The organism is Xanthomonas campestris pv. asclepiadis, assembly GCF_020784175.1.
Classification (GTDB): Bacteria; Pseudomonadota; Gammaproteobacteria; order Xanthomonadales; family Xanthomonadaceae; genus Xanthomonas; species Xanthomonas campestris_D.
On record NZ_JAJGQM010000032.1, the window covers coordinates 1 to 57,671 of the forward strand.

The following is a 57,671-nucleotide window of genomic DNA, read 5'->3' on the forward strand; positions in this document are numbered from 1 at the left end:
CTCCCGTGCCCGGCTTCCAGAACGGTCAGAACCCCCTCCAACAACACAGTTGCTACAAGGACGTACTTGCGGCGTGTTCCGCGATGGTGGGCGGGCAAGGGCCCTGCAGCCAAGCCGCAGATCAGCCGCTTTGCAACGGATCTATCCGCGCTGTCCAAGCACGTGCGATGACAGCGGGGGTAACAGACGGGAGCAGGGTCGGCTGTTGCGCACTCGACGGTTGTTGAAGGACGTCAAGTTGTACTTGCCACGCGTTGCTGGTGACACACACGGCAAAAGGCCAGGCAAATCTCACCACCCAGACATCACCCCGCTTCGCGCATCCGGGCGGTCAGGCCCTTGAGGAAGGCGCGCAGCAACTGGTCGCCGCAGGGGCGAAAATTCTTGTGGCCGGGCTGGCGGAACAGCGCGGACAGTTCCGGCTTGGATAGCGGGAAGCCGGCGCTGGCGAAGATGGCGTGCATGTCCACGTCTTTCAGCTCGAAGGCCACGCGCAGTTTCTTCAGCACCAGGTTGTTGCCGACGCGGGTTTCCAGCGGGCGCACCGGCTGGCTTTCGTCACGGCCGCGGAAACGCAGCACCAGGCCGTCGAGGAAGCGCGCCAGCATCGCGTCGGTGCAGGGCTCGAAGCCGGGCTCGTCCTCCTTCTTCAGCCAGGCCTGTACCTGCGGCTTGTCGAGCGCGAACTCCGGGTCGGCCAGGTGGGTGATCTCCACTACCTTGTCGTCGCTGAGGTCGAGCATGTAGCGGATGCTGCGCAGTACATCGTTGTGGATCATGACAATTCCGGGGCCCCGGCCTGTCGCCGGAAAGGCGTCATTCTACGGGGCCGATGCGCAACGCGGCGTATGCCCCGCCGGTCCGTTGCCGAAGCGGCTGCCGCTCAGCTGCCGCGATAGGTGGAATACCCGTACGGCGAGAGCAGCAGCGGCACGTGGTAATGGCCGTCGTTGGCGATGCCGAACGCGATCGGGATCTGCTCCAGGAAGGGCGGGTCCGGCAGTGCGGTGCCGGTAGCACGCCAATAGCCGGCCACCTCGAACTCCAGCCGGTAGCGGCCGGGTTGCAGCGTGAGCGCGGCCAGTTCGGGGCAACGCCCGTCCTGGTTGGTGACCCCGGCAAAGTGCAGGCCGGCGTCGGCGAACAGGCGCAAGGCGATGCCGGCGGCGGGGCGGCCGGTGGCCGTATCCAGCACATGGGTGGACAGCGTGCTCATGCCACCGCCTGGGTCGGTTGCGGCCATTGGCCGACGAATTCGGGCTGGTCGTAGGCCAGGTAGCTGTCGACGATGGCCTGGCGGTCGTCCAGGAACAGCTGGTCGGCCACCGCGCGGGCCAGCCGCGGCAGCGCGACCTTGAGCCCGGACAGCGCTGCCGCCGACGGGCCGTGGTTGATCAGCGCCGAATAGTTGAAGGCGAACACCCCGTGCAGCAGCGCGGCATCCTCGGGCGTGCGCGGCAGCAGTTCGAAGCCCGGACCCAGGTAGGGATGCGCATCCAGCACCGGATTGGCCTGGCCCGGCGGCGGCTGGTAGCGGTCGGCCCAGCAGGCGATGCGCCCGGACAGCGCGGCCAGTTCCGGGCGCAGCTGCGGATCGGTGACCAGGCCGGTGGCAACGGCGAGGAAGTCGAAGCGGTGCTCGCCCTGCGGCGTACGCACCACCACCTCGCCATCGCGCTCGGCCACCTCCAGCCACGGCGCGCCCAGATGCAGCGCGAAGCCCGCATGCGCGCAGGCGCGTTGAAAGGTGTCGTTGGTCGGCGGCTGGTTGTGCGCGAAGAAGCTGGCCATCATCCGGTACTTGTCCGCATCCGGCAGGCTCAAAAAGCGCGGAATGATGCCGGCCTGTTCCATGTGGCGGAACGGATTGATGCGCGGCAATGCGCTGCGGCGCACGAACACCTCGGCGCTGGCGACGCCTTGATCCAGCGCGAAACAGGCATTGTCGAACGCCGAGGCGCCGCCGCCCAGGATGCCCACGCGCTTGCCGGCCAGCGCGGCGAAGTCGATGTGGCCGGAGGTGTGCGCGTAGCGCTCTGCGGGCAGGGCGCGGCTGATCCAGTCCGGCACCATCCATTGGCCGCCGCCCTGGATGCCGGTGGCCAGGACCAGCTTGCGCGTGAGCAGCGGCGCGCCCATGGCCAAATGCAGGCGGTGGATGCCCGGCGCCACGTCCGGCTCCACACGCGCCAGTTGCGTGGCATTGCGCACCGGCAGGCGCAGCACCGCGCGGTACCAGCGCAGATAGTCCATCCAGCTGCCGCGCGGAATCTTGTCCAGCGCGTCCCAGCCGGCGCTGCCGTGCTGGGCTTCCCACCAGGCGCGGAAGGTCAGCGAGGGCACGCCCAGGTCGATCGAGGTGATCTGCTTGGGCGTGCGCAGGGTCTGCATGCGCGCATAGGTCACCCACGGGCCTTCCTGCCCCGCGGCGTTTTCATCGATGACCAGCACGTTGTGCACGCGCTCGCGTTGCAGTGCGAACGCCGCGCCCAGGCCGCTCTGGCCGGCGCCGACGATCACCACGTCATACACATGCCCGGCCGGATGCACGCGCGGCTGCGTCCATGCATCGCCACCGTGGGCCAGGCGTTGCAGATCGTGGTGGAGCTCGCGTTCGAGTTGGGCCAGGCTCATGGCAGTGCCTCCAGGCGCAGGGATACGATCTTGCCGATCTCGGCGAGGGCGGTGGACAGTTCTTCGCTGCGCGATGCATCCAGCCGGCGTTCCAGCGCGGCCAGGATGCCGGCCTTGTCGTGCAGCCGTACGCAGATCACGAACGGAAATCCGAACCGGTGGCGATAGGCCTGATTGAGCGCGTGGAAGCGCTTGAACTCGGCGTCGCTGAGCCGGTCCAATCCGGCCGAGGCCTGCTCGGCCGCCGACGCGGCGGTGAGCGTGCGGTCGATTGCCGCCTTGCCGGCCAGCTCCGGATGCGCGCGGATCAATGCAACCTGGTCCTCCTGCGACGCGTCGAGCACCACCTGCATCAGCCCGCGGTACACATCGGCGAACGGGCGCCGCCGTGCAGCGCGTTCGACCACCCACGGCGAATGCTCGAACAGCTCGCGGTAGCGCGCCACGAAGGCGGCATCGTCCAGCACGCTGTCGTCGATCACGCTCATGCATGCGTCCCCTGCAGCGAGACATGCGCGGCCACCACTTTCCAGCCGTCGGAAAACCGCACCCAGCTCTGGCTCTGGCGGCCGCGCGCGCTGCTGCCGGCACGGATGAATTCCGCATGTGTGGTGGCGAAGTCGTGACCGAAGCCGTGCACCTGCACCTGCACGAGCTGGCGTTGCGGCGAGCCGCCGCGTCCGATGCGAAAGGCGCGGATCGCCTCGATGCCGTACAGCACTTCGCCCACGCCGTAGCGCACCGTGCTGGGTGCGGTATGGAACAGCGAATCCATCGCGGCGATGTCGTCGTCCATCAGCGCCTGTTCGTAGGCGTGGAAGGCCGCGGTCACTTGCGCGATCACCTCGGGCAGGTCGATGTCGGCGGTGTCGATGCTCATGCCGGATGGACCTGCAGCCAATGCCGCGCGATATCGATGCGGCGCGCAATCCAGGCATCGCCGCTGGCCAGCACGTGATCGACAAACCGTGCCAGGGCCGCGGCACGCGCCGGCTTGCCGACGATGCGCCCGTGCAGGCCGATCGACAGCATGCGCCCGCCCTCGCTGCGCAGTTGCTCGAAGCCATCGCGCAGGTAACGGAAGAACGGCTCGCCATCGGCAAAGCCGTTGTAGGCGACGAACTTCATGTCGTTGGCGTCCAGTGTGTACGGCACGATCAACTGCGCGCGGCCGTGACGCGTGTCGTAATACGGCACATCGTCGGCATAGCTGTCGGCGTCGTAGACAAAGCCGCCTTCCTCGGCGACCAGCCGCGCGGTGTTGGGGCTGGTGCGGCCCTGGTACCAGCCCAGTGGGCGGCTGCCGGTGACACGAGTGTGCACGGCGATGGCCTGCGCGATATGCGCGCGCTCGGTGGCCTCATCCACATGCTGGTAGTCGATCCAGCGCAGGCCGTGGCTGGCGATTTCCCAGTCGGCAGCCTGCATTGCGGCCACCGCCTCGGGATTGGAGGCCAAGGCCTGCGCCACGCCGAACACGGTCACCGGCACGTTGCGTGTGGCGAACAGCCGATGCAGCCGCCAGAAGCCAGCACGGCTGCCGTATTCGTACAGGCTCTCCATCGCCATGGCGCGCGCGCCGGGCTGCGCTTGCGTGCCGACCATCTCCGACAAAAAGGCTTCCGAGCCGGCATCGCCGTTGAGCACGCAGTTTTCCGCGCCCTCTTCGTAGTTGATGACGAACTGCACCGCGATGCGCGCGCCACCAGGCCACTGCGCCGCAGGTGGGGTGGCGCCATAGCCGACCAGGTCGCGCGCGGTGTTCATGCATGCGGCTCCGCGTGCCAGGCCGCCAGTGCGGCCTCCACCGCCAGCCCCGGTGTGCAGGCGTAGCCTTCGGCGCGCAACACCGCTTCCAGCGCGGCCAGGGTGATCAGCACCTTGTGCTTCATCGCGTTGTAGCCCATTGCGCCGATGCGCCAGATCCTGCCCTGCAGCGGGCCGAACGCGGTGCCGATCTCGATTTCGAAATCCTCGCGCATGCGTCGGCGCACCGCATCGCTGTCGATGCCGGGTGGAATCACCACGCCGGTGACATTGCTCATGCGGTGCGCATCGTCGCCGAACACCTCCAGCCCCAACGCGCGGATGCCGGCGCTCACCGCACGCCCGGCGGCGGCGTGGCGGGCGAAGCGTGCATCCAGGCCCTCCTGCAGTGCCACGCGCGCACATTCGCGGGCACCGTACAACATGGTGGTGGCTTCGGTGTGGTGATTGAGGCGCTTGTCGGACCAGTAATCCATGATCATCGCCAGATCGAAATAATTGGAGGCGATGCGCGGCCCGCTGCCGTTGATGATGTCGGCGCGCACGATGCCGCGTTCGACATGGCGGCGCGCGAAGATCGCCTCGGCCGCGGCATTGGACACGGTGATCGGTGCCGAGCCGGACGGCCCGCCCAGGCATTTCTGCAGGCCGCCGGTGACCACGTCCACGTCCCAGCGATCACTGGCGATCTCCATGCCGCCGATGGTGGCGGTGGCATCCACGTAACTCAGCGCACCGGCCGCGCGGCACAGCGCGCCCAGGCCATCCAGCGTCTGGGCCATGGTGGTGGAGGTGTCGCCGTGCACGGTGGCGACCAGCTTGGGTGCCACGCGCTCGATCGCCTCGGCGATTGCAGCAAGCGGCACCACTTCGCCCCAGGGCGCATCCACGGTGTGCACGTCGGCACCTAGCCGGCCGAGGATCTCGGTGAGCAGCAGGCCGAAGCGGCCGAAGTTGATCACCAGCACGCGGTCGCCCGGGCTGACCAGCGACACCAGCGCCGCTTCGATACCGGCGCGCGCGGTGCCATCGACCAGAAAGGTCCAGCGATTCTCGGTGCCGAACAGCGGCCGGTAAAGCGCCATCACCTCGTTCATGTAGGTGGTCATTTCCGGATCGAACTGGCCGAGCAGATCGGCGGCCATCGCGCGCAGCACGCGCGGATGCGCATTGACCGGACCCGGGCCCATCAACAGCCGTTGCGGGGGATCGAGCTCGCCGAAGGTAGGCAGGTGACGCAGATCAGGTGACAAGGGGATCTCCCAGGTGTTCGATGAAGTGGCGCATGACCGCCAGTGCGATCTCGGCATCGGCCGGGGCCACGTGTTCGTCCGGATGATGGCTGATGCCGCCGGCGCAGCGCACGAACAGCATCGCGGTGGGGCAGAGCGCGGCCATCACCATCGCATCGTGGCCGGCGCCGGACACCAGCTGGCGTGGCGCGATGCCCTGTGCAGCGACTGCGTGTTGCAGACGGGTCATCAGCGCCGGTGCGCAGGGGCTGGCGGCCAAGGCCTGCAACGGGTCGATGGCGATGGCGATGCCGCGGCTGGCGCTAATCCGCGCGAGCGCCTGTTCGATCTCCAGCACTGCCGCATCGCGCGTTGCGTCGTCGCCGGCGCGCACGTCCAGCGTGCAGTCCACCCGGCCCGGCACCACATTGGTGGCGCCGGGTGCGACGTTGAGCTTGCCGACCGTGGCGACCAGATCGTCGCTGCCGGCGCGTGCAATCCCTTCGATCGCCAGCAGGGCCTCGGCAGCGGCGCTCAATGCATCGCGACGCAGGGCCATGGTGGTTGTGCCGGCCTGGCCGGCGCGGCCGTCGAAGCGCAGCGCAAAGCGCCGCTGCGCCGCGATCGCGGTGACAATGCCGACCGGCAGGCCTTCGGCTTCCAGCACCGGGCCCTGTTCGATATGGGTTTCCAGATAGGCCAGCACGCTGCCGGGCGCGCGTGCGGCCTGCTGGATCTGCGCGATATCCAGGTCCCACTCCGCCAGCGCTTTGGCCACGTCGATGCCGGCTGCATCGGTGACCGCCAGCGTGGCGGGGGCGAGCGTGCCGGCGACTGCACGGCTGCAGAACATCGAGGCAGGAAAGCGCGACCCTTCTTCGTCGCCGAAGGCGATCACCTCGATCGCGAACGGCAGGCGCCGCCCCTGTGCATGCAGCGCGGCAACGCACTCGATGCCGAGCAGGATGCCGAGCGGGCCGTCGTAACGCCCGGCATCGCGCACGCTGTCCAGATGGCTGCCGATCAGCAGCGCCGGTGCATCAGCGCGGTCGCCCTCGTAACGCCCGACCAGATTGGCCGCTGCATCCAGCCGCACCTGCATGCCGGCCTGGCGCATCCACTCGCCCACCTGTGCAACGGCGGCGCGGTGCGCCGGGCTGAGCCAGGCACGGAACAGCCCGGCGGGGGTGTCGCTGTAGGGCGAAACGCCCAGGGCATCGCAGCGGGCGACCGCGCGTGCGCCCGAGCAGGGGGCGGATGAGGTGCGTTGCGCGCTCAGCATGAGGTGCCGTGCGGATGGGTTGTTCTGCCGGCGCTGCCAGGACCGCGATGCGACAGGATCTGGTGCATGAGGCCTCCGCAGGCGGCGTGGAAAGGGGGAACACGCTCGTTGGTCCATTGCCCGGCGATTGCCGGTGACATCGTGGCGACAGGCGCGCGTGGCAGGCAGCGCCTGTCGATTCGACTATACGAACCGTCCCCGTCACCCCAAAGCGGTTTTTTTAGGGGTGCGCGTTGCAAAAAATGCGACAGGCAGCTTGTGCTGCGTTGTGTCCCTTCTCCCGCCGGGAGAAGGTGCCCGCAGGGTAGATGAGGGCGCTGCACAGGGCTGTCAGCCCTCGCAATGACAAACGCGTCGCCACGCGGCATCAGAAGTGACACATCGCCTGCTTGGCCACGTACCCTCACCCGAAACTTTGCGCAGCGCCCCGGTCCGCGCTGGCGGCGCGGTCGCACCACTGCAAGCACGCTCGTCGCGTGCAGGCGCTGCATCAGCGCCCCCAGCGGGAGAAGTGCAGTCCACGCCGTCCCCATGGCACCAGCTGCTACAGTTTCCCGTATTCCATGAAAGAGATTCACCAATGGCGCGCGACAACTTCAAGGACCTGTTGGCGCTGATCGCCATCGTTCGCGAGGGCAGCTTTACCCGTGCTGCCGCCAAGCTGGGGGTTTCGCAGTCGGCGCTGAGTCACACCATCCGCGGGCTGGAAGCGACACTGGGCTTGCGCCTGCTGACCCGCACCACCCGCAGCGTGGCGCCGACCGAAGCCGGCGAGCGGCTGATCCAGACGGTGGCGCCGCGCTTTGCGGAAATCGAGGAGGCGCTGGCTGCGCTCGGCGACATGCGCGACACCCCCGCAGGCACCGTGCGCATCACCGCCACCGACTACGCCGCGCGCGCAATCCTGTGGCCCAAGCTGTCCGGGCTGCTGCGCGACTACCCCGAGATCAAGGTCGAAATCGTGGTCGACAATGGCTTGACCGACATCGTCGCCGACCGTTACGACCTGGGCGTGCGGCTGGGCGATCAGGTCGAGAAGGACATGATCGCTGCGCGCATCGCACCGGACATGCGCATGGCCATCGTCGCCGCGCCGTCCTATCTCGCGCGCCGCCCCATCCCCAGGACGCCGCAGGATCTCACCGCGCACCGCTGCATCAACCTGCGCATGAAAACCGCCGGCGGCATTTACGCCTGGGAGCTGGAAAAGGACGGCCGCGAAGTCATCGTGCGCGTGGATGGCCAGTTGACCTTCAACGGCACCTACGAAGCGCTGGACGCGGCGGTGGACGGCTTCGGCATCGCATTCGTGCAGGAAGATCTGGCGCGCCCGCACATCAAGGCCGGGCGGCTGCGCTGGGTGATGAAGGACTGGTCGCCGACCTGGCCGGGCTTGCACGCGTTCTATCCCAGCCGCCGGCATTCCTCCTCCGCCTTCAACCTGGTGGTCGACGCGTTGCGTTACAAAGGCTGATGGATCTGCCGCGTTGTCGGCATCACCGGTGCGCGGATCAGCACACGTGCAGCGGCAGCGACCCATGGTTCCGAGGCGATCGCAGCATGGACACATGCCTGCGTTGTTCTCGTGCAAGCCGAAGTCAGTGTCGAACAAAGGCGCAGTACGCTGCACGATCGTGGTACAGACACGCGGTTGATGAGCGGGCTTCATAAGCCCGTGCCGATTCACCATCTTTATCGCCATCCGCTGCCTGCGTAAGCTGCAGCACATCCAGACACGCGCACGCCCGAGCCGCAGCATTCGTTGCTGCATTGTGCCCGTCGTGCGTCGCTGCGGTGGCAGGTCGATGCAGTGCATCGCTGCCCGCAGCGCATCCCTTCCGAACGCAAGGTTCGCATCGAGCGCGGCGTTAGCGCGCTTGCGGCGTGGCGTTCGTCTCGCATCCAACGTCGCACAAGGGCCACACATGCAAGCCAGTTCGCTCGCTACCGATCCATCTTCGCGCGCCGCACCTGTCGCAACACGCCGTTCCTGGAGCGCGGTCGGCTCGATGTCGCTCTGCGTTGCGCTGCTGATCGCTTCCGAGTTCATGCCGGTCAGCCTGCTCACGCCGATTGCCGCCGATCTGCACGCCAGTGCCGGCATGGCCGGCCAGGCGATTTCGATCTCCGGCCTGTTCGCCGTGGTCGCCAGCCTACTGATCGCACCGCTGTCGTCGCGCTTCAACCGGCGCCATGTGTTGCTCGCCCTGACCGGGGTAATGCTGGTGTCGCTGTTGTTGATCGCCAACGCGCACAGCTTCGGCATGTTGATGGTGGCGCGCGCGCTGCTCGGCATCACCATCGGCGGGTTCTGGGCGCTCTCCACCGCCACGGTGATGCGCATCATGCCCGAGCATGCAGTGCCAAAGGCCTTGGGCATCATATTTATCGGTAACGCGGTCGCTGCCGCATTCGCCGCGCCGTTGGGCAGCTATCTGGGCGCGACCGTCGGCTGGCGCGGGGTGTTCTGGGGCATGTTGCCGCTGGTTGCGCTGACCATCGTCTGGCAGTGGCGCAGCCTGCCGTCGATGCCCGCGCAGGGCGCCACCTCGCTGGGTGGCATCGCCACCTTGTTGAAGCGTCGCTATGTGGCGCGCGCCATGCTGGCAATAATGCTGGGGTTTGCCGGTGCATTCTCCGCGTTCACCTATTTCCGCCCGTTTCTGGAAACCATCGCGCAGGTCGATGTGTCGCAGCTGTCGTTGCTGCTGCTTGGCCTGGGTCTGGCCGGGTTCGTCGGGACCTATGCCGCCACCGCGCTGGTGCCGAAGCGCTTGTTCACCCTGCTCAGCGTGCTGCCGGTCGCGCTGGGTGTGGCGACCATCAGCATGCTGCTGGCCGGCCATGTGGTGTGGGCCGTGGCCGTGGCGATGATTGCCTGGGGCACGCTCAACTCGGCGATGCCGGTGGCGTGGTCCACCTGGTTGAGCCGCTGCGTCAAGGACGCACCGGAAAGCGGTGGTGGCCTGATGGTGGCCGCGATCCAGCTTTCCATCATGCTGGGTGGTGCCGCAGGCGGCGTGCTGCTGGATCATGTGTCGATCGGCGCCACCTTCGTCGGTGCCAGCGTGTTGCTGCTGGCAGCGTCACTGGTTGCAGGGCGGGGCGATCGTTTGCAGCCGTGAGTGCTGGCGCTTGCACGATGCAGCGCGCAGTGCGTGGAGGCCAGTTCGTGCCACGTAACGACGCGAGGGGCGGTAGCGGATTTTCTGGAGCGCATCACGAAGCCCACGAACGCGCGTGCCTTGCGCGGCAGTGAAGTTTGCCATCGGCCACAGCCCGCGGCCCACGCTTAAGGTGTCTGCGTCGGCGTTGCTGCGTGGTACTGCTGCCATTCGAGCAGCGCCGGTCTGATGCCGAGAGCCAAAGGAAGGCGTTGGCGAGCGCAACGTTGTCAGCAAGCGCAAGCACGTTTGGCTGCTGTGCAGCCGTGAGCGTGCTCCTGGCGTTATTTCCATCAGTCCAATGTGAGATGACAAGCACCTCACACCAAAACAGAGTTTGCCGGGCTCAATCCGCCGACAGCGATCCCAGGGTGAAGCCGGGCACGGCATTGACCTTGCCGCGCCAGAGCACACCACGGTTGCTGGGCAGGGGTTGGCCGCCGGGCGAGAAGCAACGCGAGTCGATCAGGTGAATGAACTGCGGCGGCCGGCTGCTTTGCGCATCTTCCTCGGTGTCGTAGATGCTGGCGTGGCTGGCAAACGCACGACGGATATCCTCTTTTTCCTCGGCGTCGCCGGGATAGGCGGCAGAGAATTCCTGCGCAAACGCCTCGAAGTACTGTTTTCCGCTGACCAGCTGGCCCGACACGATGATGCCTTCGACAAACAGCGTGATGCCGAACTGCACGTTCGAGGTGTTGACGGTGGCGACCAGCTTCTGCAGATACCAATCCACGCTCTGGCCGTCGAACGCCAGCTTGACGTCCTCCAGGTTCGGTTGGTTGTCGTCTTGCTCTGTCATGTGGCTCTCCTTGGTGGAAGGTCTGATGCGTGTGTCGAAATAAGCGCGGCGATGGACCTACTCATCGCCCCGCATGCCCAAGAAAGCAAGCGCGTCCTGTCCAGTGACCGGCGTGCTTGAGTCCGCCAGCGTCGCCTTGAAGAGCATGCACGGAGTCTATGACATGTTCGCCTTGTCGGCCTGTCCTGGCTGGCGTCCTGATCGCTAGCGCTCGCCGCTGCCATCGTGCAAGCCGAGGTTCTGACGCGATGGCTCGATTGGCTCTCAGCAACGTTCACCCGCTACCGACGCAGATGCAGGAAGCGCCAACACGCCCAACCATCACCACCCAGCCACCGCACCATCGGATCGCGGATCACTAGCGCCGCTGATCACGCCATCCAGCTCGCGCACCAACGCGCCGGCGTGTCCCATCACCGGGGTATAGGCGGGCAACAACTCCACCGCATGCCCGGCATCACGCAGTGCCTGCACCAGCGCCGGATCAAAGCGGTCTTCCAATTTTAGTGACGTGCTGTCTTCGCCCCAGGTGCGGCCGAGCAGCCAGCGCGGTGCCGTGATCGCTTGTTGTAGCGGCATACCGAAACGGGCGTAGCGGGAGAAGATCGCGGCCTGGGTTTGTGGCTGGCCTTCGCCGCCCATGGTGCCGTAGGCCATGACGCGGCCGTCGTCGAAGGTGGCCAGGGCAGGGTTCAGGGTGTGGAAGGGTTTGCGGCCCGGGGCGAGCGCGTTCCAGCCGTCGGCGGCGAGGCGGAAGCTGCAGCCACGGTTTTGCCAGGTGATGCCGGTGCGCGGCAGCACCAGGCCGGAGCCGAATTCGAAATAGGTGGACTGGATGCAGCTGACCGCGCGGCCGTGTGCGTCGATGGCGCCGAACCAGACGGTGTCGCCGGCCTGCGAGGGCTGCGGCCAGGGCAGTGCGCTGCGCATGTCGATGCGGGCGGCGAGCGCGTCGAGTGCGGCGCTGTCATCGAGTAGCGCCTGTGCGTCCAGCGTCATCCAGGCGGGGTCGCCGAGGTGCGCGTCGCGGATCAGGAAGGCCTGTTTGGTGGCTTCGATCAGGCCGTGCAGGTGCGCATAGCTATCGGGCTGATCGGCCTGCAGGCGATCGAACAAGGCAAGGATCAGCAGCGAAGCGAGGCCTTGCGTGGGCGGTGCGTGGTTGTAGAGGCGCGCGCCGTGGATGGCGGCCGAGAGCGGTACGCTGGGCTCGGCACGATGACTTGCGAGATCGTGCGCGCGGAGCGGGCTGCCGAGCGCCTGCAGGTCGGCGGCGATGTCCTCGGCCAATGCGCCGCGATAGAAACTGTCCAGGCCCTGGTCGGCCAGCCGTTGCAGGGTGTGTGCGAGCTGCGTCTGATACAGCAGTGCGCCTTCGTGCAGCGGCACGCCGTGCGGTTCGAAGATGCTGGCGTAGGCACCGGGTTGCACGCGCAGCTCGGCGCTCTTGCTGGCGGCGATGTGCGCACCGCCCAGCGTCACCGGCACGCCAGCACTGGCGTGGTGGATGGCGTCATGCAACAGGCGCTGCAGCGAGAGGCTGCCGCCTGCGTGCTGCAGGGCAAGCGCCCAGCCGGAGACGGTGCCGGCGACGGTATTGGCCGCGCCCGGGCCGCGCCAGGGGATGCTGGTGTGGCCGCGATAGAACTCCAGTGTTGCAGCCTGTGCGGCACGGCCGCAGGCATCGATGGCGTGCACGCGGCCGTCGGGGTCGTGGATCAGCCAGAAGCCGTCGCCACCGATACCGGTCATGTGCGGGTAGACCACGGCCAGGCAGGCCGCGGTGGCGACGGCCGCTTCGATGGCATTGCCGCCGTCGCGCAGCACATCGCGCCCGGCCTGCGCGGCAAGGTGATGCGGGGCCACGACCATGCCGCGGCGTGCGCGCAAGGTATGCAGCATCAGCGTGTCTCCGCTGGCGGGCTGAAGGCGAGCAGGCCGTCGCGTTCGAGGTGCGCGGCGAGCGCGAACAGGCGGTCTTCGCGGCCGGGTGCGGCAATCAGCTGCACGCCCAGCGGCAGGCGACCGGGGCGCGGCAACGGCGCGGCCAGCACCGGGCACGCGGCCAGGCCGAGCGGCTGGGTGAAGATCCCCAGGTTGGCGCGTGCGGACACCGGCAGGCCGTCGATCTGGATGGTGTCCTGGTCGATGCGCGGCGCCGCGCAGGGTGTGGCCGGCGCGATCAACACATCCACCTCGTCCCAGAGGCGTTGCATGGCGGTGCCAAACCACTGCGCGAAGCGGTGCGCATCGGCCACCGCGCTGGCGGGTAGTTGCAGGCCGGCGAGCAGGCGGTCGCGGGTGGCCGGGTCGAACTGCTCGGCCTGCGTGCTCAGGCCGGCGCGATGGCGGTGGCCGCCCTCGGCGGCGGTGAGCACGAAGGCGGCGGCGCGGGCGCGTTCTGCGTCGGGGAGTTCGATGAGGGCAGTGCTATTGCAGGCGGTGAGCAATGCGCCCAGGCCGGCGTCCAGCGCGGGATCCAGGTTGCGCTGGAACCAGCCGCCCAGGCGGGCGATGCGCAAGTTGCCGGCAGTGCAGTGGGTCAGTGGCTGCCCCAGCATCACTTCGTAGACGCGGCGCAGGTCGGCGATGGAGGTGGCGAACGGGCCCACCACATCCAGCGCATCGACGAAGCCGAACACGCCATCCAGCGGCAACGCGCCGTGCGTGGGACGCAGGCCGTACACACCGCACAGCGCGGCCGGCACGCGGATGGAGCCGTTGGTGTCCGAGCCCAGCGCGAACGGCACCAGCCCGGCGGCCACCGCGGCGGCCGAGCCGCCCGACGAGCCACCGGCCAGATGACGGTGATCGTGCGGGTTGGCGGTGGTGCCGTAGTGCGCGTTGACGGTGGCAAAGCCGTAGGCAAACTCGTCCATGTTGGCGGTGCCGACCAGCACCGCGCCGGCATCGCTCAGCCGTTGCACCACGGACGCATCGCGGCTGGCGGGAGCGCACTGCGCGCGCATGGCGGCGCCGGCGGTGGTGACCTGGCCGGCAACGTCGAACAGATCCTTGACTACAAACGGTACGCCGGCCAACGCACCGCCATCGCTGCCACCGGCCAGCGCGGCCTGCACGCGCGCAGCGTCGGCGGCAGCGCGTGCGGGCAGCAGGCGGGTGATCGCGCGCAGGCTGCCGTTGGCCTGATGGATGCGCGTCAGCGTCTGGGTGGCATGGCGCGCGGCCAGCGTAGGCTGGCTGCGGGTGGTGCTGACGATGGAGCCGATCAGCCCGCGCGGCGTGGTGGTGTCCGGTGCGGCGGGACGCGGCGCGTTGAAGCTGGCGAGCAGCTGCGCGTGGCCACGCAGCACCTCGGTATTGCGATCGATGCCGGCCTGCCACTGCGCTGGGAGTTGCATGGGGTCACCTGGTTGAGGGCTGGGATTCGGGATTTGGGATTCGGGATTGGGATGCCGCAGCCTCATCCGCGCCTCGGGTAGCTTCTCCCGAGGGGAGAATGGGGAGCGGCAGGCCGACTGCTGGTGGCTGCGGCGCGGTGAGGTGGTCTACCAGCAATTGTTCGAACGCTTCGATATCCACCGCGTGCACCACCGTCTGCGCCTGCTCGCCCAGTCCCGGTTGATAGCCTGGCGCCCATGACAGGATGTCGCCGTAGCCTGCATCGAACGCGGTGTTGGTATCGACGTAGAGCGTCTCGGTCCGCGTCGCCAGCTCGGGGCGCAGCCATACCGCGGTGGCCAGCTCGTCCCACAGCGGAAAGCCGGGTTCGCGGCGGCGCAATGCGCGGCCGATGCTGGTATCGGCCGCGCTCATGCGCGCCAGCAAGTCGGGCGTGAGCTCGGTTGCGGTCGATGGATCCACCGGCACCATGGTGATCTTGCGCCAAGGTGCGCGCATGACGATGCTGGCCGCTTCCGGATCCCAGCGGATATTGAATTCGCGGCGTGGCGAGTTGACGAACTCGCGTGCGAACTGTTGCGCGCTGATGCTGTTGCGTTGCTGCCGCGGGTTGAGGCTGCCGCCCATGTAGACCAGCTCGCGTGCCAGCGTGGCGAAGGCCGGATCCAGCGATTGCGCGAGTGCCAGGTTGGTCAACGGGCCTGTGGCAATGATGCTCACCTCGCCCGGATACTTGCGCACCATGCGCAGCATAAATAACGCGGCCGGCTCGTCGGACGCGCGCACCACGCTGGGATTGCCCAACGGCAGGTCGGGCACCACGTCGTGGGCGTGATAACGCGGCGCGCTTTGCACGGTGTCGCCATCCACCCAGTGCCTGGTCCAGGCACCTTTCCAGACCAGCTTGCCGTAGAGCGCTTCCCAACGCTCGGTGGCCAGTTCGCTGTTGAGCAGCGGATGCACCGGGCCGGGCAGCACCGGGATGTCGGGGCGACCGGCCAATTCCAGCAGGCGGCAGCTATGCGCCAGCACTTCGTCGCGCCAGATGTTGCCGCTGACCGCGCTGATGCCCAGCACCTCGACCTCGGGCGACTGCAACAGCAGCAGCTGCGCGGGTGTAAAGCCGTCGATGTCGTCTTCGAGAATGACGCGGCGTTTGAAGGAGACGGCGTGCGGATCGGTCATTGCGTTTTTGTCGTGGAAGGTTGAATGCATTGCAACGGCGATGGATCGAGGGCGTTTGTAGGAGCGTGCCTGCGCGCGACGGCGGGTTACCGGTAAAGCCCGTTCGCGCTCTGGCGCGCTCCTACCTGCAACAACGTGCGTTCGTACTGGGCCAGGTCGGTTTCCAGCTGCCATTGCAGCCGAGCCTTCTCGCTGCCCTGGCGAAACGTTCGACACGCAGCATCATCGGCTTCGCGCTGCAGTGCAGTGACACAGGCCTGTACGGCTGCACCGTCGGCATCCCACAAGCTGGCGCCCGGCAGGAAGCTGTAGGTGAGGCCGTTGCGCGCGAGCTGCTTGAGCGTGGGGTAATCGATACCTTGTTCCTGCATCGCGCGCTGATATTCGTGGGTCATGTCCGCGCGGGAGACGCCGGCATCGTCAGTGGACAGCACCACCGGCACACCGGCGCGCAGATACATCGCCAGCGGATGCGCGGCGCCTTTGACACCAAGGATCACATCGTTGCTGGTGAGGTTGATCTCTACCGCAACCTGTTGGTCGCGCATGCGCTGCAGCAGTCCATCGACGTCGTCTTCGTAGGGCAGGTCCACGCCGTGACCGATGCGGCGTGCACCGACATCCACCGCCTGGCGGATGTGCGAGCGCAGTTGCGCCGGCGGCACCAGGCCCAGGGCCAGCTCGCCGGCATGCAGGGACAGCGGCACGTCGGGATAGCGCGTGGCGAAGAAGCGGAACATCGCCATGTGGCGGGTGTAATCGGCCAGCGCCACCGGGTTGTCTTCGGGCGCGACGATGTTCAACGCCACCGCGCGGCTGCCGCCGGCGGCGATCAGCGCGTGCGCCAGCGCCATCTGCCCGAACACCATCGGCTGCGGCAACACGCGCAGCACATAAGGCACGTAGCGATACGTCACCCGGCAGCCGGGACGCGCAGTGGGCTGGTCGCAGTGCAGCACGCGCCGCACCTGGGCATCGGTGTCGGCAAGCGCGCCTTGTGCTGCCTGCACCAGTGGCGGCAAGGCATCCTGCAGCGCGCGCAGGTTGGCCGCGTCGTCGTCTCCGTTCCAGGGCAGGGACTGCATCCGTGTTGCCGCCTGGTCCATTTGCGGCGGGTTGGCAATGATTTCCACATACGGCACGCGGTCGCGCGCGGCCTGTTCCAGCACTGCGGCCACGGTGTCGGCAACGCGCGCGCGCACCACCGCGTCGAACTTGCCGAAGGTGTTGAAGAACTGATCGTGTCCGGTGGGCTGCGATGGGCTGGGCAGGAACTTGCGCATCGACAGGGCATTCACCAGCTGGCCATACAGCGCGGCATTGCGCGTGGCGAGGTCGCGTGCGGGCTCCTGGCCCTGGGCGCACGGCGGCGCGCGCAGGCTCAGGTCGTCCAGTTGCACGCAGGCGCCATCGTCGCTGGCCCACTGCAGGTAGTCCTCGGCATACACCGAGCCGGACAGATGATTGTGCAGGTCGCCGCCCTTGGGCATGGCTTGCAGCCACGCGCGCAATTGCGCAGGTTGCGCGGCCGCGTCGTGAAACAGCTGCGCCACCTGCTGCTCGCGTTGTTGCGCAGGCGCCTGCGCCGGGCGTGCGAGCGTCATGCCCGGTAACAAGGTGCACAAGCTGAGGATCAGACAGCGATAACGATGTGGCATGTGGTGAGCTCTGGGAATGAGACAGCACGTGGCGCTGCCGGTTGCGGTGCAGCTTGCCGCGCGACGCGGTGGGTGACCAGGGGGGGCAGGAGATGAAATAGCTGCGGTGACTCGCTCACTCCAAGGCATAGCGCAGCACGAACAGGCCGGCAATCGCCCAGGTGGCCGGATGCACGGCGCGCCAGCGGCCGCTGCCCAGCTTGAGTGCCGCATAGGTGATGAAGCCGAAGGCAAGGCCGGTGGCGATGGAATAGGTGAGCGGCATGGCCAGCATGCAGATCGCGGCCGGTAGCGCGTCGCCGACATCGTCCCACTGGATCTGCGTGCACTCGCGCAGCATCACCGATGCCAGGTAGATCAGCGCCGGTGCGGTGGCATACGCCGGCACCATCGCCGCCAATGGCGAGAACAGCAGCGCCAGCAGAAACAGCGCTGCCACCACCAGCGCGGTGAGCCCGGTACGCCCACCCACCTGTACACCGGCAGCGCTTTCCACGTATGCGGTGGTGCTGGAAGTGCCAAGCAGCGAGCCGGCCAGGATGGCGGTGCTGTCGGCGAGCAGGGCGCGGTCGAACTGGCGACGGTGCGCCTGTGTGTGCAACAGGCCGGCGCGCTGGGCCACGCCCATCAAGGTGCCGGTGGCATCGAACATTTCCACCAGCACGAACACCAGCACCACGTGCAGGACGGCGGTCAGTGCGCCGCTGCCGCCATGGCCTTGCAAGGCGCCGGCAATATCCAGCTGCAGCAGCGTAGGCGCCAGGCTCGGCGGCAGCGACAGCACGCCCTGATAGTGCACCAGACCCAGCGCCAGCGCAGCGACGGTGACCGCCAGGATGCCCAGCAACATCGCCCCGCGCACGCGGCGCACTTCCAGTACGCCGATCAGCAGCAGCCCAGCCAACGCAAGCAATGGCTCGGGCCGATGCAAGTCGCCCAGGGTCACCAGCGTCTGCGGATGCGCCACCACCAGCCCGGCTTTTTGCAAGCCGATCAACGCCAGGAACAGGCCGATGCCCGCTGCAATCGCACTGCGCAAGGTGGGTGGGATGCCATCCACCAGCCAGCGTCGCGCGCCGGTGACGCTGAGCAGCAGGAACACGCAGCCGGACACGAACACCAGCCCCAACGTCTGCTGCCAGCTGTAACCCAGCGTGCCCACCACAGAGAAAGCGAAAAACGCATTCAAGCCCATGCCCGGTGCCATGCCGATGGGATAGTTGGCCAGCACGCCCATCAGCAGCGAGCCAAGCGCGGCGGCCAGACAGGTCGCCACGAACACCGCGCCGTGGTCCATGCCGGTGGTGGCCAGGATGTCGGGGTTGACGAAGACGATGTAGGCCATCGTCAGGAAGGTGGTGGCACCGGCCAGGACCTCGGTACGCACGCTGCTGCCATTGTCGGACAGCGCAAATCCGGGCCAGCGCATCAGCGTGCGCCCCGGCACGGGCGGGCGAAGGCGATCACACAAACAACCATCGGCAGGCATCTCATCGGCACAGAGGGGCACGCGCGATTGAGGTGGACGCGCGCGGGCCAAATATCTTGCACTGTGCGACGGCGGTTGCCACGGACCCTTCGCACGGATTGCGCTGCAAGTGCAATGCGTGTTGCGCGGTGTAATGGCATAACCGCAGGCTTTGTCTGCATCTGCGCCGGCGGCGCCTTGTGCACCCATCGATCAAACCGTGAAAGAAGATGCGGGGCTCACGTCCGTCCACAGGTGTCGTGCGACGTTGGCCGCCGCTTCGCGCTGCAGCGTGACCGGCGTCAGCCACCTGCGCGCCCGCTGTCGTCCTGTCTGCGCAGGCGCACGACATACGGAGCGCTCAAAGATCCAGCACCAGGCGTGGCGAACGGCTGCGCGAGCAACACAGCGTGATCTGGGTATTGGCGGCGTGCTCGCTGTCGCTGAGCACACTGTCGCGGTGATCCGGCGTCCCGGCAATCACGCCGGTCAGGCAGGCGCCGCACATGCCTTGCTCGCAGGACAGCGGCACCTCAATGCCGGCGTCCAGCAGGGCACTGGCGATGCTGCAGCCGGCCGGCACCTGCACCACGCGGCCGCTGGCGGCCAGCTCCACTTCGAAGGCGCTGTCGGCATCGTGGGCGATGCCCGGCTCGGCGGCGGCGAAGTGTTCGCGGTGCAGTTGCTCGGACGTCCAGCCGTGCGCCCTGGCAAGCAGCGTGAAGTGGTCCATGAAGGCGGCCGGCCCGCACAGGTACAACTGGTCGCGCGCACGCGCCTGGCCCAATTCCTCGGGCACATGCACGCGCGGGCTCTCGCCGCCATCGCTCAGATGCACTTGCACCTGGCCATGCGCGAAGCCCTGCTGCAGCCGCTGCCCGAACGCCACGTCGGCGTGCCGGCGCGCGTAGTAGTGCAGCACGAAGGGTTCGCCGCGCGCTTCCAGCGCTTCGGCCATCGACAGCAGCGGGGTGATGCCGATGCCGGCGGCCAGCAGCACGTGGCGCTCGCCCGGATGCAGCGGAAACAGGTTGCGCGGTGTGGAGATGCGCAGGCGGTCGCCGGTGCTCAGCTGCTCGCACAGATGCCGCGAGCCGCCGCGCGAGGCGTCGGCCAGCTTCACGCACAGCAGGTAGTGGTCGCGCACATGCGGTGCGCTGGCGATCGAGTACTGGCGGATCATGCCGTCGGGCAGATGCAGGTCCACATGCGCGCCGGCCTCGAAGGCCGGCAACTCCGCGCCGACCGGCTCCAGCCGGATCGCGCGCTGGCGATGGCCCTGGTCGAAGACCTCGGCAACGCGGACCTCGTGCAACTGCATGGCGTGCTCCTTGGCGGTCAGCGCAGGAAGAAGTCGCTATAGCCCTGGCTGCGCAGGCCACGGCGGTAGGCGATGGAGCTGCGGTCAGCCGGGATATGCACTTCCAGCAGCGGGTCCAGCGGCAGGTATTCGGGGCGCTGCGCCTCGACCATGGCGCGGTCTTCCTCGAACACGCGCAGGTTGAAGGCGTGCACGTCCTCCACCGGCAGATGGGTGTCGAAGTTGCGCGCGATCGGCACCAGCAGGCGCGTCTTGTGCTTGGACACCGGGCTGGCCGCGTTCATGATCACCAGCCGCTTGCCCGGCACCGGGAAGTGGATGGTGAGGGTGGCGGTGAACGGCAGATGCACCTCGAAATGGCGCAGCCACTGGAAATCCGGGTCCACGTCCGGCAGCGGCATGTCCACCGAATAATTGGCCACCGAGCTCAGGTAGTCGGCATTGAAGCCGGTCGGCGTCTCGGTGGTGGTGTAGGCCGGCACCTCGCGCTTGTCCGGCTGGGCAAAGGTGGCGGTGTGCACGAAGGCGAAATGCGCCACGTCGATGAAGCCCTCCAGCTGGCGCGCGGCACTGCCGCCGATGTCAAAGGCCGGGCAGACGATCTGCTGGAAGCCATCCTCGTCCCAGCCGGGCATCGGCGGAATCTGCACCTCGGCCGCGCTGACGCCGGCCGGTTTGGCCAGGCACACCCAGATCAACCCGTAGCGCTCGGCCACCGCATAGGTGTGCAGGCGCATCTTGGCCGGGATGTTCTGGCTGGGACTGGCGGGGATATGGTTGCAGCGCCCGCCCGAGCCGAAGCGCAGCCCGTGGTAGGCGCAGACCACGCCGCCGCCATCGGCGGTACCCATGCTCAGCGGCACACCGCGGTGCGGGCAGACATCGCGCGCGGCCACCAGTTCCTCGCCCAGCCGGTACAGCACCAGCGGCTCGTCCAGCAGGGTGGCCTTGAACGGCGCCTGCCCGACCTCGCTGCTCAGCGCCACCGCGTGCCAGTGCTGGGCCAGGCGCTGCCAGTCGGCGGCCTCGAAGGTGCAGTGCAGTGGCAGGGCGGGGACGGCGACATCCATGGGTCCAGTCTCTGGCGTAGGGCGGGAGCGGTGCCGGATTGACTCTAGGAAGCCGGGGGTGTGTTATCAAACATCGATTTTCAGCCAAGCCATTGCAAAAAATGCAACGCCAACCGAGCCCCGCCGCATGCTGACCTTTTCCCGCTTCACCCGTTACTTCATCGAAGTGGCCCGCTGCGGCAGCATCCGCAAGGCCTCCGACGTGCTGCACGTGTCGGCCTCGGCGATCGACCGGCAGATCCTCAAGGCCGAGGAAGAGCTGGGCGCGCAGCTGTTCGAGCGCTTGCCCGGACGGCTGCGGCTGACCGCCGCCGGCGAGCTGCTGCTGGTGGACGTGCGCGGCTGGGAGAAGGCCTACGCCCGCACCCTGGAGCGCTTCGACGAGCTCAAGGGGCTGCGCCGCGGGCATGTGGAGATCGCCATGATCGACGCGCTCAGTGAGGGCGTGGTGCCGGAGGCGGTGGCGGCGCTGGTGCAGGAGTACCCCGGCATCACCTTCAACCTGTCCACCGCGCGCAACCAGCGGGTAATGGAAATGGTGACCTCGGCCGATGTGGACATCGGCCTGCTGCTGGACCCGGTGAGCAGCGTGGACCTGGAGGTGCGCGCCTTTGCCGACATCCCGTTGGGGATTGCGATGCCGGTCGGCCACCCGCTCAGCACCCGCACCGAGCTGCAGCTGAGCGAAACGCTGGAACACCGCCTGCTGCTGCCGGCGGCCCCGCTGATCGTCGGCGAGCATGCCAAGGTGCTGTACCAGCGCCAGCACATCGACGTGAAGCGGCTGACCCACTGCAACGATGTGCGCACCCTGCGCGGGTTGGTGCGTGCCGGTGCCGGCGTGGGCCTGATGTCGTGGCTGGACGCCGCGCCGGATGTGGCCGACGGCCGCCTGGCATTCGTGCCGTTCCGCCGCCACCTGACCAAGCCGATGACGCTGGCGCTGTGCGTGGCCCCGCAGCGCCAGCTGTCGCGATCGGCGCTGCTGACGATCCAGGCGCTGGCGGCGAAGATCGATGCGATGGTGGTGCCGGTGGTGGGTTGAACCCCTCTCTCTCCTGGAAGAAGGGAGCAAAGCCCCTCTCCTGCGGGAGAGGGGTGAGGGGACGGGGCGACGCCACATTGGGTGGTTGGTCATGCGACGCTCCGCTCGCACCCTCATCCGGCGCTGCGCGCCACCTTCTCCCGGCGGGAGAAGGGACGCGAAGCGCGAAGCGCACATAACTCCCACTCGTTACACTTGCCCGGCTCTCCCAACACGACACCGCAGCATGCAGTTGATCGATATCGGCGCCAACCTCACCCATGACTCCTTCGACCGCGACCGCGAGGCAGTGCTGCAACGGGCACGCGAGGCAGGCGTTGCGCAACTGGTGATCACCGGCGCCAGCCGCGAGCATTCGCCGCTGGCCTTGCAGCTGGCCCAGCAGCACCCCGGATTCCTCTACGCCACCGCCGGCGTGCACCCGCACCACGCAGTGGAATTCACCGCCGAATGCGAGGCCGAAATGCGCACGCTGCAGGCGCATCCGCAGGTGGTGGCGGTGGGCGAATGCGGGCTGGATTATTTTCGCGATTTCGCGCCGCGGCCGGCGCAGCACAAGGCGTTCGAGCGCCAGCTGCAATTGGCTGCCGACAACGGCAAGCCACTGTTCCTGCACCAACGCGAGGCGCACGACGATTTCCTGTCGATCATGCGCAGCTTCGATGGCCGCCTCGGCCCGGCCGTGGTGCATTGCTTCACCGGCACCCGCGAAGAGCTGTTCGCTTACCTGGACCGCGATTACTACATCGGCATCACCGGCTGGCTGTGCGATGAGCGCCGCGGTGCGCATCTGCGCGAGCTGGTGCGCAACATCCCGGCCAACCGGTTGATGATCGAAACCGATGCGCCGTACCTGCTGCCGCGCACGCTCAAGCCGATGCCCAAGGACCGCCGCAACGAGCCGAGGTTCCTGTCGCACATCGTGGAAGAACTCGCGCGCGATCGTGGCGAGGAGGTGGCGCTGACTGCGGCCAACAGCACGGCGGCCGCGCGGGCATTTTTCCGTCTGCCCGCGCCTGCAGCCGCTGCATGACGTGCGCGGCGTGGGCAATCACGCCGCCAGCAACTCCCAGCCCTGCGCATCGCGCAGGCGCAGCCCCGGTTGCGGTGCATCCACGCTGACCCGCACGCCGCTGGCCCAGGGCAGCTGCCGCTGTTGCGGAAACCAGCGCCGCGCCTGATCGACCACGATCAACAGGCCATCATCGTCGCCCAGCGCGGCAAAGCCCTCGACCGCCGGCGCAAATGGCCGCACGCCGAAGTGATTGGCGACGCTGCTGGTCACCACCGCGACATCGTTGCTGGGTAAGCCGATCTCGCTCACGCACAGCAACTCGTCGCCGTGGAATGCGCCGTCGCCGGTGACCACGTCCTGCACCGCTTGGCGCGCGATCAACTCCAGCACCGCGCCATCGGGGCCGGCGAAATACACCGAGCGCGATTGCCAGACGCCATCCAGTCGAAACTGACGGCGGCCGTGCGGATCGGCAAGCAGGTTGCTGCGCGCGCCGATCCACTGCGCAGCGGCGTCGAAGCGCGAAGGCGCCACGTTGAACGCCAGGTGCACACTGCCCACCGGCTGCTGCGCCTGTACGCATTCCAGCGTGCTCCAGCCGATGTGCACGGTATTGCCCTGCAGCGGAAGCTGCAGCACATCGCGATAAAAACGCCGGGTCAGTGCGGGGTCCAGGCAGGGCAGCAAGATATGACGTAGATGCATGGCACTCAGATCGATGGGAGAGGCCTGCATTGAACAATCTCAATCGCAGTTGAGGTCAAGCATTCGATGGGCCAGACATGACCACGCCCGGATTCCAAGCCGCAGCGATCAGAAAACGCTTTAATCGCTATGCACCTGGCCGATGCACGAGGCCTCGGCGCCCAATCCAGACGGGTGATCGAGCCCGATTGCGCAATGTGAAAGGTTCTCCGGCGACCGCTCCAAGCAAGATGGAGCGCAATGCCGATGGACGAAAATGCAGGGACGCAAAGGCTGTGGTGGGTTCGCTCGTGTAAACGCGTCTTCCACGGCGGGATGCGAGGGTCGCCGGAAATCATCTATTTTCCCCGACGTAATTGCGGAGAATTGAGATGGGAAATTCCATAAAGCGTGCCTCTTCAGCACGTAAAAACCCGCCACTGGAGATTCCTGGCGGCAGCTCGATCGTGTCCTCTAGTGCCGGCGGGAGCGTAGAGGCGGATCACCGGTTCGTAGCGTTGCGTCGGCCCCCCATATCTAGGCGATCCAGCCCGTCTACTGCACCCATACCCACGCCAGGAGAGCGGCTGGAGCGGATGCGGCAAAAGAAACATGAACGGCTGGGCGAGCTGAATGAGGACGCAACGTTGCTTATCAGTCACTGGGGGGAACTGCAAAATTCCTTGTTGCAGAGAGGAGATGCGGAGCTGGCACGTAAATTTGAAGAAAAGAAGCCACGCCTGGAGGAAATTCAAAGGGAGTTGATTCGCGCGATGGATCCCAACGTCACTGCCGATCCGAACCCTGAAAGATGGGAAGAGGAGCTGGAACTCTTGCAAATGCAGGCGGACACGCTTAAGAGGATGTTTAAAAATAAGGATCCCGGAGGCTTTGATTCGATACGTCCGGCTTTGCTTGGCTCGTTGAATTCAGATGAATCCCGTGTCCGAGGGTGAATCTGACCAGTCTGAAGGTGATCTGTTGCAGTTGACGTCAGGCACAGGCCAGGAGCCGTCACGTTTCTTCGAGCACGACGTTGATCCTCGCTCCCCAGGCTGACGCAAGGTGCGCCCCAGGACATCGCTCAAAGCAGTTCTGCCAGCGCCCACAGATGCCGCACCAGCGGTGCGGTGTCTAGTGCGCCGGGCGATACCGCCAGGGCCAGCCTGGCCAGCGGCATCTGGCCTTCGATCTCCAGATAGCGCACGCCGGGCAGTTGCAGCTGCGCGGTGGAGGCCGGCACCACCGACACACCCAATTCGGCGGCGACCAGGTTGACGATGGACGACATCTGCGGCGCCTCCTGGGTGATGCGCAGGGTCACCCCGGACTGCCGGCAGGCGGCGAGGATCTCGTCGTACAGGCTGGACCCAAAGCTGCGCGGGAACAGGATGAACGGCTCGCCCGCCAGCGCGGCCAGTGGCGCGCTGTTGCGGGCGGCCAGGCGATGCGCGGTGGGCACGGCGATCTTCATCGGTTCGTCGGCAAAGCGCAGCAGTTGCAGGTCGGGCGGCGTGCTCAGGCCGTAGCGCACGAAGGCCGCGTCCAGACGGCCATCGGCCAGGGCCAGCAGCAGTCCGGCGGTATTGGTTTCTTCCAGCAATAGCTCGACCTGCGGCCACTGCCGGCGAAAGTCGCGGATCAAATGCGGCACCACCGGATTGAACGCGGCCGAGGCGGTGAAGCCCAGGCGCAGCCGGCCGGATTCGCCACGCGCCACCCGCCGTGCGGTTTCTGCGGCGCGCTCCACGTCGGCGAGCACGCGGCGCACCTCGACCAGGAACGCCTCGCCGGCCGGCGTCAGCTCGGCGCCGCTGTGGGTGCGCCGGAACAGCGGCGTGCCCAGATCGCGCTCCAGCGCCTGGATCTGCTGGCTCAACGGCGGCTGGCCAATCCCCACCCGCGCTGCGGCCCGGGTGAAGTTGCCTTCTTCGGCGACGGCCAGGAAATAGCGCAAGTGGCGAAGTTCCATGCTATCTGTCCTGTATATGGCAGCTGCCAGAATCATATATTGGACAGGGGGTCCTAGCGGGCGAATACTCGCCGTCCCATGTCTCGATGCTGCTCCCGTGTCTTCTTCTGATCGCCACGCCGGCAGCTCGCCGGGTACCACCAGCCTTGCCGACGTGCCCGCTGCCGACGCGCCGGCCAGCGGCCGCATCCGCCTGGCCCTGTTCCTGGCCGGCTTTGCCACCTTCTCGCTGCTGTACAGCGTGCAGCCGGTGCTTCCGGAGTTTGCACGCGCTTTTGGCGTGGACGCGGCCACCGCCTCGCTGCCGTTGTCGCTGGCCACCGGCGCGCTGGCCCTGGCGATCTTCTGTGCCGGCGCAGTGTCGGAGAACCTGGGCCGGCGCGGGTTGATGTTCGTATCGATCGCACTGGCCGCAGTGCTCAACCTGGTCGCCGCCTTCCTGCCGCACTGGGGCGCGCTGGTGCTGGTGCGCACCTTGTCCGGTATCGCGCTGGGCGGGGTGCCGGCGGTGGCGATGGTGTATCTGGGCGAGGAACTGCCGGCCAACAAGATGGGCGCGGCCACCGGCCTGTATGTGGCCGGCAATGCCTTCGGCGGCATGAGCGGGCGCATTGTGATGAGCGTGCTGACCGATCACTACGACTGGCGCACCGCGCTGGCGGTGTTGAGCGTGTTCGACCTGCTGTGCGCGCTGGCGTTCTTCTGGTTGCTGCCGCCGTCGCGCAACTTCGTGCGCCGGCACGGCATCAACCTGCGCTTCCATCTGCGCGCCTGGGCCGGGCATCTGCGCGACCGCAACCTGCCGTTCCTGTTCGCGCTGCCGTTCCTGCTGATGGGCGTGTTCGTCTGCCTCTACAACTACGCCGGCTTCCGGCTGGGCGGGCCGGAATTCGGCCTGAGCCAGAGCCAGATCGGCATTATCTTCAGCGCCTATGTGTTCGGCATCGTCAGTTCGTCGGTGGCCGGCGCGGCGTCGGATCGTTTCGGGCGCGGCCCGGTGGTCAGCACCGGTATCGTGCTGTGCGTGCTTGGCGTGGCACTGACCCTGGCGCATGTGCTGGCGCTGGTGGTGGCCGGCATCGTGCTGCTGACGATCGGCTTCTTCATTGCGCATTCGGCGGCCAGCGCGTGGGTGAGCCGGCTCGGCGGTGCGCACCGCAGTCACGCCGCATCGCTGTATCTGCTGGCGTATTACGCCGGCTCCAGCGTGATCGGCGCGCTTGGCGGCTGGTTCTGGCAACACGGTGGCTGGGGCGCGCTGGTCGGCATGTGCCTGACCTCGCTGACGCTCGCCTTTGCGGCGGCCTACGTGCTGCGCCAGCGCGCCGATGACACGCGGCCGTACGGGCGCTTTGCGCCGCATCCTGCACGCGGCGAGTGACGCGGAGCGACCGGAGCGACCGGAGCGAGCATCCGGGAACGACCGAGGCCGATGTGGATGCCAGCTGCGCGTTGCATGGGCGTGTGCCCGGCATGCGGGTGGTTTGCCTGGCGCAATCGGGAATCGGGAATCGGGAGTGGTAAAAGCTGGCGCGCGCGGGCGCCGGTGGCAGCGCTTGTGGTGCGAGCCGCATCGGGGCGTGAGCTGTGATTGCCTTGGTGTGGGTGGCCGCGTCTGTGAAAAACAACCGCCGCGTGCGCGTCGATGCGCGGCTAGGGAGCGGGCTTGCGGCCTTTGCGCTGCGTTGCAGGAGAGGGCGCACGCTTCGTCTCCGCCGCCCCTTGCGCCAGGGTTTCCAGCAGGCGCGCACGTCGCCGCTCCAGGTCGGCCAGCTGGCGCTCGATCAGCTGCAGGCGTGCCCGATGCGCCTGTGCGGTTTCCGGGCACATCTGCGCGCCTTCCACCAGGCGCATGCAATCGGGGAAGCCGCGAATGTCGTCCAGACTGAAGCCGGTGGCGATCAGCCGCTGGATCTGCCGCACCTGCGCAACGCAGCCGGCGGGAAACACGCGGTAGCCGTTGGCGCTGCGCGAGGAGGTCAGCAGCCCATGCGCGTCGTAGTGACGAAGTGAGCGCACGCTGGCGCCGGTCTGCAGCGCCAGTGCACCAATGCTCAGCGATGGTTCGGACGATGTGGCCATGCGCCAAGCATACGTCGCACGCAAGGCTTGACCCTCACATTGGTGTCAGGCTCGAGGATGCTGGCTCCCATTGTCTGGAGCTCACTCCGATGCCTGTTCGCTTCCTTCCTGTCATTGGCATGTTGCCGATGCGCTACGTGTTGGCTTGCCTGCTGCTGTTCTCTTCAACCTTGGCTACGGCGGGCCCGGCGGCCATCCCTGCATCGCGCAGCTACACCGTCACCGCACCCGACGGCGTGGCCCTGGCGGTGCAGGAGCATGGCGCCAGCGATGGCCGGGCGATCGTGTTCGTGCACGGCCTGCTCGGTAGCCGCATCGATTGGGACGCGCAGCTGGCCGATCCGCGCCTGCAAGGCTATCGGTTGATCACCTACGACCTGCGCGGGCATGGGCTGTCCGGCAAACCGGCGGCAGCGTCCGCGTATCGGGATGGCATGCTTTGGGCCGACGACCTTGCCGCCGTGGTGAAGGCCGCCAACGCGCGCGATGCGGTGCTGGTGGGTTGGTCGCTGGGTGGTGCGGTGATCAGCAACTACCTCACCCGTTACGGCGACGAAGGGCTTGGCGGCGTGGTGTATGTCGATGGCGTGATCGAATTGCGCGCAGAGCAACTGGGCGCGCATCCGGCGATCTATCGCGATCTGGTCTCCGACGACCTGCGCACGCATCTGCAGGCGGTGCAGGACTTCCTGCGGCTGTGCTTTGCCACCCAGCCGCCGGCGCCGGTGTTTGAAACCTTGCTGGCCAACGCGTCGCTGGTCTCGTGGGACATGCAGCGGGCCGTGCAGGGCATGTCGATCGACGTTGCCGGCCTGCAACGCACACAGCTGCCGGTGCTGCTGATGTACGGCGCGCGCGATGCACTGGTGACCACCGGGCCGACGCTGGCGCGTGCACGGCAGCTGCAGCCGCGTGCGCAGACGGTGCTGTATCCCGACGCCGGGCATGCCCCATTTCTGGAAGACAGCCCGCGCTTCAATCAGGATCTGCTGCGCTTTGTCGAACAGGCCGCCAACGCCCACTGACGCGGCGTGATGGCACGCGCGATCCGCATGGCGCGCTGCTGTGCTGCCGACCCGCGCGGCGCCCGTTGCCGCTGCGCAGGTCGGCACGTCGATGGCGGCATACCCGTGTCGCCATCGGCGGTTACAGCGTGGGCGAGGTGCCGGCAGGTGCTGATCCGGTCGCCGGGTCGTACTGCGGATGGCCGGGGTCCATGCTGGGTGGCGTGGAGGTGCCGGGCCGCAGCGCGCTTTCGCGCCAGGCGCGCACCAGCAGGTCGCGCAGCATCGCCGCGCCATCGCCGGCGGTGCGATAGACCATCGCGCGGCCGTCGCTGCTGGACGCATCGTCGAAGGCGCCAGCCTTTTCCAGGCGATAGACCTGCTCGACACGGCCAGTGCCGACGTCGAGAAAGTCCAGGATCTGCTCGAACACATCGCCCTGCTGATGCGCCAGTGCCGGCATGCGGCTCAGCAGGTCCTGCGGGGTCAGCGCAATCTTGTCCACGTAATCGCTCTCGAACTTGCCGTGCACCTTCGGGTCGGTGCTGTAGCCGTGCGGGTTTGGCCCCTGCCAGCCGTCGTGGTGGATGCTGTCGTGCTGCGGCTGCGCGCCATCGCCGATGTAGTGCGCGAACCAGCTGACATAGAACGCGCAGGTACGTTCGAGCTCGCGGGTGTCCTGGCCCTTGGCGCGCAGCGTGCGGAGTTGCCGCATGGCCGCCACGATGCGTTGGTAGCCTTCGGTGGCCGCGTACGGCAAGGTGCCGGCCCAACGCACATTCATGCGCTGCGCCCGTTGCGGGTCGCTGTCGGCGATGCGCCGCTGTTCGTCGTATAGCGCCAGCACGAAGGCGTAACGAGAGCGCGGCGGGTGTTGCATGAAGGCGAACTGCTCGCGGAACCAGCCGTGGTTGGGGTCTTCTTCGATCTTGAGAAACGGCTCGCTCTCGCTGCGCCAGCCATCCGGCAGCGTGGCGCCGTCGGCAATCACCTGCGCGTATTGCCTGAGGAAGACCGGGCCGTCGTCGGGCAGGGCCTGCACGGCGGCGCTGTCGATGGCCGCGTGCGCACGGTGGCCCCAGGCGGCGGCATTGCCGGAACATGTCGCTGCCGCAAACAGCAGCGCACAGGCAAGAGGGGAGGGTGTCATGGCAGTCCTTGTGGCCTGCAGCGCGTACGCCACGCTGCAGGCGATGGATCGGGAAGTGGAGCGTTGGTAGCGAGGCTGCGACACCCGGACGTCGGTGCACTCAGAAGTGGTAAGTCACCACCAGCCGCGAGTTGCGCTCGTAGATCGGCCGGCCGTAGATCGGTTCGCGCGTGCCCTGGCCGGAGATGGTGTCGGTGCGCGGGTTGCCTTCGGTCAGCGCAAAGGTGTTGGTCAGGTTGTCGACCGACAGCTGCACATCCCACGGCCCGTTGCGCACCAGGATGTTGGCCGCCAGGGTGTCGTAGGCGGCCAGCTCGGTGGTGTTCTCCAGGTCGGCGTAGCGCTTGCCGACGTAGGCGTAGCGCAACGAGGTTTCCCAGTCGAACGCACCGGTGGTGAAGAACAGCGTCGGGCCCGCATTGCCGTACAGCTTCGGCTGGCGGTTGGGCATGTTGCCGTCCACATCGACCACCGCCACTGCTCCGTTGGCCACCACCTCGGTGAGGTCGGAGACCTTGGTGTCGTTGTAGGTCAGGTTGGCATCCAAACGCAGCCACTGCGCCGGCGTCCACACCGCCGCCAGTTCGATGCCCGGGTTGGTGACGCTGCCGCGGTAGTCCTTGGATTCGGCCGCGCCGGTCTGCGGATTCACCGCGCTGGTGCCGATGTTGTATGGGTCGTACTTGGTGTAGAAGGCGGTGGCGAACACGTCCAGTGTGTCGAAGTTGAGCTTGGTGCCGAGCTCGAACTGGTCGGCGGTGGGGATGTTGACGTTGCCTTCGTTGGCGCCCTCGCTGGGCGCGCGGTGCGCACGCGAGGCGCGGCCATAGATGCCGACCGTCGGGTTGATGTCGTAGTTGAAACCCGCGGTCCAGTTGGTCACGCCCACGTCCAGGGCGGTCTGCGCGCGGGCCCCGGTGAACAGGCGCGCGGCATCGTCGGCCAGGGTGTCGGCCATGCCCAGGTTGCCGGTGCTGCGCAGCATGCTCCAGGCGCGGTAACGGTAGCGCTCGTGACGCACGCCGCCTTCCAGGCGCAGCGCATCGGTCACCTGCCAGGTGTCGGCGATGTAGGGCGCCAGCATGCTGGTGTAGGCCTTGCCCTGGGTGCGGTCGGCGCCATAGATCACCACACCGTCCTTGGTCACGCCGCCGACCACGTTGCCGGCCGCGTCGTAGCCGAGCAGGTCGATCGTGCGCGGGTTCTGGCGCATTTCGAACAGATAGCTCTGGTAACGCGAATTATAGGAGCGCGCGTAATAGGCGCCGTACACGCCCAATGTGATGTCGTGGGTGTCGCTGCCCCAGTCGAAGCGGCGATGCAGGCGCAGGTCGTCGGCAAACGAATCGGCACGCACGTTCATGGCGCGGTACTGGCCCTGGATCACCAGGCCGTCGGTGCTGGCCGGATCGAAGCGGCTGCCATCGTCGGTGTAGACGTAGCCCAGCGAGCTCAGGCCGGGAAACGCAGTGCTGGCGGCGGCGCGGCGGCTGTTGGCATACGCGCTGGCGTCCTGCGGCGCATTGCTGGAGTACAGCGCGTCGAAGGTCATGTCCAGGCGATTGACGATGGCCTTGTTGGACAGGCTCCAGCCATTGTCGAAGGCCAGGTCCAGGTTCGCGCCCAGATGGTTGAATTTCATGTGGCGGCCATCGGACAGGTCGCGCAACTCGCGCTGCGGCGCGCCGTTGGCATCGCTGGACACGATGCTGGCGCGCTTCAGTTGCGCGGTGCTCAAGGTGCCAGTGAAGCGGTTGATCAACGGGTCCAGCGAACGTGTGGTGTCGCGCGGGTCGTACAGCGGGATCGGCATGTAGAACGCATTCTTGTCGTCCAGATGCTTGGCAGTGAAGGTGATCTTGCCGTGGTCCAGCGTGTGCGTGAGGTTCATGCGGAACTGCCCGCCCTCGTCGGCCGGAAAGTCCACGTCGCGGTAGCCGTCGTTGCGGCGCACGAAGCCGCCGGCAGCCAGATACCAGCCGTCGGCCAGCTTGCCCGACCAATAGCCATCGAGCCGGTACAGCCCGGTGTCGCCGACGGTGGTGCGCACTGCGCCTTCGGGCGTGTCGCCGCCCTGGCGGGTGACGAAGTTGACGATGGCCGCGGCATTGGAGGCGAAGATCGGCGAGGGCCCGCCACGTACGGTTTCCACCGATTCGACCATCAGGTCCGGGCGCACCAGGCCTTCGGTCTTGTAGAAATAGCCGTTGTTGTCCGGGTAAGGACTGATGCCGTCTTCCTGGATCACCGCAAACGAGCCTTCGTCGGGAATGCCACGGATGCGGTAGACGTTCTGCACTTCGCCGCCGGTGGATTCGGCATAGATGCCGGGCATGGAGCCGATCAGGCTGGCCAGGTTGAGCGGGGCCAGCTTGTCGATCTGCTCGGCGGTCAGCGCGGTGATCGCATACGAGGCGTCGAACTGGTTCTGGGCCTGGCCGGCGCCGGTGACGATCATCCGGTCCAGCGAGAAGATGCCGTCCTCGCCCTTGCGGGGGGCAGGTGTGGCGGGTGCGGCTTCCTGCGCGAGCGCGGGGGTGGCCAGGGTCAGTGCAAGCAGGACGGCGAGCGGACGACGCGACACGGCACGACGCACTCCGGAGCGCGTCCGGATGTGGGTGTAGGGCATGGCAGGAGTGGGGTCAGCGGGGGAGATGCCCACTGTCGCGGCGCCATGTTTCCGCAGCGTTGCGTGTGCGCCCGATCACGCTAACTGCGTGAGTCGGTGCCACGATTTGTGACGTGGCGCCTGTTTTCAAGCGGTTTCAACCGTACGTGGCAGAGGGTAAAGGCATCGAGCGGCCGGCGTCGGTGATCAGCGCCACCGGGGCGGAGCTGGACGAGGCGCTTCCTTGGAATCAGGAAGAAGGCCCCCAGACTATGTGCCATCCATCCGTGTGGACATTCGCATTCGTGAGCACCTCCTTGCCCCTGCCCGCACCGCGTAAAGCCCCGCAGCAAGCGCGTTCGCGCGCCACCGTGGAGGTCATTCGCCAGGCCAGCATTCAGGTGTTGGTGGCTGACGGACTGCAGGGCTGCACCACCACGCGGGTGGCTGAGCGGGCCGGCGTGTCGGTCGGCAGCGTGTACCAGTACTACCCGAACCGTCAGGCGATGTTGATCGCGTTGCTGCAGTGGCATCTGCAGGCGGTGATCGACGCGGTGGAGCGGGCCTGCGCGCAACAGCACGGGCGCACGCTTGCGCAGCAGTGCCAGGCGCTGGTGCATGCCTTCGTGCAGGCCAAGCTGCAGCATGTGGACGTCTCGCGCGCGCTGTACGCCATTGCCGAGCTGCATGGTGGCGCCACGTTGGGGTCGCAGGCGCGCAAGCGCTCGCAGCAGGCGTTTGCCGCTGCGCTGGCCACCGCCGCGGATGTGCGCTTCGACGATTGCGAGGCGGTGGCCGAGATCGGCATGGCGGCCATCACCGGGCCGGTGAAGAGCCTGCTCGAGGAGGGTGCGCCTGCGGTGCGGATTGCGCCGCTGCAGGCGCAACTGGTGGTGTTGCTGCACAGTTACCTCATGGCCACCGGAGTTGCGCGATGACGGCGGTAGCAGTTCAGGACAGCAACGTACTGCAGGACTTCATCGAACGTCATCGGCGCCTGTTCGTGCTCACCGGCGCCGGTTGCAGCACCGATTCGGGCATTCCCGATTACCGCGATCTGCAAGGCGGCTGGAAGCGTCCGCAACCGGTGACGTTCCAGGCCTTCATGGGCGAGCTGTCCACGCGGCAGCGCTATTGGGCACGCAGTCTGGTCGGCTGGCCGCGCTTCGGGCTGGCGCAACCCAATGCCACCCATCACGCACTGGCCGCACTGGAAGCGCGCGGCCAGCTGGAACTGCTGCTGACGCAAAATGTCGACCGCCTGCACCAGGCGGCCGGCAGCCACGCGGTGATCGACCTGCATGGCCGGCTCGATGTGGTGCGCTGCATGGGTTGCGAGCGGCGCATGCCCCGTACCGAATTCCAGCTGCTGCTCGAGCACGCTAATCCCGGCTGGGCCGACCTGGACGCGGCGCAGGCACCCGATGGCGATGCGGACCTGGACGATGTGGCCTTCGACAGTTTTGTGGTGCCGCCGTGCCCGGTGTGTGGCGGCGTGCTGAAGCCGGATGTTGTGTTCTTTGGCGAGAACGTGCCGCGCGAGCGTGTGGAGCGTGCGTTTGCGCATCTGCAGGCGGCCGATGCGGTGCTGGTGGTGGGCTCGTCGCTGATGGTGTATTCGGGCTTTCGTTTCGTGCAGACCGCTGCACGCAACGGCCTGCCGATCGCCGCGCTCAACTTCGGGCGCACCCGCGCGGACGAGCTGCTCAGCCTGAAGGTCGAACAGTCGTGCGCGCAGGCGCTGGCGTTCCTGCACACCCCGTTCGATCCGCTGCGTGCACGCAGCGTCAACGACGCCAGTGCGCGCTCGGCATGACGCAGTGATCCATCGCAGCGGTTGTGCCCACGCGCGTGGCGCAGTGCAATGGGCATCCCCGTGTCATCTGTGGATGTCCTCTTGAGCCAGTTGTTCTCTCCCATCCGCTTCGGTCCGCTTGCGCTTGCCAACCGAATCGTCATCGCCCCGATGTGCCAGTACTCCGCGCAGGACGGCCGCGCCAGCGACTGGCACCGCATCCATCTGGGCACCTTGTCGCAATCCGGTGCCGGCCTGCTGATTCTGGAAGCGGCCGCGGTGCAGCCGCAGGGGCGCATCTCGTACGCCGACCTTGGCCTGTACGACGATGCCACCGAGCAGGCGTTGGACGAGGTGCTGCAATCGGTACGGCGCTGGTCGCCGATGCCGATCGGCATTCAACTGGCACATGCCGGGCGCAAGGCCTCCACCGATCTGCCGTGGAAGGGTGGCGAGGCGATCGCACCGGATCACGCGCATGGCTGGCAGACCGTGTCCGCATCGGCGCTGGCATTCCGTGACGGTCAGCCGCTGCCGCAGGCATTGGACGATGCCGGCATCGATGCGGTGGTGCACGCATTTGTCGATGCGGCGCGGCGCGCCGAACGCCTGGGCCTGGCGCTGATCAAGCTGCATGCCGCGCATGGCTATCTGATGCATCAGTTCCTGTCGCCGCTGAGCAATCAGCGCAGCGATGCATATGGCGGTTCGCTGGAAAACCGCATGCGGCTGACGCTGCGCATCTTCGACGCAGTGCGCGCGGCGGTGTCGGACAAGCTCGCCATCGGCGTGCGCATCTCGGCCACCGATTGGGTGGAGGGCGGCTGGGATCTCGAGCAGAGCATCGCCTTGTCCAAGGCGCTGGATGCGCGCGGTGCGCACTACATCCATGTCTCCAGCGGCGGGCTGGATCCGCGCCAGCAGATTCCGGTGCAGGCGGGCTACCAGATTCCGTTTGCGCAGCAGATCAAGGCGCAGGTCAGCACGCCGGTGATCGGTGTGGGCCTGATCACCGAGCCGGCGCAGGCCGAGGCGATCCTGCAGGACGGCCAGGCCGATGCGATCGCGCTGGCGCGCGGCATCCTGTACGACCCGCGCTGGCCGTGGCATGCCGCTGCCGCACTCGGCGCGTCGGTTACGCCCTCGCCGCAATACCTGCGCTGCGAGCCGCGTGAGGCGCGCGGCGTGTTCGCCAGCTGATTTACGCTGGGAGTGGTAAAGAAGCAGAGCGGGCCGGTGTCTGGATTGCCGCTCTTGACGCAAGATCGAATAAGGAAAACAGATGCCGATAGGATTTCTGGGCTTGGGCACGATGGGCCTGCCGATGGCGCACAACCTGCTGCGCGGCGGGTTCGAGTTGAGTGTGTGGAACCGGTCGCCCGAGCGCGCGCAATCGCTGCGCGAGGCCGGCGCCACGGTGGTGGATGCACCGCGCGACGCCGCACACGGCCCGCTGCTGTTTTCGATGCTGGCCGACGACAACGCGGTGCGTGCGACCGTGCTGGAGCAAGGTGTGCTGGACGCGCTGCCGGCTGGCAGCGTGCACGTCAACATGGCCACCATCTCGGTGGCATTGGCACACGAGCTGACCGCCCTGCATGCCGAGCGCGGCGTAGCCTATGTGGCCGCACCGGTACTCGGCCGCGTCGATGTGGCCGAAGCCGGCAAGCTCAACATTCTGGTCGCCGGCGACGAGGCGGCGCTGGCGCGCGTGCAGCCGATGTTCGATGTGCTCGGCCAGCGCACCTGGGAGATCGGCCGCACCCCCGAGCAGGCCAATGCGGTCAAGCTGGCGGCCAACTTCTGCCTGGCCAGTGCGATCGGCGCCATGGCCGAGGCCAGCGCGCTGGCACGCGGCCATGGCGTGGACGCCACCCAGTTCCTGGGCATGCTCACCAGCACCTTGTTCGCCGCACCCGCGTACCAGGGCTACGGCCGCCTGATCATGCAGCGCGAATACCTGCCCGCCGGCTTCACCGCCACGCTGGGCCGCAAGGATGTGGATCTGGCGATCCAGGCCGGCGCCGACAAGCAGGTGCCGATGCCGCTGGGTGAGTTGCTGCGCGCCGGCCTGGACGAGGCGATCGCGCATGGCGACGGCGACGCAGACTGGGCCGTGCTGGCAGAGGTGTCGGCGCGGCGGGCAGGGCAGGCCTGATTGCCGCATCCGCAAAGCGGAGCTAGCCCCCTCTCCTGGCGGGGCGAGAAGGCGCGGCTTGCGCATCACTGGCGCGTGTGCCTTGGAGCGCCCGCGCTCCAGCGCGGAGCAGGGGGTTGGGGTGAGGGTACGAGGCGAAGCCCACGTGCAGCAGATTGCGCTCACCGTCAGCAATATCTGCTGCCCACTTTCAGGCCGCTTCGCTTCCAGGCAGGAGAGCCCGCGTCTTGCTCACCTCAACATGCAGCAGACCTTCTAAAATGCCGGCTCGTGACAGCCGCCGCTCCAGGGAGGATGCGATGCGACACCTGCATATCACGCTCGGTTCGACCGAGCGCACACCGCGCTCACTGACCTGCGCCGGTGGTAGACGATGACCGCCGTACCGGTCGTCGACCAGGGCCCGGTGGGCCCGGACCATCCCGAGCATCCGGACCACTATCTGTTCGCGCAGATCCGCGAAGCGGTGGCCGTGCTCGATGCCGAGTTGAGCAAACCCACCGACGAGGCCAGCGTCCGCATGGCTGCGCGTCTGCTACCGCTGGCCAAGCAGCATGGCTTCGACCAGGTGGATTACGTGGTGCTCAGCCAGCACCTCGGCGAGGTGGGCGAGAACGTGTTTCTGGTGCGTGGCGAACTCGCCGACCCCGCGCATTTGCGTGCGCACATCACCACCCAGGAAGCGATGGAGACCTCGGTGGAGGCATCGATGGCGCAACTGGATGACATCAACCGGCGACTGATGCTGCGCCTGCCGCCGCGCTGAGTCGCGCTGGAAAGTTACGGGCGCAAGCACTGCGCCCGCAGCCGGGCGCATTGGCTATCATTGTGCCGATGCGCTCCGACTACATCCTCACCCTGTCCTGCCCCGACCGCACCGGCATCGTCTATCGCGTAACCGGCCTGCTGTTCGACCTGGCCTGCAACATCCTCGACGCACAGCAGTTCGGCGACGACGAGAGTGGCCGCTTCTTCCTGCGCGTGCACTTCGACAAGCCACCGGGCACCGAGATTGCGGGGCTGGAACGCCGCTTTGCGCAGCTTGCCGATGAATTCCAGATGGACTGGCAGCTGCACGATGCGCGCCGTCGCGCGCGGTTGCTGGTGCTGGTGAGCAAGCAGGGGCATTGCCTCAACGATCTGCTGTTCCGCATGCATAGCCGGCAATTGCCGGTGGATATTGCGGCGGTGGTGTCCAACCACGCCGACTTCGCGCCGCTGGCCGCCTCCTATGGCATCGCCTTCCACCATCTGCCGGTGAGCGCCGACACGCGCGCTGCGCAGGAAGCGCAGCTGCTTGCCCTCATCGAAGCGTTGCAGATCGATCTGGTGGTGCTGGCGCGCTACATGCAGATTCTTTCGCCCGAGTTGTGCCGCGCATTGGCAGGGCGGGCGATCAATATCCATCACAGCTTCCTGCCCAGCTTCAAGGGCGCGCAGCCGTATCACCAGGCGCACGCACGCGGCGTCAAGATCATCGGTGCCACCGCGCATTACGTCACCGAAGATCTGGACGAAGGCCCGATCATCGAACAGGACGTGGCGCGCGTGGATCACGCGATGACGCCGCGCGATCTGGTGCGGCTGGGCAGCGATACCGAATCGCTGGTGCTTGCGCGTGCGGTGCGTCGCCATGTCGAGCACCGCATCGTGCTCAATGGCCATCGCACGGTGGTGTTTCGCTAGCGCACCGTTGCGCATGGCCCTGGGACGCTTGCAGCACGCATGGTGGCGCGGCGCCCAGGCCATGTCCGGCCAGCGAGCGCGCCGGCCTGGCGCAACCGTCGCACTCTCCTCGCCGCTTCCTTCTGGAATTGTTTGCATGTCGCTTGTCCCCGGCTCCAGCGCTCGCGCGCAACAGCACGCCACCCGCGCGGCATTCTTCATTCCCGGCTTTGCTGCCGCGGTCTGGGCGGTGCTGGTGCCATTCGCCAAGGCCAGAACCGGCGTGGACGATGGCGCGCTCGGCCTGATCCTGTTGTGCCTGGGGGCAGGCTCGTTTCTGGCGATGCCGCTGGCCGGTGCCTTGTCGGCGCGCTTCGGCTTCCGTGCGGTCATGGCGGTGACGGCGGCGCTGATCTGCATCAGCTTGCCGCTGCTGGCGGCTGTCGCCAATCCGTGGGTGCTGGGCGCGGTGCTGTTCGTATTCGGCGCCGGCGTGGGCGCGATGGATTGCGCGATGAACATGCAGGCGGTGGTGGTCGAGCGTGATGCCGGGCGCGCGATGATGTCCGGATTCCATGCGTTCTTCAGCATCGGCGGCTTTGTCGGTGCCGGCGCGATGACCTTGCTGCTGTCGGCGCAGGTCTCCCCGCCGAGCGCGGCGGTTGCCGGGGTGATCGCCATGCTGCTTGTCGTCGCGCTGGCGGTGCGCCACTGGCGGACCGAGCGTGTGGCGCAGCAGGGGCCGTTGCTCGCCTTGCCCAGGGGCATCGTGCTGTTTATCGGCATTCTGGCGTTTGTGGTGTTCCTTGCCGAAGGCACCATTTTGGACTGGAGCTCGGTGTTCCTGGCCGATGTGCACCAGGTCGCCCCGAGCACCGCCGGCGTGGGCTATGTGGTGTTTGCATTGACCATGACGGTCACGCGCCTGCTGGGCGATGCGGTGGTGGAGCGCCTGGGGCGCATCCGCTCGATCGTGGTGGGCGCGCTGCTGGCCGGCGCGGGCTTTTGCGTGCTCACGCTGGTGAGCCCATGGCAGGCCTCGCTGGCCGGTTACGTGCTGGTCGGCCTGGGTTGCGCCAATATCGTGCCGGCCCTGTTCTCGTTGGCCGGCAACCAGACGCGCATGCCGGAGAGCATCGCCATCACCTCGGTCACCACGCTGGGCTACGCCGGCATCCTGGCCGGGCCGGCCTTGATCGGCTTTGCCGCGCATGGCATCGGACTGGTCGGCGCCTTGCTCGGTGTTGCGGTGCTGATGGTGGGCGTGGCGGTGTCGACGCGCTGGTTGAAGGTGTGAGTGTTGTCGGTCACCCGCCTGGAGTCGGTGGGCTGTCGGTCATGCGTCGCGCGCGGGCACGCTCCTACGAGGGGTGGGGCGGGGATCAGGCGTCGGCTGGCAGGTACTCGAAGCGGTAGCCCACGCCGTACACCGAGCGCACCCATTCTTCGCCGCCCACCTCGGCCAGCTTGCGGCGCAGGTTCTTGATGTGGCTGTCCACGGTGCGGTCGGTGACGATGCGGTGGTCCACATACACGTGGTCCATCAACTGTTCGCGCGAGTAGACACGCCCCGGTGCTGCGCACAGCGTACGCAGCAGGCGGAACTCGACCTGGGTCAGGTCCAGGTCGCGCCCGGCCACGCTGGCGCGGCAGGCGGCTGCATCGATCAGCAATCCATGCGTGGGCACGGCGTTGGGGTCGTGCCGGTGCCGACGCAGCACCGCACGCACCCGTGCAATCACCTCGCGCGGGCTGAACGGCTTGCAGATGTAGTCGTCGGCACCGATCTCCAGCCCGAGCAGGCGGTCGATCTCCTCGGCGCGCGCGGTCACCATGATCACCGGCACCGCGCCGAGGCTGCGCAGCTCGCGGCAGACGTCCAGGCCATCGCGATTGGGCAGCATCAGGTCCAGCAAGACCAGATCCGGCGACTGCGCGCGAAACGCGGCGATCGCCTGCGCGCCGTCGGCCACCCAATGATGCGAGTAGCCGGCCGCGTGCAGATACTCGCCCAGCACCGCAGCCAGGCGCGGTTCGTCTTCGACGATCAGCACGTGCGCGTTCGGTGCTGCGGTGGTGGCGGTGTCGTCCATCAGGCCTCCAGGGCCGGCAGCCGCAGCGTCACGCGCAGGCCGCCCAGCGGCGATGGTGTGGCGACGATCTCGCCGTCGTGCGCGCCGACGATATTGCGGCAGATCGCCAGGCCCAGTCCGCTGCCGCCGCTGGCGCGATTGCGCGAACCTTCCACGCGATAGAAGCGCTCGAACAGGCGATCGAGCTTGTCTACCGGTACGCCGGGCGCGCTGTCTTCGATCACGATCTCCACCAGGTGCGCGCGCCGTGTGCACTGCACCCGCAGCTGGCCGCCGGCATCGGTGTAGCGCAAGGCGTTTTCCAGCAGGTTGGACAGCAGCTGCTGCAGGCGACGCTCATCGCCGTCGACGTGTAACGGCGCCTGGATGCCGTGGGCCCGCAGCGTGAGCCCGGCAGCGGCAATACGCGTATGCATGCCGGCCAGTGTGGACTGCAGCACCACACTCAGATCGATCGGTGCGCGCCGGTAGGCCAGCGCGCCGACATCGGTGAGCGACAGATCGTAGAGATCCTCGATCAGCTTGCCGAGCTGGCCGACCTCCTGATGCAACGAGGTCAGCGATTCCCGCGTCATCGGCCGGATACCATCCTGCAGCGCTTCCAGCTCGGCGCGCAGCACCGCCAGTGGCGTGCGCAACTCGTGCGAGACATCGGCCATGAAATCACGACGCGCGCGTTCGTTGTTGTCCAGTGCCTGCGCCAGCTGGTTGAAGTCGCGCGCGAGCTGGTCGAGTTCATCGCGCATGCGCGCCTCCAGTCGCGTGCCGTAGTCGCCGGCCGCCAGGCGATGGGTTGCCGCGGTCAGGCTGCGCACGCGCCGCAGCAAGGTGCGCGACAGCAGCCAGCCGAACAGCGCGGCCACCACGATGGACGCCGCGCCGACGGTCCACCACAGACGTTGCTGGGCCTGGTAGAAGCGCGCGTCGTTGGCGGTCAGCACCTTCTCGAAGGGCAGCATGCCCATCCAGCCCACCGTCTGCCCGTTTACCACCACCGGGCGCAGCGTGTCGGTGCGGCTGACGTCGGGGTTGCCGATAATCACCCGGTAGTCGCGATCCAGCAGCGCGAAACGAAACACCGCGCCGGTCTGATCGGAGATCGGTGGTGCGCGTGGCGGCAGGTTCTGCGGCAGCTCCGGGCGCATCAGCACGAACCAGGCGTCGGGATTGTCGCGGATGAAGTTCCAGTCGCCGTGCTTGGCGTAGTCGGCCTGCACGCGCGGCAATACGTCCAGCATCCGCTCGATGCCCTGTTCGCTGAGATAGTCGAGAAACTGCTTTCTGAGCAACAACTGCCCGGCCAGGCCATTGATCAGCAGCACTGCAATGCAGGCGCTGAGGATGGCGAGGAAGAGTTTGGCGGTGATTCCGAGTTTCATCGAGGCTGGGACAACCTTGTTGCGAATGAGGCCAGGCACGCGCGCTTGCTGTGTTCACTGGGTAGTACAGCGCTGGCGACTGCAGGTGCGGATGCAGCGCCTGTCTTGCACAACCGTATTGGGACTTCATTAAACCGCGAAAGCAAGCGCCTGCTGTCTGTCGATGCAAATCTTCAAATTTGCTCCATATTCGCCGCGTAGCGTGCGCATCCTCCGATCACTCCCGAGTGCGCCGTATGCGTTGCGTTGCTTCCTCCCGTTCTGCCGTGGTGCCGCGTCAGTGGCTGCTGGCCGCGATGATTACCGTCGCGCTGGCGGCGTGTTCGCCTGCGCAAGCGCCGCAGCAGCGGCAAGTGGAAGTGGGCGTGCAACGCGTGGACGTGCAGCGCCTGGCAATGGACCAGACGCTGCCCGGACGCACCGTGGCCTACCAAAGTGCGCAGGTGCGCCCGCAAGTGGGCGGCATCCTGCGCAAGCGGCTGTTTACCGAAGGCGAGCAGGTGCAGGCCGGGCAGGTGTTGTACCAGATCGAACCGGCGCCGTTCCAGGCCGCCTACGCCTCCGCGCAAGGCGAGCTGGCGCAGGCCGAAGCGGCGATGCTGTCGGCCAGGCCCAAGGCGCAGCGGTATCAGACGCTGGTCAAGCTCGATGCGGTCAGCCAGCAGGACGGCGATGACGCCACCGCCACCTTGCGCCAGAACGAGGCCGCAGTGACAGCAGCCAGGGCGGCGTTGCAGACCGCAAAGCTCAATCTGGATTTCACCCGCATCACCGCGCCGATCAGCGGCCGCATCGGCACCTCGAGTTTTACCCCAGGCGCGCTGGTCACTGCAGACCGGACCGACGTGCTGACCACCATCAATCAGCTCGATCCGATCTATGTGGATGTCAGCCAATCCAGTGCGCAGTTGCTGCAGTTGCGGCGCAAGCTCGATGCCGGCCAGCTCAAGGCGGTCGATGGCAAGGCCGAGGTCAAGCTGTTGCTGGAAGACGGCAGCGCCTACGCGCGTACCGGCACGCTGGAGGTGGTGGACACCGCGGTGGATGCCACCACCGGCACGGTGAAGCTGCGCGCGGTGATTCCGAACCCCGACCATCTGCTGCTGCCCGGCATGTACGTCAAGGCGGTGCTGTCGATGGCGGTCAACGAGCAGGCGATCCTGGTGCCGCAACAGGCCGTCACCCGCAACAGCAAGGGCGAGGCAGTGGCGATGGTGGTCAGCGCCGACGGCAAGGTGGCGCAGCGCGTGCTCAAGACCGGCAATGCGGTGGGCGACCGCTGGGTGGTCAGCGAAGGCCTGTCTGCCGGCGAGAGCGTGATCGTGCAGGGCCTGCAGAAGATCCAGGTCGGCATGCCGGTAAAGACGCGCGAGGTGAGCGCCACCACAGCTACCCCAGCGGCAGCACCGAATGCAGCTGCTGCAGTCGCACCGAGCGCACCCGCCGCCGCTGCGCGTACGGCCACGCCGACGCCTGCAGCGCCGGCCAGCACCACGCCCAAGGCCGACTGAGGAACTCCCATGGCTCGTTTCTTCATCGACCGCCCCATCTTCGCCTGGGTCATCGCCATCGTCATCACGCTGGCCGGCGCGATCTCGATCCTCTCGCTGCCGCTGGAGCAGTACCCGGACATCGCACCGCCCTCGGTCACGGTCAGCGCGACCTACACCGGCGCCTCCGCAGAGACCGTGCAGAACTCGGTCACGCAGATCCTCGAACAGCAGATGACAGGCCTGGACAATCTGCTCTACATGTCCTCCAGCAGCAGCTCGGCGGGCACTGCGCAACTCACGCTGACCTTCGACTCCGGCACCGACCCGGATACCGCGCAGGTACAGGTGCAGAACAAGGTGTCGCAGGGCGAGGCGCTGCTGCCCGACGAGGTCAAGACCAACGGCATCACGGTGACCAAGTCGGCCAGCGGCAGCATGTTCATGGTGCTGGCCTTCACTTCCGAAGACGGCAGCATGGACAGCACCGACATCGGCGACTACATGGTGTCCTCGCTGCAGGACCCGATCAGCCGCCTCAACGGCATCGGCAGCGTCAACGTGTTCGGTGCCGAATACGCGATGCGGGTATGGCTGGATCCGGAAAAACTGCACACCTACGCATTGATGCCCTCGGATGTCAGCACCGCGATCGCCGCGCAGAATGCCGATGTCTCGTCCGGTGCGCTGGGTGCCTTGCCGGCACTGCAAGGCCAGCAATTGAATGCTACGGTGACCTCGCGCAGCAAGCTGCGCACCCCGGCGCAGTTCGAGAACATCGTGCTCAAGTCCGATGCCGGCGGCGCCACGGTGTACCTGCGCGATGTCGCGCGGGTGGAGCTGGGCTCGGAATCCTACGGCTCCAGTTCCAAGTTCAACGGCAAGGCCGCCTCGGGCATGGGCCTGCAGCTGGCGACCGGCGCCAATGCGCTGGACGCGGCCAAACTGGTGGAGGCCAAGCTCGACGCGCTCAAGCCGTACTTCCCGGCCGGCCTGAAGTACGAAGTTGCCTACGACACCACGCCGTTTGTGCGCATCTCCATCGAGGAAGTGGTCAAGACCCTGATCGAAGCGATCGTGCTGGTGGTGGTGGTGATGTACCTGTTCCTGCAGAACTGGCGTGCCACGCTGGTGCCGGTGATCGCGGTGCCGGTGGTGCTGATGGGCACCTTCGGGGTGTTGTCGCTGCTGGGCTTTTCGATCAACACGCTGACCATGTTCGCCATGGTGCTGGCGATCGGCCTGCTGGTGGACGATGCCATCGTGGTGGTGGAAAACGTCGAGCGCCTGATGGCCGAGCAAGGCATGTCGCCGCGCGAGGCCACGCATACCTCGATGGGCCAGATCACCGGTGCGCTGGTCGGCATCGCGCTGGTGCTCACGGCGGTGTTCCTGCCGATGGCCTTCTTCGGCGGTGCCACCGGCGAGATCTATCGGCAGTTCTCGGTGACCATTGCCGCAGCGATGATCCTGTCGCTGGTGGTCGCACTGACGCTGAGTCCGGCGCTGTGCGCCACCTTGCTCAAGCCCATCGACAAGGGCGGCCATGTCTCGCGCAAGGGCATGCTGGGCAGGTTCTTCACCTGGTTCAACACGCGCTTCGATCGCGGCACCGAGCGCTATGGGCGTGGCGTGGAGCGCATCGTCGGCCATCGCAAGCTCGGCTCGCTGATCTATGTGGTGCTGCTGGTGGTGCTGGGCCTGCTGTTCTGGCGTCTGCCCAGCGCGTTCCTGCCCGAGGAAGACCAGGGCATGCTGATGGTGATGTTCAGCGCGCCGGCCGGTGCCACCCAGCAACGCACCCAGCAGTCGATCGACCAGGCCACCGCGTTCATCCTCAAGCAGCCGGAAGTGCAGGGCATCATGACCATCTCCGGTTTCAGCCTGGCCGGCAGCAGCCAGAACTCGGGCATGGGCTTTATCCGCCTGAAGGATTGGGCCGACCGCGAGGGCTCGGCGCAGGAGGTGGCCCAGCGCATCACCGGCGCGATGATGATGACGCTGCCGGATGCGCAGGTGTTTGCGTTGACGCCGCCGGCAATCAACGGCTTGGGCACCAGCTCCGGTTTCACCCTGCAGTTGCAGGATGCCGCCGGTAACGGCCACGAGGCGCTGGTGGAAGCGCGCAAGCAGTTGCTGCAGCTGGCCAACCGCAATCAGAGCCTGAGTGCGGTGCGCTTCAACGGCCTGGACGATGCGCCGACCTACCGTGTGCAGATCGACGATGCCAAGGCCGGCGCGTTGGGCGTGGCCGCAGCCGACATCAACACCACGCTCTCCACGGTGATGGGCGGGCGTTACGTCAACGACTTCCTCAACAACAACCGGGTCAAGCGCGTGTACGTGCAGGGCGAGGCGTCCGCGCGCATGCTGCCCGGCGATATCGACCGCTGGTACGTGCGCAACAGCGACGCCGCGATGGTGCCGTTCTCGGCATTCGCCAGCAGCGCCTGGGCCTATGCGCCGCAGGTGCTGACCCGCTTTAACGGCAGCGAATCGATGGAGATCACCGGCAGCGCCGCGCCCGGCATCAGCTCGGGCGATGCGATGACCGCAGTCGCCAGCGAAGTCGATGGCATGGGCAAGGGCGTGGGTTACGCCTGGTCGGGCATGTCGTATCAGGAACAGGCCGCCGGCACCCAGACCTGGATGTTGTATGCGGTGTCGCTGGTGTTCGTGTTCCTGTGCCTGGCGGCGTTGTATGAAAGCTGGTCGATCCCGATCTCGGTGATGCTGGCGGTACCGGTGGGCATCGTCGGCGCGTTGCTGGCGACCTGGATGCGCGATCTGTCCAACGACATCTACTTCCAGGTCGGCCTGCTGGCGACAATGGGGTTGGCCGCCAAGAACGGCATCCTGATCGTTGAGTTCGCCAAGGAGCTGGAAGAAAAAGGCCAGCCCTTGATCGAAGCCACCTTGCATGCTGCACGCATGCGGCTGCGCCCGATCCTGATGACCTCGCTGGCCTTCATGCTCGGCGTGCTGCCGATGGTGATCAGCAGCGGCGCCGGCTCCGGTGGACGCCATTCGCTGGGCACCGGCGTGCTCGGCGGCACGCTGGCCTCCACCGTGCTGGGCATCTTCTTCGTGCCGTTGTTCTACGTGATCGTGCGCAGCCTGTTTCCCGGCAAGGCGGCCGATCACTCCACCGTCGTTTCCACCTCCGAGGTGACTCCATGATGCGCACGACATCCCTCAGTCTGGCGGTGGCCTGTGCCATCGCATTGAGCGGCTGCGTCAGCATGGCGCCGCGTTATGCGCGCCCGGACGCACCGGTGCCCGGCGTGGTCGGCGACACCGGCAACCACGGCGACAGTGCCGATGGCCACACCGCCAACGCGGCCGAGCTGGATTGGCGGCAGGTGCTGGTCGATGCACGCCTGCAACAGGTGGTCGCACTGGCGCTGGACAACAACCGCGACCTGCGCGTGGCCGTGCTCAATATCGAGCAGGCACGCGCGCAGTACCGCATCCAGCGGGCGGACCTGTTTCCCGCAGTGGATGCCACCGTCTCGCACACGGCGCAACGTGCTGCGGCCGCGACCAGTTTCACCGGTGCGCCGCAGATCATCCGCAGCGCCACCGGGCAGGTGGGGATCAGCAGCTGGGAGCTGGACCTGTTCGGGCGCATCCGCAGCCTCAAGAACGAAGCGCTGGAGACCTATCTGGCCAGCGAGCAGACCCAGCGCAGCACCCGCCTGAGCCTGGTGGCCGAGGTGGCCAGCGACTGGCTCACCGTGGCCGCCGATCAGCAGCGGCTGGCACTTGCCCAGCAGACCCTGGAGAGCCAGCGCAAGACGCTGCGCCTGACTGAATTGCAGCACGACAACGGCGTGGTCTCCGGGCTGGATCTGGCGCAGATCCAGACCAGCGTGGAAAGCGCGCGCGCCGATGTCGCCAGCTTCACTACCCAGCTGGCGCAGTCGCGCAATGCGCTGAACCTGGTCGTGGGCACGTCGGTACCGGCGGCGTTGTTGCCGACTGCCGATGCAATCGAGAGCGGCGTGGCATTGGCACCGTTGCCGGCGCAGCTGGAATCGCGCGTGCTGTTGCAGCGCCCGGACGTATTGTCGGCCGAGCACACGCTCAAGGCCGCCAACGCCGACATCGGTGCAGCGCGTGCGGCGTTCTTCCCCACCATCTCGCTGACCGGCAATGTCGGGCGCGGCAGCGATGCCTTATCCAGCCTGTTCGATGGCGACCACACCTGGTCGTTCACGCCTAGCGTGAGCCTGCCGATCTTCCGCGCCGGCGCCTTGAAGGCCGAACTGGATGTGGCCAAGCTGCAGAAGGACATCACCATCGCCCAATACGAACTGGCGATCCAGACCGCCTTCAGCGAAGTGGCCGACGCGCTGGCCGAGCGCACCCAGCTGGATGAACGCATGGACGCACAACGCGCCCTGGTGGATGCGGCACAACGCGGCTTCACCCTGTCGGATGCGCGCTACCGCAATGGCGTGGACAGTTATCTGGTGGCGCTGGACGCGCAGCGCTCGCTCTACAGCGCACAACAGACCTTGATCAGCCTGCGGCTGACCGAAGCAAGCAACCGGGTGACCTTGTACAAGGTGCTCGGCGGTGGCGCAGATGCGCAGTCACAACCGCTTGCGCAACAGTAGCCCTGCATGGATGCGCGAGCGCAAGCGCATCCGTCAGATCCACAATGGCAGTGACAGTGCCAGGATCAAAAGGAGCTGACCAGATCGCACCTCATTGCGCAGCGCGTAGCGTGCGACTCGCAATCATGCACCGACCATCTCGACCGGTCCTTGCCCGCCCACCGTCGCGGGACCTTGAGCGGCATGGATGCCGCGCCAGGGCCTACAAGGACGTACTTGCGGCGTGTCCTGCGATGGTGGGTGGGCAAGGGCCCCGCTGCAAACCCGCAAATCGTCCGCTCTAAAAAACCGATTCACCGACAGCGTTCAATCACCTTTCAAGGCAACCAAAGCCCCTCTCTCCTCTGGAGAGGGGTCGGGGAGAGGGTACGGAGCGAAGCCACACGAGAGTGAGAGTTGAGAGGCTTTTCCCGTACCCTCATCCGCCCCTGCGGGGCACCTTCTCCCGGCGGGAGAAGGGGTCAAGCTCCCGTTGGGACCTCGTTACCTTCAAGGGAGGAGGAATCAAATTCTGTGAACGTAGGAGTTGTGCCAGCCGCCAACACGCTACGTGTTCCCACGCATGTTGCGATGGCCGACGCAGACGCCGGCCATCGCATTGCACATTGCTAAAACCGCATCACTTCGCCGCGTTGGCGTTCATCACTGCATTGCGGCTTGCATCCAGATACTGCGCCGGGTCACGCATGCCGGTGGTATGGCATTGCCCGGTGGTGTGACCGCGGTTCACGCCGCCTGGCAGCTGCGCGTTGACCTGCTCCACGGTGCCGTCTTCCGGATCGTTCAACACCAGGTCCGAAGCGGCGTTGCAGTAGTCGTTGGTGTACCAGTTGGTCTTGGCGAACGAGGTCGTGTAGTAGTTGACCTTGGCGCGCGCATCGGCAGGAATACCGGCCAGCCAGGCCTTGGCGCCGTCGTAGGTCATGTCCGTGTTGGTGCCGCAGCCCACCCCGAACCACGAGCCCACCGCCGCCAGAATGCCGGACAGATTGGTGCCCTGGTACGGCGTGCCGACCGACTGCATCACCCGCCCCCCTGTGGCGTTATCCAGCCCGCTCCAGTAGTAGGTGTACAGATGCAGCGCGGCCATGCCGCCCTGGCTGTGCGCCACCGTCGCGAACGAGGACCACTGACTGGCAAACTGCGCCAGCCGCTGTGCGAACTGGTCGTTGCTGCGGTTCTGTTTGGCATCGATGAACGAGGACGCGTTGGTGAACTGCGCCTGCGGCCAAACGCCGTTGGAGCAATAACCATGCACCAGCACCAGTTGCGACCCCGCGGCCTGCGGTTGCGCCATCGCAGTGGCACGGGCCAGCGTCGTCGGACGCGGCCCCATGCGCATGCTTTCGTCGATCGCGGCGGCAGACCGCGCGATGCTGGCACGGCGCAACGCGGGCAGCTGCAACGGCAGCGTGTCAGCCTGCACCAGCGGGATGTAATGGTCCGGGTCTTCGATGCGCAGCCCGCGCAGCGTAAACGGCGCACGCGCGCCGGCACGCGCGATCCAGCGTTCGTCCAGGCTCAGCGGCAGCTGGCCTTGCTGCGGCGTCAGCATGCCGCCGATCCATGCCACCGGCACGTCCTTGCCCTTGGCATCGGTGCCCCAGACCTGGCCGAACACGCGGTAATGCGACGGTGCCTTGCCGCGCGCGGCGATCGGCAAGGCAATGCTGAGCCGGGTGCCGTCGGCAGCGCGTGCGCTGAGTGCGTTGCCGAGCAGGCGCAGGGAGGTATCCAGCACCGGCAACACATGCTCGCTGGTGCGCACGAACGGCTGCCCGGCCTGGTCGCGACCGCGCACGATCACCTGTGCGATCCAGGTGCCTTCGGCTGTCGGTTGGAACGTGCCGCCATACACACCGTCGCCGGCAGCACCATCGTCGTGTTGCCCGTCATCGGCCATCGACAGCGTGCTTATACCGCCTTGCGGATCGATCACACGCAGGCTCGCTGTGTCGATCTGTCCGGCCTGTGCGGCAAGCAGGGTGGAGCCGCGCGCATCGTTGCCGCTGAGCAGTGCGTTGAGCGTCAGCGTCTGGCCGACCTGCTGCCGACGATGGCGCGGATACGACGCCAGCTGCGTGCGCGCGTCGCCTTCCATCAATACATAACCGCGTTGCGCCACCGGCGCTGCCGATTGCAGTGCCAGCGACCACGCGCCGTTCTGTGCGGACTCCACCGCGTAGCGCATGCCGCTGGTGCCGCTGTCTGCGGTGCCCAGCAGCGTGCGCTGCGCCTGCAGTTGCGGTGCAACGGCAGCCGCACGCGCGCCGGCAGCGCGGGGCGCAGTCACCGCCGCCTCCCAGGGCTGATCGCCGGCCAGCACCATGAAACGCAGGTGGCCGTTTTCCACCGGCAGCGTGCCTTGCCAGCGTGCGGAGTTGCCGGCCGGCGTCAACTCCACCGGCAGCAAGGCGCTCTTGGACAGAATCGCCGACTCGGCCGGATCGGGTGCGCGCATCTGCGCGAACTCCTCCGGTGGGCCAGCCAGTTGTTTGGGCTGCAGCTCGGCCGCGGCAAGCGGCATGGAGACCAGCGACAGGGTGCACAGCAATGACAACAGCGACGGCTTCGGCATGGCGACATCTCTCCTTGAACGTTGCAGAAGCGATGCCGCCGCGCATGGCAACGGCATCGGATGCAGCGCCCCCTCGCCGCGATTCGCCGATGGTTATACCGCGCGCGTGTGGCAGGTCTGCTGTGCGCTGCAGCACCTCACGCGCAGCAAACAAAACGCCACAACTAAAAAGTACAGACTGTGATGGGGGTCGTGGACAGATCGATGTCCCGCGCCTCTGTGCCCAACAAAATCAGAGGTCTGCGTTGGATGTTCAGCGCCGCACTCGGCGCGTCTCAGTCCGCCTTGTGGCGCGCCGAGCGGTATTGCTCCACCCAAGCGACAGTCTTTGCAATGCCGCCGAAGGGATAGAAGTGCAGGCTGACGTCTCCATACGCGTCAGTGAGGCCAGCGGCGAGACGATCCACAAAACGATCCGGCCCGGCAGTCCCCAACAGCGTGCCGAGCGAGATGCCGTACTTGGACAGCATCGACGCGCATGCACCGACACCGCAGCTTGCGGCATAGCGTGCGAGTACCGCCACGCCGGCAGGACCGGGAACGCCCACACGCACGGGATATGCAATGCCGTGCGCGCGCAGCGCCTGCAGCCACGTCAGCACGAGGTCGGCATCGAACGCGAACTGGGTGACGATCAGCGGCGCCATGCCGCGCTCGGTGATGCTGCGACACTTGCGCTGCAGCACCTCCCATCGATCGGCTGCAGGCATGCTTGGATGCCCTTCCGGATGCCCCGCCACGCCGATGACCTTGATGCCGGAGCGCTCAAAAACCCCGGTATCGATCAGCGACACGCTGTCCGAAAACGGCCCGATCGGTGACGGTGGATCGCCCGCGATCACCAGGCAGCGCTCGACGCCGGCGTCATCGACGGCGCGGCTGACGAATGCGTGCAGCGCGTCGAGCGAGGCGACGCGGCGCGCGGACAGATGCGGCATGGGCTGAAAGCCGAGGTTGCGCACCCTCCGTGCCGCGGCCAGTCGCGCGGTGTCGTCCTGGTTGGGCAGGTAAGGGATGGCAATGGTTGAGCCACGCATGATCCCAGGCGCCGCTGCGGTCAGCCCGGCAATGTCCTTGGCGCTGACCTCCAGCGAATAGGCCGCGGTGATGGTGTTGGCGCGGCTGGGCGTATCCGGAGCAATCAAAGGTCTTGCCGTCCTGTTGTGGTGATTGGCTGCGCCGCTGCGTCAGCCCTGATCGAGCGGGGAGGGAGCCAGGGAGCACACGGAAATCCCGGCGGCGCCACATGACCTGCGGGCACTCAATCGTCCTGTTCCGCATCGCCGTAGAATTTCACGCCCAGTTGAATGCGACTGCGCCCGCTTTCGGCGCGGTGCCGATTGGTGTCGCGCAGCGAGTAGACGCAGCCGCAGTATTCCTGCTGGTAGAAGTTCTCGCGCTTGCTGATCTCGACCATGCGCGAGGAACCACCGCCCTTGCGCCAGTTGTACTCCCAATACATCAGGCCGGGATACTTGGCCGCAGCGCGAACGCCGCAGTCGTTGATCTGCTGCATGTTCTTCCAGCGCGAGATGCCCAGGGAACTGGTGATCACCGGGAACCCATGCTCGTGGGCATACAGCGCGGTGCGTTCAAAGCGCATGTCGAAGCACATGGTGCAACGGATGCCGCGCTCCGGTTCGTTCTCCATCCCGCGTGCGCGCTCGAACCAGTTGTCCCGATCGTAGTCGGCATCGACGAAGGGCACGCCGCACTGCTCGGCAAAGCGAATGTTCTCGTCCTTGCGCAGCTCGTATTCCTTGCGCGGATGAATGTTGGGGTTGTAGAAGAAGATGGTGTAGTCGACGCCGGACGCCAGCATGGCCTCCATCACCTCGCCGGAGCATGGCGCGCAGCAGGAATGCAGCAAGACCTTGTCGTGGCCGGCAGGTAGTGGGAGTGGCGTGCGCGTTGCGGTGGTATCCATCAGTGGGCTCCGGATGTCGTGGCGGTGCCATTGGCAGGCTGGCGCGCCAGTTCGATGAAGGCGCGCAGGTAGTCGACGGCGATATCCGCCTCGCGTGCGCCCAGAAAGATCTGCTTGGGGATGCCGCGCGCCCCCAGCCGCACCGGCACCACGTCCATCCTGGACGCATATTCCTCCACCAGCCAGCGTGGCATGGCGGCCACGCCGCGGCCACTGGCGACCATCTGCATCATGATGTCGGTGGTCTCGATGGCCTTGTGGCGCCTGGGCGTGACCCCGGCCGGCAGCAGGAACTGGCTGTAGATGTCCAGGCGCTCCAGGTCCACCGGATAGCTGATCAGCACTTCCCGGGTCAGCTGCTGTGGCTTGACGTAGGCCGCCGACGCCAGTGCATGGCTCCTCGCCACGACCAGCACCTGCTCGTAGTCGAACACCGGCTCGAACCGCAGCCCGGGCTTGTACAGCGGGTCGGGCGTGACCAGCAGATCGATCTCGTAGCCGAACAGCGCGCCGATGCCGCCGAACTGGAACTTCTGCTTGACGTCCACATCCACGTCCGGCCAGGTGGCCAGATAGGGCGCCACCAGCTTGAGCAGCCATTGGTAGCAGGGATGGCACTCCATGCCGATGCGCAGCGCGCCGCGTTCGCCCTGCGCGAACTGCCCCAGGCGCTCTTCGGCCAGGTCCAGTTGCGGCAGCACCCGGTTGGCCACCGCCAGCAGGTATTGGCCGGCCTGGGTCAGGCGCAGGTTGCGTCCCTCGCGCAGCCACACGTCGGTGCCCAGCTGCTGCTCCAGCTTCTTCATGCTGTGGCTCAGCGCCGACTGGGTCAGGTTCAGCACGCCGGCGGCGGCGGTCAGCGAGCCTTGCTGCTCGACCTGCTGGACGATGGTGAGATGGATGCGCTCAAGCATTCAGATGATCCGAATTCATGGATTGTTGAAATAACACCATTTTACTTCATTGAATGCGAGCCCTAGCATCGGGGTTCGTCGTTTCAGGTCAACCCCGCATGACTGTCAACGTGCCACACCCACTCCGCGTCGTCGCGGTCTCCGGCGGGCTGCAGCGCCCTTCCAAGGCCGTCGCCCTGGCCGAGCATCTGCTGGCCCTGATCGCCGAGGCCGTGCCATGCGAGCAACATCTGGTCGAACTCGGGGCGCTGGCACCGCAGTTCGCCGGTGCGGTCTGGCGCTCGCAGCTGCCGGCAACGGTGGAGCAGGAACTTGCGGCCGTGGAGCAGGCCGACGTGGTGGTGGTGACAACGCCGGTCTATCGCGGCTCGTTCACCGGGCTGTTCAAGCACTTCTTCGACTTCATCCATCAGGATGCCTTGATCGACACGCCGATCCTGCTGGCGGCGACCGGCGGCAGCGAGCGCCATGCATTGGTGATCGACCACCAGTTGCGGCCACTTTTCAGCTTCTTCCAGGCACGCACGTTGCCGCTGGGCGTCTACGCCACCGACCGCGACTTCCTGGACTACCGCGTGCACAACGAGGCCCTGGCCGAGCGGGCCAGGCTGGCGGTGCAGCGGGCATTGCCGCTGATCGCATTGACGCGGCAGGCACGTGCCATCGCTGCAGAAAACGTGGCTGCGGCCTGAGGCGATCCAGGCCACGGTTGCTCGGCGGGCCACCACACCTGTCGCCGGCCACAGGATCGGTTGGCGATTGCCCGCTGATCCAAAGTCCCGGCATCCCACCCAGCAGGGATCCACACCTGCGCGGAGACGTGCGCTCGTATTCAATCTCGGAAACAAGGCGTCAGCTTGCAATGACTCAAGACTTTACCTTCAGCATCAAGAGCCAGCGGTTTGACGAGGACTACCGTCCCGCGGCCAATACGCGCAACACGACCAACTTTGCCAACCTGGCCAGGGGCCAGCGTAGGCAGGAAAATCTGCGCAACACGCTTGCGATGATCGACAACCGCTGCAACGACCTGGCGCATTGGGATAACCCCAGGCGCGACCGCTACGCTGTCGAACTGGACATCATCTCGGTCGAGATGCACATCGACGCGAGCGAACGCAGCGATGCATTTCCGTTGATCGAGATACTGAAGCCCAGCATCCTCGACAAGACCACCGGTGCGCGCATCGAGGGAATCGCAGGGAACAATTTCTCCTCCTACGTGCGCGACTACGATTTCAGCGTGCTGCTGCCAGCGCACAACCAGGACGCATCCAGCTTCAGCATCCCGGACGATTTCGGCAGCCTGCATGGAACACTGTTCAAGCACTTCGTGGACTCGGACGCCTACAAAGTGCATTTCACCAAGCCGCCGGTCATCTGCATCAGCGTCTCCAGCAGCAGGGTCTACCATCGAACCGGAAACCGGCACCCCATCCTCGGCATCGAATACCGGCAGGACGAATTCTCCTTGACCGATCGGTACTTCGCCAAGATGGGCCTGCAGGTGCGCTATTTCATGCCGCCGAACAGCGTTGCCCCGCTGGCTTTTTACTTCTTCGGCGACCTGCTCAACGACTACACCAACCTCGAGCTGATCGGCACCATCAGCACTATGGAGACGTTCCAGAAGATCTACCGGCCAGAGATCTACAACGCCAATTCCGCGGCAGGGGCCATCTACCAGCCGAGCCTGAAGCACCAGGATTATTCCGCTACCCAGATCGTCTACGACCGCGAAGAGCGCAGCCAGCTCGCGGTGACGCAGGGGAAATTCACCGAGGAGCACTTCATCCGGCCCTACGGCAAGATTCTCGCGCAGTGGGTCTCCCACCACGCTGTCTGATCAACAAGAACGCAAGACACCACTCATCATGAAAAAGCTGCTCCCCACTTCAACCGCCGGTAGCCTGCCCAAGCCCTCCTGGCTCGCGCAGCCGGAAAAACTCTGGTCTCCCTGGAAGCTGCAGGACGCCGAACTGACCGAAGGCAAGCAGGACGCATTGCGCCTGTCGCTGCAGGAACAGCAGCATGCCGGCATCGATATCGTCAGTGATGGCGAGCAGACCCGCCAGCATTTCGTCACCACCTTCATCGAACACCTCAGCGGCGTCGATTTCGAAAAGCGCGAAACCGTCAGGATTCGCGATCGCTACGACGCCAGCGTGCCGACCGTGGTTGGCGCGGTCAGCCGCCCCAAGCCTGTCTTTGTGGACGATGCCAGGTTCCTGCGCGAGCAGACCCGGCAGCCGATCAAATGGGCGCTGCCTGGCCCCATGACGATGATCGACACCCTGTTTGATGCGCACTACAAAAGCCGCGAAAAGCTGGCATGGGAATTTGCCAAGATCCTCAATGAAGAAGCCAGGGAGCTCGAAGCGGCCGGCGTGGATATCATCCAGTTCGATGAGCCGGCCTTCAATGTCTTCTTCGACGAGGTCAACGACTGGGGGGTGGCCACCCTCGAACGCGCGGTCGAAGGGCTCAAGTGCGAGACCGCCGTCCATATCTGCTATGGCTACGGCATCAAGGCCAATACCGATTGGAAGCAGACCCTGGGGTCGGAGTGGCGTCAGTACGAAGAGTCGTTTCCCAAGCTGCAGACGTCGTCGATCGACATCATCTCGCTGGAGTGCCACAACTCGCACGTGCCGATCGACCTGATCGAACTTGTGCGCGGCAAGAAGGTGATGGTCGGGGCCATCGACGTGGCGAGCAATACCGTCGAAACGCCGCAGGAGGTGGCCGAGACGCTGCGCAAGGCGCTTCGCTTTGTCGATGCCGACAAGCTCTACCCGTCCACCAACTGCGGGATGGCGCCGCTTGCCCGCGACATTGCAAGAGGCAAGCTCAAGGCCCTCAGTGCAGGCGCCGACATCATTCGTGGAGAGCTGGCAGCCCGCTAGCACACCGGTACTTGCGCTGGACCAGCGGCCGAAGCGATAGGTCCGACGCAAGTTCCATCCTGCCGTCGCCACGGCTGACCACGACCGCCGCAACAAAAAAGCCCCCGCAAGCAGGGGCTTTTTTGTATGCCATCGCGTTGCAGCGATCAGTAATTGACCTGCAGCTGCAGCCGCAGCAGGTCGCCTTCCACCACCGGGTACGGCGCGGTGGTGACGTCGGTGCGCTTCATCTTCGAATAGGCGAACACCAGTTCCAGCGCGTCCATCGGCTGCCACTCGACGCCGGCTTCCACTTCGTCCAGGCGCATGCGCGGCGCATTGGTGTCGAACTTGGAGCCGCCGCGGTAGGTCTGCCACTTCAGGTACGGCAGCAAGGTGCCGTAGCTGCCATCGTGCTTGTACATCGCCTGCACGTAGCCGCCGCTCAGTGAGCGGGTGCGGATGCGTCGCTGTGCGACATCCAGCTCCGGGCCGCGGCCCACCGTCCATTCGGCCTGCAGGCCGAATGGCTGCGGGTAGTAGATGATGTGCGCGGCCACGCGTTGATCGGTGTAGCCGTTCGGGTCAGTGATGGCCGGGGTGAAGCTGCGGCCACCGATGTTGACTGCCGCCGCGGTCGGCACGAAGCGGCCGCTGTAGGCATCGGCACCCACTTCCAGGTACTGGCCGTTGGCGAACTTGAACGGGTAGGTGGCGTGCACCACCGCATGCATGCTGTCGTTGCGCTCGGCGCGGTTGGCGCCCTGGCCGTTGTACACGCCGGCACCGAGTACGCCGTAATCGCCCGAGCCCTTCAAACCGGATTTGACCAGGTCCTGGAAGCGGCCCTTGGCCACGGTGGGGCTGTAGTAGAACACCGCACCGATATCGCGTTCGTCGCGCAGGCCGGAGTTGAGCGCGTCGGCGCGGTCCAGGGTGAGCCGGTTCTGGCTGGACTGCAGGTTCTCCCAGCCGTACGGCATCTTCGACTGGCCCACACGCACGCGGTACTCGCGCTTCTTGTCGAAGTAGATGTCGGCATACGCATCGCGCAGCTGCGCGAAGTTGGAGGTGGTCGACCCGGTCGGCGTGCTCGCAAAATCCGGCTGGAAGTACAGCGACACGTGCTCGTTGAGATCGCCGCTCAGCACCAGGCGCGCGCGACGGATGCCCAGGCTCTGGTCGTTGCCAATAAAGCGGTCGCCGGGTGCGCGCAGATCCCGCGCGTCTCCGCCGATGCCCTGGTTGTAGCGGATCTGCGTGTAGCCGCGCAGGCTCAGCTTGTCGTACCACTTCTTGCCGGCTTCGCTGGCCTTGGCCGGCGCTGTTGCGGGCACGGGCGCAGGTGCGGCCTGGGCGATGGCGGTATCGGCTGGCACCGGCGCTGCGGGGGCGGGCGGCAATGCCGGGGCGGCCGGCATCGCCGACGCCGGCAGCTTGCCGTTCTCGTCCACCTGCACGAACTTGCCCAACTTGTCGCGCCCCGGGGCCGGCTCGGCGAAGATCTGCTTGGTCTTGCGGTCGACGTACAGCTCCAGCTCGGCAGCCAGGGTGCTGCCACTGGCGGTCGCGCTGAGGGCGCACAGGACGGTGGCGAGATTGCGTTTTTTCATGGGTCCGGCTCGTGCAAGGGAAACGGGTCGGCGGCAGCATCAGGCC

48 protein-coding genes are annotated in these 57,671 nt (G+C 66.6%); 20 read left to right on the forward strand and 28 right to left on the reverse strand.

The features are described from left to right. Positions 1–305: 305 nt before the first annotated feature. The 8 genes from LL972_RS14365 to LL972_RS14400 all read right to left on the reverse strand — a co-directional run bounded on the left by LL972_RS14365 (position 306) and on the right by LL972_RS14400 (position 6,915). Entirely contained in the window at positions 306–779 is a 474-nt protein-coding gene (locus tag LL972_RS14365; RefSeq protein WP_016901421.1) for a DUF1456 family protein, read from the reverse strand. A 104-nt stretch (positions 780–883) separates the two neighbouring features. Then, complete coding sequence (gene uraH, locus LL972_RS14370; protein ID WP_119129323.1) at positions 884–1,243, reverse strand: hydroxyisourate hydrolase; 360 nt, start codon at positions 1,241–1,243, stop codon at positions 884–886. Then, a complete protein-coding gene (gene hpyO, locus LL972_RS14375; protein ID WP_228328165.1) occupies positions 1,213–2,634 on the reverse strand; it encodes an FAD-dependent urate hydroxylase HpyO in 1,422 nt (473 codons plus the stop codon). The genes uraH and hpyO overlap by 31 nt, the downstream gene beginning before the upstream one ends. After that, positions 2,631–3,122, reverse strand: a complete 492-nt coding sequence (gene uraD, locus LL972_RS14380; protein WP_228328166.1) for a 2-oxo-4-hydroxy-4-carboxy-5-ureidoimidazoline decarboxylase — start codon at positions 3,120–3,122, stop codon at positions 2,631–2,633. The genes hpyO and uraD overlap by 4 nt, the downstream gene beginning before the upstream one ends. Continuing rightward, on the reverse strand, positions 3,119–3,514 hold the full coding sequence (hpxZ, locus tag LL972_RS14385; RefSeq protein WP_228328167.1) for an oxalurate catabolism protein HpxZ: 396 nt from the start codon (positions 3,512–3,514) through the stop codon (positions 3,119–3,121). The genes uraD and hpxZ overlap by 4 nt, the downstream gene beginning before the upstream one ends. Further along, entirely contained in the window at positions 3,511–4,401 is an 891-nt protein-coding gene (gene puuE / locus LL972_RS14390) for an allantoinase PuuE (RefSeq protein ID WP_228328168.1), read from the reverse strand. Before puuE ends, hpxZ begins: the two co-directional genes overlap by 4 nt. Further along, positions 4,398–5,654 (reverse strand): pyridoxal-phosphate-dependent aminotransferase family protein, encoded by a 1,257-nt coding sequence (locus LL972_RS14395; RefSeq protein ID WP_228328169.1) that lies wholly within the window; start codon positions 5,652–5,654, stop codon positions 4,398–4,400. Before LL972_RS14395 ends, puuE begins: the two co-directional genes overlap by 4 nt. Next, on the reverse strand, positions 5,644–6,915 hold the full coding sequence (locus tag LL972_RS14400; protein ID WP_228328170.1) for an allantoate amidohydrolase: 1,272 nt from the start codon (positions 6,913–6,915) through the stop codon (positions 5,644–5,646). The genes LL972_RS14395 and LL972_RS14400 overlap by 11 nt, the downstream gene beginning before the upstream one ends. 580 nt (positions 6,916–7,495) lie before the next feature. On the opposite strand from LL972_RS14400, the gene LL972_RS14405 reads away from it, so the two are divergent. Both LL972_RS14405 and LL972_RS14410 read left to right on the forward strand, forming a co-directional pair. Next, on the forward strand, positions 7,496–8,389 hold the full coding sequence (locus tag LL972_RS14405) for a LysR family transcriptional regulator (RefSeq protein WP_228328171.1): 894 nt from the start codon (positions 7,496–7,498) through the stop codon (positions 8,387–8,389). Positions 8,390–8,840: 451 nt separating this feature from the next. Next, positions 8,841–10,040, forward strand: a complete 1,200-nt coding sequence (locus LL972_RS14410) for an MFS transporter (RefSeq protein WP_228328172.1) — start codon at positions 8,841–8,843, stop codon at positions 10,038–10,040. 385 nt (positions 10,041–10,425) lie between these two features. On the opposite strand, the gene gvpU is transcribed toward LL972_RS14410, so the two are convergent. The 8 genes from gvpU to LL972_RS14450 all read right to left on the reverse strand — a co-directional run bounded on the left by gvpU (position 10,426) and on the right by LL972_RS14450 (position 20,946). Beyond that, positions 10,426–10,881 (reverse strand): gas vesicle accessory protein GvpU, encoded by a 456-nt coding sequence (gvpU, locus tag LL972_RS14415; protein WP_228328173.1) that lies wholly within the window; start codon positions 10,879–10,881, stop codon positions 10,426–10,428. 321 nt (positions 10,882–11,202) lie between these two features. After that, positions 11,203–12,783 (reverse strand): gamma-glutamyltransferase family protein, encoded by a 1,581-nt coding sequence (locus tag LL972_RS14420; protein WP_228328174.1) that lies wholly within the window; start codon positions 12,781–12,783, stop codon positions 11,203–11,205. Next, on the reverse strand, positions 12,783–14,243 hold the full coding sequence (locus LL972_RS14425; RefSeq protein ID WP_228328175.1) for an AtzE family amidohydrolase: 1,461 nt from the start codon (positions 14,241–14,243) through the stop codon (positions 12,783–12,785). The genes LL972_RS14420 and LL972_RS14425 overlap by 1 nt, the downstream gene beginning before the upstream one ends. A gap of 4 nt (positions 14,244–14,247) precedes the next feature. Beyond that, on the reverse strand, positions 14,248–15,429 hold the full coding sequence (locus LL972_RS14430) for a nucleoside hydrolase (protein WP_228328176.1): 1,182 nt from the start codon (positions 15,427–15,429) through the stop codon (positions 14,248–14,250). Positions 15,430–15,515: 86 nt separating this feature from the next. Then, a complete protein-coding gene (locus tag LL972_RS14435) occupies positions 15,516–17,087 on the reverse strand; it encodes an adenosine deaminase family protein (protein WP_228328177.1) in 1,572 nt (523 codons plus the stop codon). A 115-nt stretch (positions 17,088–17,202) separates the two neighbouring features. Then, entirely contained in the window at positions 17,203–18,516 is a 1,314-nt protein-coding gene (locus LL972_RS14440; RefSeq protein ID WP_104534370.1) for an NCS2 family permease, read from the reverse strand. A gap of 400 nt (positions 18,517–18,916) precedes the next feature. After that, on the reverse strand, positions 18,917–19,876 hold the full coding sequence (locus tag LL972_RS14445) for a PDR/VanB family oxidoreductase (protein WP_228328178.1): 960 nt from the start codon (positions 19,874–19,876) through the stop codon (positions 18,917–18,919). A gap of 17 nt (positions 19,877–19,893) precedes the next feature. Continuing rightward, on the reverse strand, positions 19,894–20,946 hold the full coding sequence (locus LL972_RS14450) for an aromatic ring-hydroxylating oxygenase subunit alpha (RefSeq protein ID WP_039511158.1): 1,053 nt from the start codon (positions 20,944–20,946) through the stop codon (positions 19,894–19,896). Between the two features lie 127 nt (positions 20,947–21,073). Between LL972_RS14450 and LL972_RS14455 the strand changes: the two genes are divergently transcribed. Beyond that, entirely contained in the window at positions 21,074–21,991 is a 918-nt protein-coding gene (locus LL972_RS14455; RefSeq protein ID WP_016901444.1) for a LysR family transcriptional regulator, read from the forward strand. A 226-nt stretch (positions 21,992–22,217) separates the two neighbouring features. Next, positions 22,218–23,024, forward strand: coding sequence for a TatD family hydrolase (locus LL972_RS14460; RefSeq protein WP_228328179.1), 807 nt, complete (start codon positions 22,218–22,220; stop codon positions 23,022–23,024). Between the two features lie 18 nt (positions 23,025–23,042). Here the strand turns inward: LL972_RS14460 and LL972_RS14465 are convergent, their stop codons facing one another. Continuing rightward, a complete protein-coding gene (locus LL972_RS14465; RefSeq protein WP_228328207.1) occupies positions 23,043–23,711 on the reverse strand; it encodes a VOC family protein in 669 nt (222 codons plus the stop codon). A gap of 575 nt (positions 23,712–24,286) precedes the next feature. On the opposite strand from LL972_RS14465, the gene LL972_RS14470 reads away from it, so the two are divergent. Beyond that, positions 24,287–24,646, forward strand: coding sequence for a hypothetical protein (locus tag LL972_RS14470; protein WP_228328180.1), 360 nt, complete (start codon positions 24,287–24,289; stop codon positions 24,644–24,646). 128 nt (positions 24,647–24,774) lie between these two features. Here the strand turns inward: LL972_RS14470 and LL972_RS14475 are convergent, their stop codons facing one another. Continuing rightward, positions 24,775–25,662, reverse strand: coding sequence for a LysR family transcriptional regulator (locus LL972_RS14475; protein ID WP_228328181.1), 888 nt, complete (start codon positions 25,660–25,662; stop codon positions 24,775–24,777). 97 nt (positions 25,663–25,759) lie between these two features. Here LL972_RS14475 and LL972_RS14480 point away from each other — a divergent pair, with 97 nt between their 5' ends. After that, on the forward strand, positions 25,760–27,043 hold the full coding sequence (locus tag LL972_RS14480; RefSeq protein WP_228328182.1) for an MFS transporter: 1,284 nt from the start codon (positions 25,760–25,762) through the stop codon (positions 27,041–27,043). A 272-nt stretch (positions 27,044–27,315) separates the two neighbouring features. Here the strand turns inward: LL972_RS14480 and LL972_RS14485 are convergent, their stop codons facing one another. Further along, positions 27,316–27,744, reverse strand: a complete 429-nt coding sequence (locus LL972_RS14485; protein ID WP_228328183.1) for a MerR family transcriptional regulator — start codon at positions 27,742–27,744, stop codon at positions 27,316–27,318. Between the two features lie 89 nt (positions 27,745–27,833). On the opposite strand from LL972_RS14485, the gene LL972_RS14490 reads away from it, so the two are divergent. Beyond that, complete coding sequence (locus LL972_RS14490; protein WP_228328184.1) at positions 27,834–28,769, forward strand: alpha/beta fold hydrolase; 936 nt, start codon at positions 27,834–27,836, stop codon at positions 28,767–28,769. A 121-nt stretch (positions 28,770–28,890) separates the two neighbouring features. On the opposite strand, the gene LL972_RS14495 is transcribed toward LL972_RS14490, so the two are convergent. Both LL972_RS14495 and LL972_RS14500 read right to left on the reverse strand, forming a co-directional pair. Next, the gene (locus LL972_RS14495) at positions 28,891–29,898 is read right to left on the reverse strand and encodes a nuclease (RefSeq protein ID WP_228328185.1); all 1,008 of its coding nucleotides are present in this window, start codon (positions 29,896–29,898) and stop codon (positions 28,891–28,893) included. A gap of 100 nt (positions 29,899–29,998) precedes the next feature. After that, the gene (locus LL972_RS14500) at positions 29,999–32,482 is read right to left on the reverse strand and encodes a TonB-dependent receptor (protein WP_228328186.1); all 2,484 of its coding nucleotides are present in this window, start codon (positions 32,480–32,482) and stop codon (positions 29,999–30,001) included. Positions 32,483–32,823: 341 nt separating this feature from the next. Between LL972_RS14500 and LL972_RS14505 the strand changes: the two genes are divergently transcribed. From LL972_RS14505 to LL972_RS14535, 7 genes are all read left to right on the forward strand, one after another. Next, on the forward strand, positions 32,824–33,444 hold the full coding sequence (locus tag LL972_RS14505) for a TetR/AcrR family transcriptional regulator (RefSeq protein WP_323134221.1): 621 nt from the start codon (positions 32,824–32,826) through the stop codon (positions 33,442–33,444). Further along, positions 33,441–34,322 (forward strand): NAD-dependent protein deacetylase, encoded by an 882-nt coding sequence (locus LL972_RS14510; protein ID WP_228328188.1) that lies wholly within the window; start codon positions 33,441–33,443, stop codon positions 34,320–34,322. Before LL972_RS14505 ends, LL972_RS14510 begins: the two co-directional genes overlap by 4 nt. A gap of 60 nt (positions 34,323–34,382) precedes the next feature. Further along, a complete protein-coding gene (locus LL972_RS14515) occupies positions 34,383–35,501 on the forward strand; it encodes an NADH:flavin oxidoreductase/NADH oxidase (RefSeq protein ID WP_228328208.1) in 1,119 nt (372 codons plus the stop codon). A gap of 82 nt (positions 35,502–35,583) precedes the next feature. Further along, entirely contained in the window at positions 35,584–36,459 is an 876-nt protein-coding gene (locus LL972_RS14520) for an NAD(P)-dependent oxidoreductase (RefSeq protein ID WP_228328189.1), read from the forward strand. Positions 36,460–36,832: 373 nt separating this feature from the next. Then, complete coding sequence (locus tag LL972_RS14525) at positions 36,833–37,225, forward strand: XVIPCD domain-containing protein (RefSeq protein WP_228328190.1); 393 nt, start codon at positions 36,833–36,835, stop codon at positions 37,223–37,225. 68 nt (positions 37,226–37,293) lie between these two features. Continuing rightward, positions 37,294–38,145, forward strand: a complete 852-nt coding sequence (gene purU / locus LL972_RS14530) for a formyltetrahydrofolate deformylase (protein ID WP_228328191.1) — start codon at positions 37,294–37,296, stop codon at positions 38,143–38,145. Between the two features lie 136 nt (positions 38,146–38,281). After that, positions 38,282–39,421: an MFS transporter gene (locus LL972_RS14535; RefSeq protein WP_228328192.1), complete on the forward strand. Its 1,140-nt coding sequence runs from the start codon at positions 38,282–38,284 to the stop codon at positions 39,419–39,421. An 85-nt stretch (positions 39,422–39,506) separates the two neighbouring features. On the opposite strand, the gene LL972_RS14540 is transcribed toward LL972_RS14535, so the two are convergent. Further along, positions 39,507–40,217: a response regulator gene (locus LL972_RS14540; protein WP_228328193.1), complete on the reverse strand. Its 711-nt coding sequence runs from the start codon at positions 40,215–40,217 to the stop codon at positions 39,507–39,509. After that, a complete protein-coding gene (gene baeS, locus LL972_RS14545; protein WP_228328194.1) occupies positions 40,217–41,596 on the reverse strand; it encodes a sensor histidine kinase efflux regulator BaeS in 1,380 nt (459 codons plus the stop codon). Before baeS ends, LL972_RS14540 begins: the two co-directional genes overlap by 1 nt. 236 nt (positions 41,597–41,832) lie before the next feature. Between baeS and LL972_RS14550 the strand changes: the two genes are divergently transcribed. From LL972_RS14550 to LL972_RS14560, 3 genes are read left to right on the forward strand one after another with little or no spacing between them, the layout of a single operon-like run. After that, positions 41,833–43,107, forward strand: coding sequence for an efflux RND transporter periplasmic adaptor subunit (locus tag LL972_RS14550; RefSeq protein ID WP_323134220.1), 1,275 nt, complete (start codon positions 41,833–41,835; stop codon positions 43,105–43,107). A gap of 9 nt (positions 43,108–43,116) precedes the next feature. After that, positions 43,117–46,266 carry an efflux RND transporter permease subunit gene (locus tag LL972_RS14555; RefSeq protein WP_228328195.1) on the forward strand — a complete coding sequence of 1,050 codons (3,150 nt, stop codon included), beginning with the start codon at positions 43,117–43,119 and terminating at the stop codon, positions 46,264–46,266. Continuing rightward, the gene (locus LL972_RS14560; protein WP_228328196.1) at positions 46,266–47,708 is read left to right on the forward strand and encodes an efflux transporter outer membrane subunit; all 1,443 of its coding nucleotides are present in this window, start codon (positions 46,266–46,268) and stop codon (positions 47,706–47,708) included. Before LL972_RS14555 ends, LL972_RS14560 begins: the two co-directional genes overlap by 1 nt. A gap of 619 nt (positions 47,709–48,327) precedes the next feature. Here the strand turns inward: LL972_RS14560 and LL972_RS14565 are convergent. The 4 genes from LL972_RS14565 to LL972_RS14580 all read right to left on the reverse strand — a co-directional run bounded on the left by LL972_RS14565 (position 48,328) and on the right by LL972_RS14580 (position 53,127). Continuing rightward, the gene (locus LL972_RS14565) at positions 48,328–50,286 is read right to left on the reverse strand and encodes a choice-of-anchor X domain-containing protein (protein WP_228328197.1); all 1,959 of its coding nucleotides are present in this window, start codon (positions 50,284–50,286) and stop codon (positions 48,328–48,330) included. Positions 50,287–50,561: 275 nt separating this feature from the next. Continuing rightward, a complete protein-coding gene (locus LL972_RS14570; RefSeq protein WP_228328198.1) occupies positions 50,562–51,431 on the reverse strand; it encodes a methylenetetrahydrofolate reductase in 870 nt (289 codons plus the stop codon). A gap of 116 nt (positions 51,432–51,547) precedes the next feature. After that, on the reverse strand, positions 51,548–52,213 hold the full coding sequence (locus LL972_RS14575; protein WP_228328199.1) for an epoxyqueuosine reductase QueH: 666 nt from the start codon (positions 52,211–52,213) through the stop codon (positions 51,548–51,550). Then, positions 52,213–53,127, reverse strand: coding sequence for a LysR family transcriptional regulator (locus LL972_RS14580; protein ID WP_228328200.1), 915 nt, complete (start codon positions 53,125–53,127; stop codon positions 52,213–52,215). The genes LL972_RS14575 and LL972_RS14580 overlap by 1 nt, the downstream gene beginning before the upstream one ends. A 98-nt stretch (positions 53,128–53,225) precedes the next feature. On the opposite strand from LL972_RS14580, the gene msuE reads away from it, so the two are divergent. The 3 genes from msuE (at position 53,226) to LL972_RS14595 (ending at position 56,033) form a co-directional block, all read left to right on the forward strand. Then, entirely contained in the window at positions 53,226–53,819 is a 594-nt protein-coding gene (gene msuE, locus LL972_RS14585; protein WP_228328201.1) for an FMN reductase, read from the forward strand. 170 nt (positions 53,820–53,989) lie between these two features. Then, entirely contained in the window at positions 53,990–54,973 is a 984-nt protein-coding gene (locus LL972_RS14590) for a DUF1852 domain-containing protein (RefSeq protein WP_228328202.1), read from the forward strand. Positions 54,974–55,001: 28 nt separating this feature from the next. Further along, positions 55,002–56,033 (forward strand): methionine synthase, encoded by a 1,032-nt coding sequence (locus LL972_RS14595; protein ID WP_228328203.1) that lies wholly within the window; start codon positions 55,002–55,004, stop codon positions 56,031–56,033. A 146-nt stretch (positions 56,034–56,179) separates the two neighbouring features. On the opposite strand, the gene LL972_RS14600 is transcribed toward LL972_RS14595, so the two are convergent. Beyond that, positions 56,180–57,625: an OprO/OprP family phosphate-selective porin gene (locus LL972_RS14600; protein WP_228328204.1), complete on the reverse strand. Its 1,446-nt coding sequence runs from the start codon at positions 57,623–57,625 to the stop codon at positions 56,180–56,182. Positions 57,626–57,671: the final 46 nt, after the last annotated feature.

Excerpts from the sequence above, each read along its gene's own strand:
- LL972_RS14365 (WP_016901421.1), bottom strand. The coding sequence starts at position 779 with ATGATCCACAACGATGTACTGCGCAGCATCCGCTACATGCTCGACCTC.
- uraH (WP_119129323.1), bottom strand. The coding sequence starts at position 1,243 with ATGGCCGCAACCGACCCAGGCGGTGGCATGAGCACGCTGTCCACCCAT.
- hpyO (WP_228328165.1), bottom strand. The coding sequence starts at position 2,634 with ATGAGCCTGGCCCAACTCGAACGCGAGCTCCACCACGATCTGCAACGC.
- uraD (WP_228328166.1), bottom strand. The coding sequence starts at position 3,122 with ATGAGCGTGATCGACGACAGCGTGCTGGACGATGCCGCCTTCGTGGCG.
- hpxZ (WP_228328167.1), bottom strand. The coding sequence starts at position 3,514 with ATGAGCATCGACACCGCCGACATCGACCTGCCCGAGGTGATCGCGCAA.
- puuE (WP_228328168.1), bottom strand. The coding sequence starts at position 4,401 with ATGAACACCGCGCGCGACCTGGTCGGCTATGGCGCCACCCCACCTGCG.
- LL972_RS14400 (WP_228328170.1), bottom strand. The coding sequence starts at position 6,915 with ATGCTGAGCGCGCAACGCACCTCATCCGCCCCCTGCTCGGGCGCACGC.
- LL972_RS14405 (WP_228328171.1), top strand. The coding sequence starts at position 7,496 with ATGGCGCGCGACAACTTCAAGGACCTGTTGGCGCTGATCGCCATCGTT.
- LL972_RS14410 (WP_228328172.1), top strand. The coding sequence starts at position 8,841 with ATGCAAGCCAGTTCGCTCGCTACCGATCCATCTTCGCGCGCCGCACCT.
- gvpU (WP_228328173.1), bottom strand. The coding sequence starts at position 10,881 with ATGACAGAGCAAGACGACAACCAACCGAACCTGGAGGACGTCAAGCTG.
- LL972_RS14420 (WP_228328174.1), bottom strand. The coding sequence starts at position 12,783 with ATGCTGCATACCTTGCGCGCACGCCGCGGCATGGTCGTGGCCCCGCAT.
- LL972_RS14425 (WP_228328175.1), bottom strand. The coding sequence starts at position 14,243 with ATGCAACTCCCAGCGCAGTGGCAGGCCGGCATCGATCGCAATACCGAG.
- LL972_RS14430 (WP_228328176.1), bottom strand. The coding sequence starts at position 15,429 with ATGACCGATCCGCACGCCGTCTCCTTCAAACGCCGCGTCATTCTCGAA.
- LL972_RS14435 (WP_228328177.1), bottom strand. The coding sequence starts at position 17,087 with ATGCCACATCGTTATCGCTGTCTGATCCTCAGCTTGTGCACCTTGTTA.
- LL972_RS14440 (WP_104534370.1), bottom strand. The coding sequence starts at position 18,516 with ATGCGCTGGCCCGGATTTGCGCTGTCCGACAATGGCAGCAGCGTGCGT.
- LL972_RS14445 (WP_228328178.1), bottom strand. The coding sequence starts at position 19,876 with ATGCAGTTGCACGAGGTCCGCGTTGCCGAGGTCTTCGACCAGGGCCAT.
- LL972_RS14450 (WP_039511158.1), bottom strand. The coding sequence starts at position 20,946 with ATGGATGTCGCCGTCCCCGCCCTGCCACTGCACTGCACCTTCGAGGCC.
- LL972_RS14455 (WP_016901444.1), top strand. The coding sequence starts at position 21,074 with ATGCTGACCTTTTCCCGCTTCACCCGTTACTTCATCGAAGTGGCCCGC.
- LL972_RS14460 (WP_228328179.1), top strand. The coding sequence starts at position 22,218 with ATGCAGTTGATCGATATCGGCGCCAACCTCACCCATGACTCCTTCGAC.
- LL972_RS14465 (WP_228328207.1), bottom strand. The coding sequence starts at position 23,711 with ATGCATCTACGTCATATCTTGCTGCCCTGCCTGGACCCCGCACTGACC.
- LL972_RS14470 (WP_228328180.1), top strand. The coding sequence starts at position 24,287 with ATGCGGCAAAAGAAACATGAACGGCTGGGCGAGCTGAATGAGGACGCA.
- LL972_RS14475 (WP_228328181.1), bottom strand. The coding sequence starts at position 25,662 with ATGGAACTTCGCCACTTGCGCTATTTCCTGGCCGTCGCCGAAGAAGGC.
- LL972_RS14485 (WP_228328183.1), bottom strand. The coding sequence starts at position 27,744 with ATGGCCACATCGTCCGAACCATCGCTGAGCATTGGTGCACTGGCGCTG.
- LL972_RS14490 (WP_228328184.1), top strand. The coding sequence starts at position 27,834 with ATGCCTGTTCGCTTCCTTCCTGTCATTGGCATGTTGCCGATGCGCTAC.
- LL972_RS14495 (WP_228328185.1), bottom strand. The coding sequence starts at position 29,898 with ATGACACCCTCCCCTCTTGCCTGTGCGCTGCTGTTTGCGGCAGCGACA.
- LL972_RS14510 (WP_228328188.1), top strand. The coding sequence starts at position 33,441 with ATGACGGCGGTAGCAGTTCAGGACAGCAACGTACTGCAGGACTTCATC.
- LL972_RS14520 (WP_228328189.1), top strand. The coding sequence starts at position 35,584 with ATGCCGATAGGATTTCTGGGCTTGGGCACGATGGGCCTGCCGATGGCG.
- LL972_RS14525 (WP_228328190.1), top strand. The coding sequence starts at position 36,833 with ATGACCGCCGTACCGGTCGTCGACCAGGGCCCGGTGGGCCCGGACCAT.
- purU (WP_228328191.1), top strand. The coding sequence starts at position 37,294 with ATGCGCTCCGACTACATCCTCACCCTGTCCTGCCCCGACCGCACCGGC.
- LL972_RS14535 (WP_228328192.1), top strand. The coding sequence starts at position 38,282 with ATGTCGCTTGTCCCCGGCTCCAGCGCTCGCGCGCAACAGCACGCCACC.
- LL972_RS14540 (WP_228328193.1), bottom strand. The coding sequence starts at position 40,217 with ATGGACGACACCGCCACCACCGCAGCACCGAACGCGCACGTGCTGATC.
- baeS (WP_228328194.1), bottom strand. The coding sequence starts at position 41,596 with ATGAAACTCGGAATCACCGCCAAACTCTTCCTCGCCATCCTCAGCGCC.
- LL972_RS14550 (WP_323134220.1), top strand. The coding sequence starts at position 41,833 with ATGCGTTGCGTTGCTTCCTCCCGTTCTGCCGTGGTGCCGCGTCAGTGG.
- LL972_RS14555 (WP_228328195.1), top strand. The coding sequence starts at position 43,117 with ATGGCTCGTTTCTTCATCGACCGCCCCATCTTCGCCTGGGTCATCGCC.
- LL972_RS14560 (WP_228328196.1), top strand. The coding sequence starts at position 46,266 with ATGCGCACGACATCCCTCAGTCTGGCGGTGGCCTGTGCCATCGCATTG.
- LL972_RS14565 (WP_228328197.1), bottom strand. The coding sequence starts at position 50,286 with ATGCCGAAGCCGTCGCTGTTGTCATTGCTGTGCACCCTGTCGCTGGTC.
- LL972_RS14575 (WP_228328199.1), bottom strand. The coding sequence starts at position 52,213 with ATGGATACCACCGCAACGCGCACGCCACTCCCACTACCTGCCGGCCAC.
- LL972_RS14580 (WP_228328200.1), bottom strand. The coding sequence starts at position 53,127 with ATGCTTGAGCGCATCCATCTCACCATCGTCCAGCAGGTCGAGCAGCAA.
- msuE (WP_228328201.1), top strand. The coding sequence starts at position 53,226 with ATGACTGTCAACGTGCCACACCCACTCCGCGTCGTCGCGGTCTCCGGC.
- LL972_RS14590 (WP_228328202.1), top strand. The coding sequence starts at position 53,990 with ATGACTCAAGACTTTACCTTCAGCATCAAGAGCCAGCGGTTTGACGAG.
- LL972_RS14595 (WP_228328203.1), top strand. The coding sequence starts at position 55,002 with ATGAAAAAGCTGCTCCCCACTTCAACCGCCGGTAGCCTGCCCAAGCCC.
- LL972_RS14600 (WP_228328204.1), bottom strand. The coding sequence starts at position 57,625 with ATGAAAAAACGCAATCTCGCCACCGTCCTGTGCGCCCTCAGCGCGACC.